Raw genomic sequence first — 55,708 nt, 5'->3', positions numbered from 1 at the left:
CCAGCGTCACGCCCACCCCCGCCACCCGTCCGGCGGCCGACCGGCGCCCCCCGCTCGCCCCGCTCGCCGCCTGCGGCTGTGGCTCGAGCTGCGGCTGCGGCTGCCAGTCCGGCGGCCCCTGCCAGTGCGGCGGTTGCTGCGGCTGACCCATCCGTACGCATGAGGGCCCGGGACCGCGATGCGGTCCCGGGCCCTCTTCGTCCTCAGCGACATCGAAGCCACGATCATGGCCAAGGCGGGCCACCTCTACGAGCTCCGGTACGAGTTCACGCCGTCCTGAGAGTGGGCGTCGGCGAGTAGACGGACAGCCAACTGAAGTGTGGACGCTGCGCTATCGCCGGTGTCTCCAGTCGGGACAACAATGAGAGGGCGTCTGAGACGTGTTGGACGGCCGCGTCACGATTTTCTGGCGAGCCGCGACATCGCCGAGACGCGAAGTTCATTCTGCGGCTCTGCCCCGCCGACGCCGGCGGGGCAGTCTGCTCCCAGCGATACGAGGTACACACCTGATGCGACTGAAGAGGGCTCTCTCCGGCCTGGCAGCGGCTACGACTCTCAGCGTTGCCGGCATAGTCGGCCTGTCGGCTTCTCCTGCCGCGGCGGCCGCCGTGGACTTCGACTACGAGCGACCCTCCGTCGGCGACCTCGACGCCGTGATCGACGCGTGGAAGGACAACCGGATGCTCGGTTCCGTCACGTGGCAGGCCGATCCCGGCTCGGGCAGTAGCAAGGGCGACACGCTGTGCGTCGGCGACAACTGGAGTGACGGGCGCTACATCGTGGGCACCACCGGCGAAGGCCACAGGGTGAGCACCAAGGGGCACACCTCGGGTTACAGCAAGTGTGTGACGCTGAACGTGCCCGAGGGCATGCCCATGAACATGCGGATGGCCATCCACGGATCGAACGGCACCGTGACGTCGTCCCCGTTCGAGGTCAGGGGCTGATCTCGTTTCTCGGCCAGCGGCCAGCGGCTAGCGACTAGGTGTGCACACCTCATGCCCAGCGGCCGAGAGCGTGCCCGGAGGGCACTGAGGGCCCAGAGTGGGCCCAAGCCGTGAAACGCCCCCGATCCGCGCCATAAGCGCAGGTCGGGGGCGTGATCACAAACTTACTTCTTCTTGCCCTGGTTCTTGACCGCCTCGATGGCGGCCTTCGCGGCCTCCGGGTCGAGGTAGGTGCCGCCCGGGGTGATGGGGCGGAAATCGGTGTCGAGCTCGTAGGAGAGCGGGATGCCGGTGGGGATGTTCAGGCCCGCGATGTCGGCGTCGGAGATGCCGTCCAGGTGCTTGACCAGGGCGCGCAGGGAGTTGCCGTGGGCCGCGACCAGGACGGTGCGGCCGGTGAGGAGGTCCGGGACGATGGCGTCGAACCAGTACGGGAGCATGCGGACGACGACGTCCTTCAGGCACTCCGTCTGCGGGCGCAGCTCCGGCGGGAGCGTGGCGTAGCGCGGGTCCGAGAACTGGGAGTACTCGTCGTCGCGGGGCAGCGGGGGCGGCGGGGTGTCGTAGGAGCGGCGCCAGAGCATGAACTGCTCCTCGCCGAACTCGGCGAGGGTCTGGGCCTTGTCCTTGCCCTGGAGGGCGCCGTAGTGGCGCTCGTTGAGGCGCCAGCTGCGGTGGACCGGGATCCAGTGGCGGTCGGCCGCTTCCAGCGCGAGCTGCGCGGTGCGGATGGCGCGCTTCTGGAGGGACGTGTGCACCACGTCGGGGAGCAGGCCGGCGTCCTTCAGCAGCTCGCCGCCGCGGACGGCTTCCTTCTCGCCCTTCTCGTTCAGGTTCACGTCCACCCAGCCGGTGAACAGGTTCTTCGCGTTCCACTCGCTCTCGCCATGGCGGAGGAGGATCAGCTTGTACGGTGCGTCGGCCATGCGCTCGAGCCTACTGGACCGGTTGGAGGGGGTCAGTGGCGTACCAGTGGGCGGACTCCGGTAATCCGGTAGCGGCCCGGAGGCGGGATCTGTAAGGTGCGACTTCCAGGGTAGCTGCTTACATTGCGCGATGGGCGCGTATGGATCCACGGGGGGTCGCCGATGTCGCCGATGTCCGTCGTCCGGCTGCGACAGGCAGCGAAGGAGAGTGTTTCGGGGCTGCCCCGGGCGTTCTGGTGGCTGTGGACCTCCACGCTGGTGAACCGGCTGGGCGGTTTTGTCGCCACCTTCCTTGCCATGTACCTGACTGTCGAGCGCGGCTACTCGGCGACCTTCGCCGGTCTGGTCGGGGCGCTGCACGGACTGGGCGGGGTGGTGTCGGCGGTGGTCGCCGGGGTGCTGACCGACCGGCTGGGGCGGCGGCCCACCCTGCTGGTGTCCCAGCTCTCGACAGCCGTCACGGTCGCCGTGCTCGGCTTCGTCCAGAACCCGGTCGCCATCGCGGTCGTGGCCTGTCTGGTGGGCATGACGAGCAACGCGTCCCGGCCCGCGGTACAGGCGATGATGGCCGACATCGTGGCGCCCGAGGACCGGATCCGGGCCTTTGCGCTCAACTACTGGGCGATCAACCTCGGCTTCGCCTTCTCGGCGATGGCGGCCGGACTGATCGCCCAGCACGGCTATCTGACCCTGTTCCTGAGCGATGCGGCGATGACCCTGCTCTGCGCGGTCATCGTCTTCGTCAAGCTGCCGGAGTCCCGCCCGGAGCGGAACGCGGACGGGCCCGCCGCGGACGCGCCGGAGATCGGGCTCGGCACGGTGCTGCGCGACCGGCGGTACATGGCCGTCGTCGCGCTGTCGTACCTGCTGACGATGATCTTCACCCAGGGCTTTGTGGCCCTGCCGGTGGCGATGGGCGAGGACGGGCTGTCCAGTTCCGACTACGGGCTGGCCATCGCGACCAACGGCGTGCTGATCGTGGCCGTGCAGATCCCCGTGACCCGCTTCATCGAGCACCGCGCTCCCGCGCCGCTGCTCGTCGCCTCCGCGCTGCTCACCGGATGCGGTTTCGGACTCACCGCCTTCGCCGGGTCGGTGGGCATGTACGCGCTGGCCGTCACCGTCTGGACGCTCGGCGAGATCATCAACTCCCCCACCCAGATGGGTCTGGTGGCCCGGCTCTCCCCCACCCATGGCCGCGGCCGCTACCAGGGGATGCTCGTACTGTCCTGGTCGCTGGCCTCGCTGACCGGTCCGCTGCTGGGCGGCACGGTCATCGACCACTTCGGCGCGGACACCCTGTGGGCGGGGACCGCGGTGGTCGGCGCCGTGGCGGCCGCCGGGTACGCGGCGCTGGGGCGCAGACTGCGGGCCCGGCCGGTGGAAGCCGTGGATGAGGTGAAGGGCGGGGCGGCGGTGGTGCGGGACGCCGACACCGTCGGCTGACGGTTCCCGGGCTACGGCGTAGGGCGGGGCAGGAGCGGGCTGATGTCGATGCTCGGCAGCCGCGACGGCAGCCGGTGGTCCGTGGGCAGCGCCGGGCCGGTCGGGAGGCCGGTCCGGAGGCCGGTCGGGAGTCCTGTCGGCAGCGCCGGGCCGGTCGGGAGGCCGTACGTGGGGAATCCCGTCGGCAGACCGTACGTGGGGACGGTGCCCGGGGCCGGGTCCGAGCCGTAGGGGCCGCCGGGCGGTTGGGTCCAACGGGTCACCGGGGTCCCCGGGTACGTCACCTCGCCTCGGCCGCTCCACAGCACGAACGCCAGCCCCGTCAACCCCAGCAGCACCGTGAGCGCCAGGGTCCGTACCGCGCCAATACGACGGCGCGCGGGCTCGGACACCCGGGGCGCGATGCTGACCTCCCGCACCTCGTCCTGAGGCGCGCCGTCGGCCGCCCTGGTCCCGGCCCGGTCCGGCAGGGGGCTGCGTTCATCCACCCCGAGGGCGGCCAGATGCAGCCCCAACCGCTGGGTCTGGCCGGGGAGTTGGACGGCGGTCTCGGCCCAGGAGCGGATCGTCTCGGGCGCGATGCCGTCGGGCGGGACGAGGGTCCCCGGCCCGGTCCAGTGCATCGCCCAGTACGCGGTGCCACCCGCCACCAGCTGCGCCCCGATCAGTACGGACAGCGCGGCGGCCAACGGCTCCAGCGGCTCCCGCGCCGCCGACTCGGCCGGGTCGAGAGCCGGGTCGAGACGGGAGTTGAGGGCGCGGGCGAGCGGCATCCGGCGGCCGCTGTCCACCAGCCGCAGTACCCGGTGGATGGTCAAGGGGCCGGGCCGCTCCCCGCCCGCCTCCTCCTTCTCGACCGTACGCACCGCCTCCGCCAGCGGGGTCAGGATCCGGGTCGCGCGCTGGGCGGCCAGCAGGGCGAGCCAGTCGCGCCAGGGCACCGTCTCCCCCGCCCCGGAGAACAGCGAACGGCCCAACTCGGCCGCGTAACGGGCGGGTACGGCCACGGTCTCCGGACCGTCGGCGTCCGGTGCGGCCGGGCCCGGGGCCGCGGGGAGGCGCTCCAGCCGGCGGAGGCGGGTGGCCAGATCCGGGTGCGGGTCGTCGGGGTCGGCGGGCCGCCGCATCGCCTCGCTCAGCACCTCGGCCATCAGCTCCCGCAGTTCGGGCGCCTCGGTCAGCTGGGCGAAGATCCGGAACGGATCGTCCGGCACACATCCGCGCGCCCGGCGCATCGGTAGAAGGAACTCCGCGATGAACTCCGGCCACAGCCGCTCCAGTACGGCCGTGGAGCGCAGCGCGGCGGCCACCGTGTCCGCCCCGGCCACCCGGGCGGCCTCGCGGTCCGCCTCCAGCTCCTGCCGCCGCCGCACCGGCCGGGTGAGCCGGCGGAAGACCCGTGCGTACAGACCGACCAGCGCCCCCGGCCCGCCCGCGTACATCCGCACCAGGTCATTGGCGGCCGAGGCGTCCCGGATCGCCTGCCGTGCGGCGTCGAGCCCGGCGGTACCGCGGTGGGCGAGGGCGCCGAAGCGGTTGTGGCGGCGGGAGTAGTGGCCCAGCTCATGGGCGACGACGGCGCGCAGTTCGGCGGGCGGCAGCCCCGCCAGCAGGGGCATCCCCAGACAGAGGGTGCGGGAGCCGGGCACCAGCCCCAGGAACGAGGCGTCCTCGGTCACGGACGCGTTGACCTCGGTGGTCAGCCGGATGTGGTCCGGGCGCCGGGTGCCCACGGCGAGGGCCAGTTCCTCGACCACCGCCCATAACGCGGGCGCCCCGCGCCTGCTGACCCACACCGTGCCCGCGGGCGGTCCGGCGGGCCGGGCGGTACGGATCACCGCCCACACCATCCCGGCGATCGCCGGGGCGAACGCTGCGCACAGCAGGATGATGTTGGTCGGGGGCGTGGTGGCGGTCGGCTGTCCGGCGCTCCACAACGCCACCACCAGGAAGCCCACCCACAGCAGCACCATCAGCGCAACCAGCGCGTAGAACCCCGCGAGCAGCGCGATGGCCAGCAGGGCGCGGACGGCGGCGATCACCGGTGCCCCCGGCCGGAGTCGTGCCCGGGCCCCCGCCCCGGCTCGCGCTCGCGCTCCTCCGCACACAACCCGTCCAGCAGCCATGCGTCGGCGGCCGACAGCGCCGCGTACAGCGGGTCGCGCGGGCTGAGGCTCATCAGCCGCTCGCCTTCGCGGTCGGAGCCGGGCGGGATGCTCAGCAGCAGGGTGAGCCGGGCGCGGGCCTTGTGCAGATTGCTGCCCACGCCCCGGGTGGTGATCCCGAGTGCGGTGGATATCTCCTGATAGCTCATGCCCGAGGTGGCCATGACGATCACCTCGCGCTGGCGCGGCGGCAGGGTGGTGAGCGCGCGCAGGGTGGCCAGCGCCTCCGAGGTCTCCTCCACCGTGGCGGCCGGGGAGGCCGGGACGGTCAGCTCGGCCGGCTTCCAGCGATTCCGCCAGCGCCGCCCGTCACGCGCCAGCTTGCGCCGCATGGTGGTGAGCACCCAGCCCTCCGGCGAGGGGCAGGACCGCACCGTGGGCCAGCGCTCCATCGCTTCGATATACGCCTCCTGGAGGGCGTCCTCGACGCCCTGCCGATCGCGGCCGAACCGCATCAGGGCGTGGGCGGTGAGCCGGCGGTTGGTGCGGGCGTAGAACGCGTCGAACTCCTCGTCGCGCGTGGTCTCCTCGGCCGTGTCGCTCATGCCGGACCCCCGCCCCGCACATCCGCTGCGCCCCGGCCGCTCTCCGCGTCCGGCCGGCGGACGGTCAGCGCCGCGCCGTCCGCCCGGTGGTCGGTGAGCACCGTGCCGGGCCCCGACCCGCGTACCAACTCCACCAGCAGCCGCGCCCGGATCCGTTCTCCCGAGCGCGCCGCCAGCCAGCGAATGACGTCCCCCATCAGCCGCAGCACCCCCACCGTCACGACCGTTGCCACCGTGAGCCACGGATTGTCCATGAGCACCGTTGTGTCTCCCCTTCATGGTTCCCGGCTGGAAGCCGGTTCACTATGAAGAGCCGTCACGGAGCGGTTTTCTTCACCGCGACGTCGAAGATTTTCGCGGCGGTGGGCAGACGGCGGCGTGCGGCGGCCTGCGGTACGCGGGGTCAGCCCGCCACGTCGCGCGTCAGATGGGCGAACGCCTCGAGGTTCCGGGTGGACTCACCGCGCGCCGTACGCCATGCGTATTCCTTGCGGATCGCGGTGGCGAAGCCCATCTCCAGCAGGGTGTTGAAGCTGCCGTCCGCGTTCTCCAGGACGGTGCCGAGCAGCCGGTCCAGCTCGTCCGGGGTGACGGCGGCCAGGGGCAGCCGCCCGACCAGATAGATGTCGCCCATCGGGTCGATGGCGTAACTCACCCCGTACAGCCGGGTGTTGCGCTCCAGCAGCCAGCGGTGGACGGTGTCGTGGTTCTCGTCCGGGTGCCGGATCACAAAGGCGTTGATCGAGAGGGAGTGCCTGCCGACGCGGAGCGAGCAGGTGGTCGACAGCTTGCGGGTGCCCGGCAGCGTGACGACGTACGTCCCCTCGGACGGGCTCTCCCACTCCAGCTCGGCGTCGCGCAGCGTCTGCTCGATCACGGTCCTGGCGGCGTCGGCGTTGGCTCCGTTACCGGCACCGGCGGCGTTGGTGTTGGCGTCACCCATGGGCCGATCGTAGGCGACGCCGCTCACGCATCGCCTCCATGTAGACCTCCGCCGTCGCCGCGGCGGCCGTGTCCCAGCCGAAGGACCGCGCGTGCCGGGCCGCCGCCGCGCCCATCCGCTCCGCACGCCCCGTCTCGTCCGCGAAGGGACGCAGGGCGCGGGCGTAGTCGGCCGGGTCATGGCCGCTGACCAGGGTGCCGCTGACACCGTCGCGCACGGCCACCGGCAGACCGCCCACCGAGGCCGCCACCACCGGGGTGCCGCATGCCTGCGCCTCGATCGCCACCAGTCCGAACGACTCGTTGTAGGACGGCATGACCAGCACCGACGCCGCCCGGTACCAGTCGGCCAGCTCGTCCTGGGCGACCGGTGGCCGGAACCGCACCACATCGCAGATCCCCAGTCGCGCCGCCAGCTTCTGGAGCCGCTCCGGCTTGGCCAGCCCGCTGCCGCTCGGCCCGCCGACCACCGGCACCACGAGCCGCTCGCGCAGCGACGGATCCTCCTCCAGGAGGTGGGCCACCGCGCGCAGCAGGATGTCGGGGGCCTTGAGCGGCTGTATCCGCCCGGCGAAGAGCGGTATCAGCGCGTCGGGCGGCAGTCCGAGCCGGGCGCGGGCCGCTGCCCGGCCGTCCGCCGGACGGAACCGCTCCAGGTTCACCCCCGGGTGCACGATCGCCAGCCGGTCGCGCGCCGCCTGGTAGTGGCGCACCAGCTCCTCCGCCTCCTCGGCGGTGTTGGCGATCAGCCGGTCGGCGGCGCTGACGATCTGCTGCTCGCCGATGACCCGGGCCGCGGGCTCGGGGGTGTCACCGGCCGCGAGGGCGGCGTTCTTGACCTTGGCCATGGTGTGCATGGCGTGCACCAGCGGTACGCCCCAGCGCTCGGCGGCCAGCCAGCCGACATGGCCGGAGAGCCAGTAGTGGGAGTGGACCAGGTCGTAGTAGCCGGGGCGGTGGCCCGCCCACTGCCGCATCACCCCGTGGGTGAACGCGCACAGCTGCGCCGGGAGGTCGTCCTTGGCCAGCCCCTCGTACGGACCGGCGTCCACATGCCGCACCAGCACCCCGGGCGCCAGCTCGACGGAGGGCTGGAGCCCGCCGTTGGTGGCACGGGTGAAGATCTCCACCTCGATGTCGAGGGCGGCCAGCCGCCGGGCGAGCTCCACGATGTAGACGTTCATCCCGCCCGCGTCGCCGGTGCCCGGCTGGTGCAGGGGGGAGGTGTGCACGCTGAGCATCGCGATCCGCCGTGGCCGCCGTGCCACGCGCCGAAAGCGCGCGTGGGGATGGCCGCCGAACGTCACAGGGGATCGGCCTCGCAGACCGCCGAGGCGGGACGCGTGCTGGCTCACCGCGCGATACCTCCTACCCGGGGGCATGCTGCCCCTTCTCACCGTTGCAACCGTCAACGCCGGAATGCCTCGTTCCCATTTCCGCTTTTGCCAAAGCGTGACGTTCGAGGAGTGGGACGGGCGCGGTGCGTGACCGCCGACCGGACGGCGATGCCTCCCGAGTCACCCCATAAGCTCTGGCCATGCCCGCCCGCGTACCGTCGCCGACCCGCCCGATCGGTTCGGCGACCCGCGGGACCACCCATCCGAACCGGCTGCGCCGCATGGACCGCTGGATCGCCGCCGCCCACGGGCCCGCCCTGCGCCGCACCGAGGCACCCGTCGCGGTCGACCTCGGCTACGGTGCCGCGCCCTGGACCGCTGTCGAACTGCTGACCCGGCTGCGCACGGTACGGCCCGGCGCCCGGGTGGTCGGGGTGGAGATCGACCCGGTGCGGGTCGCCGCCGCGCGGCCGTACGAACGCGAGGGGCTCGCCTTCGCCCACGGCGGCTTCGAGGTGCCGCTGCCGGGCGGCGCCCGTCCCACGCTCATCCGGGCGGCCAATGTGCTGCGGCAGTACGAGGAGGGCGAGGTCGCCGAGGTGTGGCGGCGGCTGTGCGCCCGGCTGGCCCCGGGCGGCCTGCTGGTGGAGGGGACCTGCGACGAGATCGGGCGGCGGCACGTCTGGGTCGCCCTCGCCCCGGACGGTCCGCGCACCGTGACCTTCGCGGCCCGGCTCGGCTCCCTGGAACGCCCCTCCGACCTGGCCGAACGGCTTCCGAAGGCGCTCATCCACCGCAATGTGCCGGGCGAGCCGGTGCACACCTTCCTGCACGACTTCGACCGCGCCTGGGCGGCCGCCCCGTACGCGGCGCTCAGCGCCCGGCAGCGCTGGATACGCAGCGCCCAGAGGCTCCGCGCCGCGGGCTGGCCGCTGGTGGACGGGCCCCGGCGCTGGCGGCAGGGCGAGCTCACGGTCCGCTGGGACGCGCTGGCGCCCCGGCCCTGACACTCAACGTCTCACCGGGGTCCGCGGCTACGACAGGTGCACCGCGTCCAGCAGCGCGTCTATCAGGAAGCGGTCATGGTCGTACGTCAGCCGCAGCCGGGCCGCGGAGGGCGGCAGCCAGACCAGCCGGTCGACCTCGCGGTTGGGGACGAAGGGCTCCTCGTGGACCGCCTCCGCCGCCCAGTAGCGGACCTCCTTGGGGCGGCCCTTGGCCAGATAGCGGAGGGTGGGCAGCGGGGCGCCGGGGGCGCAGTCCATACCGGTCTCCTCCGCGACCTCGCGCACCGCACCGCGCAGCGCGTCCTCACCGCGCTTGAGCTTGCCCTTCGGATGCGACCAGTCGTCGTAGCGGGGGCGGTGCACCAGCGCGACCTCCAGCCGCCCGCCGTCGGGGGCGCGCCGCCAGAGCACACAGCCCGCCGCGAGGACGGGCGGGGCGGGCGCCCCCGCGCCTCCGTTGGCCGAGCCCTGGGAATTCCGCTGAGCCATCTGCCGTCCCGCCTCCCCGGTCGCCGCGGATAGCTGGTGCCTGCTCGTGCCTGCTCGTACCTGTTCCGTGCCTGCTGGTGTGTCCGGTCTTCAGGTCGCTCTGGTCGCCGTGCGCCGCCAGATCCGGCCGAACGCGAAGCGGGCCGCCTCCACCTCATGGCGCTGATCGGCGTGCAGCACGCCGAGCGCGTACGCCGTGGCCGGGGCGATCCGCGGGGTGCGCGCCGCCGCCGCCGCGGCGGCGGCCGCCTCGGACGCGTCGCGGTGGCGCTCCAGCGCCTGTGCGGCGGCGAGCAGCCGTACGGACAGCTGGGGCTCCACCGGGCCGTTCACCAGGCCGGACCCGGCCCCCTCATCCGGTGCCTTCGGCGGCTTCGGCTCCGTCGGCTCCAGCACCTCCAGCGCATAGCGGCGCATCCGCAGCAGCCGGCGCACCTGGTGCCAGGGCGCGTCCTGCTCTTCGCTGGCGGGCGGGGCGTCGGCGGCGGGGGTCGCGGCGAGCCCGTGGATCAGGGCCTCGGCGTTGTACGGGTGTCCGGCGCGGCCCAGCGGCAGCCCGTCGACCGCCTCGACCAGCCGCCGGTGCGCCAGTTCGGCGAGAGGGGGCAGCACCTGCTCGGCGGGGCGCTGGGCGGCGGTCTCGTCGAGCGGCACCTCGGAGGCCAGCAGCGCCACGGTGTCGGCGACCGCGTGGCAACGGGAGGAGCCGAGCGCCTGGAGGGCGGCGGTGTGGGCCCGGGTCCGGGCCAGGGTGAGCTGGCGTTCCAGCAGGGCCCCGGCGCGGGCTGCCCCCACGGTCAGCCCGGCGCCCCGGCCCCCGTCCACACCACCGGCCCGCTGGGGGGCGGTGGGACGTCCTGTGCTGTCCGGTCCGTCGGCGCACTGGTCGGACCGTTGGTCCGGCCGTTTGCCGACCGCCGTACCGGACGTCTCCTCGGCCCCTTCCGCCGGGTCCGCGCCGTCCGCCGTGCCCCGGCGCGGGGCGGGCGCCGGGTCCGGGGCGCCGGTGGCGAGGGAGACACTGCGGCGGGCGGCCCGTGCGGGCCGGGCCGCGGCAGCCGTGCTCGCGGCGGACGCCGTCGTCGTACCCCCGCCGCCGGCCGCCTCACCTGCCGCCGCTCCCACCGCGGCCGCCTCCTCCCCCAGGGGCCGGTCCGGCGGGCCGCCGGTACCGGAGAGGCGGTGGAGGGCACCGCGCAGCCGGGACAGCCGCTCGGTGTACGCGTGCTCCAGCGCCAGCGTGCCGGACAGCCAGGCCAGCTCGGCGCGGAGCTCATCGGACCAGGCGGTGTCGGTGAGCGGGCGGTAGACGGACAGCGCGCCGCTGATCCGGCGGGCGGCCCGGTGCAGCAGCCGGGCGGCCTCCGCGGCAGCCTCGACGTCGGAGCCGGCCTCGCGGTGCAGCCGCAGACTCCGCAGGAAGTCTCCGGCCTGCGCGTTCAGATAGGCCGCGAGCACATCCCCGGCCATGGGCGGGTGCGTGTCCGGGACCGGGTCCGCGATGCGCTCCACCGTGTCGTACCCCCCGGGCCCCCCGGGACGCGCGCCACCCCCGGGGCCTTGGGGGCCGTCCGGACCGGCGCCACGGGGCGGGGTGCCGGGCGGCTGGCCGGCGTCCGTCCTCCCGACCAGCGGCAGGTCATGTCGTTGAACCACGCCGTCGCCTCCGGGCGTCTATGAGCATTTCCTGTACGTTCCGCAGCGGCTGTCCGTCCGCGTCCGTGGCATGCCGCGTCCACTCGCCGTCCGGGCCCAGATGCCAGGAGGCGGTGGAGTCGGACATACCGGTCTCCAGCAGGCGGTTGAGCGACGCCCGGTGGGCGGGGTCGGTGACCCGCACCAGCGCCTCTATCCGGCGGTCCAGATTCCGGTGCATCATGTCGGCGCTGCCGAGCCACACCTCCGGCTCACCGCCGTTCCCGAACGCGAAGACGCGCGAATGCTCCAGAAAGCGCCCCAGGATGGAGCGGACCCGGATGTTCTCCGAGAGTCCCGGCACGCCGGGACGCAGCGCACAGATCCCGCGCACCCAGACGTCGACCGGCACCCCGGCGCGCGCGGCCTGGTAGAGGGCGTCGACCACGGCCTCGTCGACCATCGAGTTGACCTTGATCCGCACCGAGGCGGGGCGGCCCGACCGGTGGTGGGTGATCTCCTTGTTGATACGGGTGATCAGCCCGTCGCGCAGCGACTTGGGGGCGACCAGCAGCCGCCGGTAGGTCTCCCGGCGGGAGTAGCCGCTCAACCGGTTGAACAGGTCGGACAGATCGGCGCCCACCTTGGGGTCGGCGGTGAGCAGCCCCAGGTCCTCGTAGAGCCGCGCCGTCTTGGGGTGGTAGTTGCCGGTGCCGACGTGGGAGTAGCGGCGCAGGGTGTCGCCCTCCTGGCGGACCACCAGCGACGCCTTGCAGTGGGTCTTCAGCCCCACCAGGCCGTAGACCACGTGGCAGCCGGCCTCCTCCAGCTTGCGCGCCCACTTGATGTTGGCCTGCTCGTCGAACCGGGCCTTGATCTCGACCAGCACCAGCACCTGCTTGCCGGACTCGGCGGCGTCGATGAGCGCGTCGACGATCGGCGACTTGCCCGAGGTGCGGTAGAGCGTCTGCTTGATCGCGAGGACGTCCGGGTCGGCCGCGGCCTGCTCCAGGAACGCCTGGACGGAGGTGGAGAAGGAGTCGTACGGGTGGTGCAGCAGAACGTCCCGCTCGCGCAGCGCGGCGAAGATGTCGGGGGCCGACGCGGACTCCACCTCGGCCAGGTCACGATGGGTGCCCGCCACGAACTTGGGGTACTTCAGCTCCAGCCGGTCCAGCGCCGCTATCCCGAAGAGCCCGGTGAGGTCGAGCGGGCCGGGCAGCGGATAGACCTCCGCGTCGGAGATCTTCAGCTCGCGCACCAGCAGGTCCAGGACGTACGGGTCGATGGACTCCTCGACCTCCAGCCGCACCGGGGGCCCGAAGCGGCGCCGCAGCAGCTCCTTCTCCAGGGCCTGGAGCAGGTTCTCCGCGTCGTCCTCCTCGACCTCCAGGTCCTCGTTGCGGGTCACCCGGAACATGTGGTGCGCGAGCACCTCCATCCCCGGGAACAGCTCCTCCAGATGCGCCGCTATCACGTCCTCCAGCGGCACATAGCGCTGCGGCGACGCCTCCAGGAACCGGGAGAGCAGCGGCGGAACCTTCACACGCGCGAAGTGATCATGGCCGCTCACCGGGTTGCGCACCACCACGGCGAGGTTGAGCGAAAGCCCCGAGATGTACGGGAAGGGGTGCGCCGGGTCCACGGCCAGCGGGGTCAGCACCGGGAAGATCTGCTGCCGGAAGAGGGTGAAGAGGCGGGACTGCTCCTTCTCCGTGAGATCCGGCCAGCGGATCAGATGGATGCCCTCCTCGGCCAGCGCGGGGGCGACATCCTGCTGGTAGCAGGCGGCGTGCCGGGCCATGAGCTCACGGGACCGGGTCCAGATCTGCTCCAGCACCTCACGGGGCTGGAGCCCGGAGGCGGAGCGGGTGGCCACGCCGGTGGCGATGCGCCGCTTCAGGCCCGCGACCCGGACCATGAAGAACTCATCGAGGTTGCTGGCGAAGATCGCGAGGAAGTTGGCCCGCTCCAGCAGCGGGGTCGCGGGGTCCTCGGCGAGCTCCAGCACCCGCTCGTTGAACCCCAGCCAGCTGCGCTCACGGTCCAGGAACCGCCCCTGGGGCAGCTCACCGTTCTCCGCGTCCGGACCGGAGCCCTCGTAGATGTCCGGGTCGGCGTCGAGGTCGGGGTCGAGCGACCGCACCGGCGGGACGACAACGGCATGCGGCCGGTGGGCCGCGATCGAACCGACCGAGGGCTGGGGCTGAGGCTGCGGGGGGACCGGTGCCTGACCGCTGGAGTGGCTCATGACCTCATTGTTCCGCGCCGGAGCGGAAGACGGCGTGGCGGACGCGGGTGCGGCTGCGGCACGGAGCCTCCGGTTCGACGAATGCGGCACAGCGGACTGCATTCAGTGATGCTTGCAACCGAGATTGAATCGCCGGTAACGAAGACATGGCGCGTGGGAAATCGGGAACCGACCCACAGGCGACTCGCCCCGCAGGCAACTCGGCCCACATGCGTCTCGCCCGAACCCCGCCTGCGCGGCGGCGGGGGCTCGTCCCCGGGTTCCCGCCCGGCGGCGGGGATCTGGTGGGGGCGTCCGGCCCCCGCGCGAAGCCCGGCCCGGCAGGCGCCCTCCGGCCGCGAAGGTCGCGGCCCGGACCCTACCCCGGCGCCCCCTCCCGCATACCTCCGGGCCCCGGCCAGGGACGTACGGGCCCCCGGAGACGTCCTGCCGCCCGGCCGCGGTGGACGTCTCGCGGCTCCCGCCCGGGTCTGGGCCGGGCCCATCCGCTCCAGGCCGCCCGCGCGGCGGCGGCGCCCGGCCCCGGCTCCCGCCCAGCGGTGGGGGTCTGGTGCGGAGGCGTCCGGCCCCGGCGCGGAGCCCGGCCGGCAGGCTCCCGCCCGGCCGCGGGCTGTCCCGGGGGCGGCGCCCGCCCGGCCGCGGGCCTGTCCCGGGGCCCCGACCGGTGGGATTCCGTCCGGCCGCGGGGTCCGGTCCACCGCACCGCCCGGACCCGGCCCCGGCTCCCGCACGCCAGGGGCCGCAAGCCCCGGGGCCATACGCCGGGGAATCCGCATGGGCGAGGTCCCACGCCCAGGGCCCGGCCGGTCCGTCCGCCCCCTGAGACGTCCGAAAGGCCCCGGAGACGTCCGGCCTCCGGGGCCTTTGGGAACCGTTCCCGGCGGGGCTCAGGTCTCCGTGCGGTACATCAGGTCCGTCTCGTGGGTGACGAAGCCCATCCGTTCGTAGACGGACACGGCCGCGCTGTTGTCCGCGTCCACGTACAGCATCGCGGTCGGCAGCCCCTGCGCGGCCAGGTGGCGCAGGCCGATCGCGGTCAGCGCCCGGCCGAGGCCGCCGCCCTGGGCGTCCGGCCGCACCCCCAGCACATACACCTCGCCCAGACCCTCCTCGCCATGCACCTTGGTCCAGTGGAAGCCGACGATCTCGCCCGCGCGCTCGGCGAGGAAGAAGCCCCGCGGGTCGAACCAGACCTCCCCCATGCGGTCGTCCAGATCACGCTGGGTGAGTGAACCCTGCTCGGGGTGGTGGGCGAAGGCCGCGGCGTTGGCCGCGAGCCAGGCGGCGTCGTCCTCGCCGGGCCGGAAGGTCCGTACGGTGATCCCCTCCGGCAGCGTGGGCTCGTCGATGCCCAGCTCCGCGGGCGGCCCCAGGGGCCGCCGCATCTGACGCAGCTCACGGAACAGGGTCAGCCCCAGCACCTGCGCGAGGTGGCGGGCGGAGGCATGGCCGCCGTGCGCCCACACCCGCAGCCGCTTGCCGGACTCCCTCAGCAGGGTCACCCCCAGCGCCCGGCCGTGCCCCTGGCCACGGTGGGCCGGGTGGACGACCAGTTCGGCGGCCGGGGCCTCCACCGGGTCGGTGTCCTCCAGCTGTGCGTAGCCGACCAGCTCCCCGCTCGGCTCGCGCAGCACCAGATGCCGTACTCCCGGCCGCTGCCCCCGCAATTGCAGCCGGCCCTGCTCGGACACCGCCTGCTGACCGTCGGTGCGCGCGGCTTCCGCGATCAGGCGCAGCACATCCTGGACCACAGCGGGCGTGAGCTCCTCGAGGACCTCGATACGCCGGGCGCCGGCCGTCTCGTTCACCACGTCATTCATGGTGCCGAGCCTACGACTCGGCCGCGCCGCACCGGCGTTCCCCGGCGAGGGACATTTCCCCCCAATGGGCGAACCACCGGGTAGCGGTCTTCGGTACGCAACCAGCTCGTAACCTCATTCCCCTGCCCCGCTACGCGCGTTGACCGTATGCTTCGGCCGACCGACCACCACGGGCACATGCGCACGCATGCCCATCACCACGGGGTCAGACCACCACGGGTAAGAGGGGGAGACATGCCAGCGAGACCTCAACGGCGCGGGGCGGCACGCCGGTTGGCCACGGGGGTCGCGGTCCTCGCGGCCACGGCCGGCGTTCTGTCCGCCGCGAACCCGGCGGGCGCCGACACCACGGCCGCGCCGGGCCACCGGCAGGACCGCACCGTCGATGTACAGCTGCTGTCCTTCAACGATCTGCACGGCAACCTGGAGCCGCCGCAGGGCTCCTCGGGCACCGTGACCGAGACCCAGGCGGACGGAACCACCAAGTCCGTCCCGGCGGGCGGTGTCGAATACCTCGCCACCTCGCTGCGCAAGGCCCGCGCGGGCCATCCGTACTCGGTCACCGCGGCCGGCGGCGACATGATCGGCGCCAGCCCGCTGATGTCCGGTCTCTTCCACGACGAGCCGACCATCGAGGCGCTCAACAAGCTGGATCTGGACGTCACCTCGGTCGGCAACCACGAGTTCGACGAGGGCCGCGCCGAGCTGACGCGGATGCAGAAGGGCGGCTGCCACCCCAAGGACGGCTGCTTCGAGCAGGGCAAGAAGTTCAAGGGCGCCGACTTCCCGTATCTGGCGGCCAACGTCACCGACGAGAAGACCGGCAAGCCGCTGCTGAAGCCCTACACGGTCTGGAAGCACAAGGGCGTGAAGATCGGCTTCATCGGCGTCACCCTGGAGGGCACGCCGGACGTCGTCACCGCCGACGGCGTCAAGGGGCTGAAGTTCCACGACGAGGTCAAGACGGTCAACAAGTACGCCAAGGAGCTGTACCGCAAGGGCGTGAAGTCGATCGTCGCGCTCATCCACGAGGGCGGGATGCCCGCCTCCTCCTCGTACAACGACGACTGCGACAGCCCGGGCGCGGGCGACGGGGTCTCCGGCCCGATCGTCGACATCGCCAAGCACCTGAGCCCGAAGGTCGACGCCCTGGTCACCGGTCACACCCACCAGGCGTACGCATGCACCATCCCGGACCCGTCCGGCACCCCGCGCACCGTGACCTCGGCCGCCTCCTTCGGACGGCTCTACACGGACACTACGCTCACCTACGACCGGCGCACCGGCGACATCGTCCGGACCTCCGTGAAGGGCGCCGACTCGGCCAACCACGTGGTGAACCGTGAGCAGCCCAAGGCCCCGGACATGACCTCGCTGATCGGGCGCTGGAACAAGCTGGCCGCGCCGATCGCGAACAAGCCGGTCGGCTATGTCTCCGCGGAGATCCCCGGACGCGGCTCCACCGCCTACGAGACGCCGCTCGGCGATGTCATCACCGACGGCCAGGTGGAGGCGCTCTCCCCCGCCGACAAGGGCGGTGCGCAGCTCGCGCTGATGAACCCGGGCGGTATCCGCTCCGATCTGGCGTACAAGGCGTCGGGCAGTGAGGGGGACGGTGTGGTCACCTACGGCGAGGCGTTCACCGTGCAGCCCTTCACCAACATGATGAACGTGCTCGACCTGACCGGCGCCCAGCTGATCACCGGACTCCAGCAGCAGGTCAGCGGAGCCAATGCGAACAGCCCGAAGATCCTCCAGGTGTCCAAGGGATTCACCTACACCTTGGATCTCACCAAGTCCGGCAAGGACCGGATCGTCACCGACTCGGTGAAGCTGAACGGTGAGCCGATCGACCCGGCCAAGACCTACCGCGTGGCGATGAACGAGTTCCTCGCGGGCGGCGGCGACGGCTTCCCGGTCTTCAAGGAGGGCAAGAACAAGCTGGTCGGCGCCTCCGACCTGGAGGCGTTCACCTCCTACCTGGGCGCCCACTCCTCGGCGTCCTCCCCGCTGGCCCCGCCGGCCGCGGACCGCATCACCGTCAAGAAGTGACCCCGGCGCGACGGCCCGGCCCCCGGACGGGGGCCGGGCCGTTGTCGTCTTCCCGTTCCCCCGGCTTTCCGTCCGCTCTGCCCGGCGTCGATAGATTCGCGGCATGGAGCAGATGCGCAGGACGCTGCGGTCCGACGACGTCGAGGCGAGGATCCGCGAGGACATCGACGCGGGGACGTACCGGCCGGGCGACCGGCTGCCCGACCCCGAGGAACTCGCCACCGAGCTGCGGAAACTCACCAAGGCGGTCGACTCCGCCTACCGGCGGCTCGTCGAGGAGGGGGTGCTGATGGAGGGGCTGCTCGAACCCGGCTTCTTCGTCGCCGACCCCGCGACCGACCCCACCGTACGCACCCTCCTCCAGGCGGTGCGCGGCCATCAACTCCGGCTGCAGCGGCTGGAACAGCGGCTCGGTGAGCTGACCGAGCGAGTGGTCTCCGTGGAGCGCGGGCTGCGGGCGGTCCGCCGTGAAAGCGGCGGCTACGACCAGCAGTTCTGACCGCGGCCCCACTGCTTGGGCCACCGGCGAAACCCCCGTACAGGCGCACACACCCACTCGCCCATGCCTCCGCCCGCCCTGTGAACCCCCCGCGCCGGACCCCCGCCCCGCCCTACCCTGGAGGCTTCACAACGGCCGACACCGCCACGGGGGGACCGGGGCCCTATGGATCCCGCAGCCAACAGCGTCCGACTCGCGCCGGACGTCGTCGTACCGCTGATCACGCAGCTCTTCGCGGCCGAGGGCCCCGGGGGGCCACCGGCCGACCGTCCGGTGCGGATATCCGCCCTGGTCTCCTTCCAGGGCGACCGCCGGACGCGCACCGAACGCGATCTCACCCGGATCGCCGGCGCGCTGGTCGCCGAGGCGCTCCGGCAAGCCACTCCCGCCCAGGCGCTCCAGGAAGCCGCTCCCGCCGAGGCGCGGAACGGCCGGGACGGCGAGGCGGAGCGGGCGGTCACCGACGCGCTCGCCCGCAGCCTGCACGCGCTCGGCACCGTCGACATGGACGACGTACGGGCGGTGCGGCTCGGGCCCGAGGCGTTCGCCCGGCATCTGGCGGTCGCCGCCCCGGACGCCGACCGCGAACTGCCGCACGCCGCCGCCCGGTTGCACACCGCCATCCTGCACGCGGTGTGCGACCAGATCCTGCGCTTCCTCGTCCGGCGGTCGGCGTTTGTCGCCCGCGGCCTCGCCGAGCGGGCGGCCGCCACGGACGCCGCGTTCGAGGAGGTCTACGCCCGCGGGATCATCGCGGGCCATGACCACCTGACGATCTACGGCATCGACCTGGCCCACTCCCCCGACACCTGGCCGCTGGACGCCGCCTACCTCAGCCTGGAGACCGAGACCGACGCGGGGCCCACCGCCCCCGCGGAGCAGGCGCTCGCCGGACACGACCGGGTGCTGCTGTGGGGGGTGGCGGGGTCGGGCAAGACCACGCTGGTGCAGTGGCTGGCGGTCTCCGTGGCCCGCGGACGGCTGTCCGGCCAGCTGGCCCGGCTGCGCGGCCGGGTGCCGTTCGTGCTGCCGGTGCGCCGGTTCCGGCAGGGCGGCTTTCCGCCGCCCGACCGTTTTCTGTCCGCCGTCCGCCACCCGCAGGCGGACACCCAGCCCGACGGATGGGCCGAGCGGGTGCTGTCCGCGGGCCGGGGGCTGTTGCTGGTGGACGGGATCGACGAGGCGCCCGAGGGCGACCGGGAACAGCTGCGGCAGGCGCTGCGCGAACTTCCCGCGCGCTATCCGGGAAACGTCTGGCTGGTCACCTCCCGCCCGTCCGCCGTCCGCGAGAACTGGCTGGCCGCCGAGCGCTTTGCGGAACTGAAGCTGGCCCCGCTCAGCTCCGAGGGCGTTACCGCTTTCATTCAGCGCTGGCATGCCGCGGCGCGCGAGGACGGCACCGATCTGGACCGGCTGGGCTCGTACGAGGAAACGCTGCTGGACGCCGTGCGGATATCCCGTGAACTGGGGCGGCTGGCCACCAATCCGCTGATGTGCGGACTGATCTGCGCCCTGCACCGGGACCGCCGCGGCTATCTGCCGCGCGGCCGCAAAGCCCTCTATGACGCGGCCCTTTCCATGCTGCTGGAACGCCGGGACCGCGAGCGGGCCATGGTGCCGCCCGATGGAATCGACCTGCCGCAGGAACCGAAGATCCGGCTGCTCCAGAAGCTGGCGCACTGGATGCTGGTCAACGGACGGTCCGAAATGGACCGGGCCGTGGCCCTGGAGACCTTCGCCCAGCACCTTCCCTCCATTCCCCATGCCGCACGGCAGGGCGAGCCGGAGGAGATCTACCGGCATCTGCTCCACCGCACCGGACTATTGCGCGAGCCCACCCCCGGGTCGGTCGATTTTGTGCACCGCACCTTCCAGGACTATCTGAGTGCGAGAGCGGTGGTGGAACGGCACGATTTCGACTTCCTCATCGACCACGCCCACCTGGACGACTGGGAAGAAGTGATCAGAATGTCGGTCGCTCTGGCCCGCCCCGATGAATGCGCTTACCTCCTGGAAGGGCTGCTGGCCGCCCGAAAGGGCACCCGCCCGGTCCATGCCCGCCATCGCAAACTGCTGGCCGCCGCTTGTCTCGAACATGCGACGGAGCTGGACCCCGCGGTGCGTTCCCGAGTGCACCGCTATACCCGGGATCTGGTCCGTCCGACGTCCCTGGAGGCGGCTCGCGCACTGGGCTGGATCGGCCCTATCGCACTGGAAATGCTGCCCGATCCCACCGGGGTATCCGATGAAGAAGCCCATCGTCTGGCCGTCACCGCCACCTCGATAGCCGACGACCGCGCCATCGACTATCTGACCCGGCTGCGGGACCGTACGTCCTGGGCGGTGCGTTCACAGCTCGCGCGGGCCTGGCGGCGCTATGACACCGATCGCTACGCGGACGAAATCATCGCGCATCTCGAGGAAGGCGAACTCGACTTTCCGGTGTCCGACGCGGCCGAGCTCAGCGCGCTGCGCCGGCTCGGCGGCCGCCCCTGCGTCCAGATCGCCGGGGCCTTCACCCCGGAGCAGCTGACCGAGGGCCTGGTCGCCGAGCGGCTGACCGAGCTGTGGCTCTCCTACGACCTGGGGGACGGCCTGGACCTGAGCTGGCTGGCCGCCTTCCCCCGGCTGCACACCCTGCGGCTGAGCCCCCGCAACGCCGGAGTGACCGGGGTGCCCGAGGGCGTCCAGGTCATCGTGACGGGCAGCTGAGGGCGCCCACAGTGCCCGTACGGGCGCTCTCCGGCCGTACGGGCAGGGAAACGGGCGGGGAACGCGCGAAGGGGCCGTGGCGCCGTCCTGGACGGTGCCACGGCCCCTTCGTGGCCCTTGGATCAGAGCCTTGAGGTGCCGGGAGGGCTTACGCCTCCTTGCTCAGGTTCGGGCCTGCACCACCGGTGGCGGACTCGATCGGCGGGGTGTCGGGCAGCGCCGACTTCTCCTCGCCGCGGAAGGTGAACTTCTTCTCCTCACCCTCACCCTCGGTGTCCACGACCACGATGTGACCCGGACGCAGCTCGCCGAAGAGGATCTTCTCCGACAGCACGTCCTCGATCTCGCGCTGGATCGTCCGACGCAGCGGCCGGGCGCCCAGGACCGGGTCGTAGCCCCGCTTGGCCAGCAGCTTCTTGGCGACGCCGCTGAGCTCGATGCCCATGTCGCGGTCCTTGAGCCGCTCGTCCACCTTGGTGATCATGAGGTCGACGATCTGGATGATGTCTTCCTCGGTGAGCTGGTGGAAGACGACGGTGTCATCGACACGGTTCAGGAACTCGGGCCGGAAGTGCTGCTTCAGCTCCTCGTTGACCTTGTTCTTCATCCGCTCGTAGCCGGTCTTCACATCGCCCTGGGCGGCGAAGCCCAGGTTGAAGCCCTTGGAGATGTCCCGGGTGCCGAGGTTGGTGGTCATGATGATCACCGTGTTCTTGAAGTCCACGACCCGGCCCTGGGAGTCGGTCAGCCGACCGTCCTCCAGGATCTGGAGCAGCGAGTTGAAGATGTCCGGGTGGGCCTTCTCGACCTCGTCGAAGAGGACCACGGAGAACGGCTTGCGGCGCACCTTCTCGGTGAGCTGGCCGCCCTCCTCGTAGCCCACATATCCGGGCGGGGAGCCGAAGAGCCGCGAGACGGTGTGCTTCTCGCTGAACTCCGACATGTCGAGCGAGATCATCGCGTCCTCGTCGCCGAAGAGGAACTCGGCGAGGGTCTTGCTGAGCTCGGTCTTACCGACACCGGACGGGCCCGCGAAGATGAAGGAGCCGCCGGGGCGCTTGGGGTCCTTGAGGCCCGCACGCGTACGCCGGATGGCCTGGGAGAGCGCCTTGATGGCGTCCTTCTGGCCGATGACGCGCTTGTGCAGCTCGTCCTCCATGCGCAGCAGCCGGGAGGACTCCTCCTCGGTGAGCTTGAAGACCGGGATGCCGGTGGCCGTGGCCAGGACCTCGGCGATCAGCTCCTCGTCGACCTCGGCGACGACGTCCATGTCGCCGGCCTTCCACTCCTTCTCCCGCTTCGCCTTGGCGGCCAGGAGCTGCTTCTCCTTGTCGCGCAGGCCCGCGGCCATCTCGAAGTCCTGCGAGTCGATCGCGGACTCCTTCTCCCGGCGCACATCGGCGATCTTCTCGTCGAACTCGCGCAGGTCCGGCGGTGCGGTCATCCGGCGGATCCGCATCCGGGAACCGGCCTCGTCGATCAGGTCGATCGCCTTGTCCGGCAGGAAGCGGTCCGAGATGTAGCGGTCGGCCAGAGTGGCGGCGGCGACCAGGGCCGAGTCCGTGATCGAGACGCGGTGGTGCGCCTCGTAGCGGTCGCGCAGGCCCTTGAGGATCTCGATGGTGTGCGGCAGCGACGGCTCGGCGACCTGGATGGGCTGGAAGCGCCGCTCCAGGGCCGCGTCCTTCTCCAGGTACTTGCGGTACTCGTCGAGCGTGGTCGCGCCGATGGTCTGGAGCTCACCGCGGGCCAGCATCGGCTTGAGGATGCTGGCGGCGTCGATCGCGCCCTCGGCGGCACCCGCACCCACCAGGGTGTGGAGCTCGTCGATGAACAGGATGATGTCGCCGCGGGTGCGGATCTCCTTGAGCACCTTCTTCAGGCGCTCCTCGAAGTCACCGCGGTAGCGGGAGCCGGCGACCAGGGCACCCAGGTCGAGGGTGTAGAGGTGCTTGTCCTTGAGGGTCTCGGGCACCTCGCCCTTGACGATGGCCTGGGCCAGGCCCTCGACGACCGCCGTCTTGCCGACGCCGGGCTCGCCGATGAGGACCGGGTTGTTCTTGGTGCGGCGCGAAAGCACCTGCATGACCCGCTCGATCTCCTTCTCGCGCCCGATGACCGGGTCGAGCTTGGATTCGCGGGCGGCCTGGGTGAGGTTGCGGCCGAACTGGTCCAGGACGAGCGAGGTGGAGGGAGTGCCCTCCGCCGGGCCGCCGGCAGTGGCGGCCTCCTTGCCCTGGTAGCCGGAGAGCAGCTGGATGACCTGCTGCCGGACCCGGTTCAGATCGGCGCCCAGCTTCACCAGGACCTGGGCGGCGACGCCCTCGCCCTCGCGGATCAGGCCGAGCAGGATGTGCTCCGTGCCGATGTAGTTGTGGCCGAGCTGAAGGGCCTCGCGGAGCGACAGCTCCAGGACCTTCTTGGCACGGGGAGTGAAGGGGATGTGACCGGACGGGGCCTGCTGGCCCTGGCCGATGATCTCCTCCACCTGCTGGCGGACCGCCTCGAGCGAAATCCCGAGGCTCTCCAGGGCCTTAGCGGCGACACCCTCACCCTCGTGGATCAGGCCCAGGAGGATGTGTTCGGTGCCGATGTAGTTGTGGTTGAGCATCCGGGCTTCTTCCTGAGCCAGGACGACAACCCGCCGCGCGCGGTCGGTGAACCTCTCGAACATCGTTAATCGCTCCTCAGAGCGGTCAGAAAGATCGGGGACGATCCCCTCCCTGTCCTTCCGCATGCTAGTCCCGCAACCCGGGACAGCTCATTCCAACTGCCGACAACCGTCCGGATCACCCCCGCTCGCGCGGGGCGAACAGCCACTGGCTCCTGCCCGAACAGCCGACAACTGCTCCAACCCGATGGTGCGAGACGATGTTCCCGCAGGCCAAGCGTCTACGCCCACCGCCTGTACGCCGATGGCGAACGCCGCTTCCACCCGACACGAGGACCGCCCCTCCCACTAGGGATGTCTTACCCGCAAGGACTCACACTCCATGCCGCGCGGGCTGGTTCCATCCGCTACGGGCGAACAACCTTGCGCCCTTTCACCGCCCCCGCGCCTCCCCGACCACACACACAGCGCATTCGATCACCTACGAGACGTAACCTTCACGGGGGGAGGCAGTTGCTCTGGGCATGATCTCCACCGCCCGGACCCCAGCGGTCCCGTCCGCCGCCCCGGCCACCGCCCGGTCCCGGTGGTACGAGCGCGAGCTGGGGTGGCCGACGACCGGCAGCGATCCCGTCGAACTGCTCACGGGGGTGGCGTTCGACGTGCTGGAGCTGCCGGTCGCGGCCGGTTTCGCCATGCTGCGCCGGGTACCGGGAACCGGTCCGGTCGCAGTGGAGGGCCCCTGGATGCGGCTGCTGGTGGCCGCGGGCGGCGCCGACGAGCTGCCGGGACTGCTCGACTGGCTGGAGTGGGGCGGGGTTCCCCTGGATCTGACCGCGCTCGGCACCGGCGGCCGGATCACCGCTCCGTGCCCCACCTCTTCCTGGCCGCCGCCCGCGGCGCCGGGAGAGTGGCGCCCGCAGGAGGCCGCTGTATGGCTGCGGCCTCCCGAGCCGGGGGGCGAAGTGGAGCCGACCCTGCCGAGGACAGGTTTCGGGGGCGATGGGGGCGCCCCCGATCTCGTGCGGCTCGTGGCCGCGGCGGCTACGGAGTGCCACCGTGCCCGGTTGCTGCGTGCCCGGCCGCTGCCCAGGCAGCGACGAGCCGGGGAAGGGTGACGCGCTCAGGCGTTGGCCTTCTCGTAGGCCTCGCGCACGGTCGCCGGAACGCGGCCGCGGTCGTTGACCTCGTAGCCGTTCTCCTTCGCCCAGGCGCGGATCTTCGCGGTGTCCTGGCTACCGCCGGCTGCCGCACGCGCCTTGCCACGGCCGCCGGAGGTCCGGCCACCGGTGCGACGGCCGCCCTTGGTGTAGGGCTCCAGGGCATCCCGGAGCTTGTCCGCATTGGAGGTGGTGAGGTCGATCTCGTAGCTCTTGCCGTCCAGTGCGAACGTCACGGTCTCGTCCGCCTCGCCGCCGTCGAGATCGTCGACAAGAAGGACCTGAACCTTCTGTGCCATGAGGTTCCTTTCAGGGAAAGCGGGGGGTTCGGGGCGCGGCGTTGGCCGCTGATGTCTCACCCCCCAGGTAATTACACTACGGGGGAATAGCAAACCGCCTTTCCCGAAAAAACACAAACCCCCCGGGAAGGTTCGACTGATCCCACCAGCGGGAAGCCTGTAGGAACCCGATGTTCCGGAGCTATGTGATAGGGGAGCGATTCGGACATAGGGCCCGCGATCACAGTTGCAGAAGCATCCGGCTGTTGCCAAGGGTGTTCGGCTTCACCCGTTCGAGACCCAGGAACTCGGCGACACCCTCGTCATAGGAACGGAGGAGCTCCGTGTAGACATCCCCGTCGACCGGCGTCTCGCCGATCTCCACGAAGCCGTGCTTGGTGAAGAAGTCGACTTCGAAGGTGAGGCAGAAAATGCGCCGCACCCCGAGCCAGCGCGCCGTCTGCAACAGCTTGTCGAGCAGCAAGTGGCCTACACCACTGCCCTGGAGAGCGGGATGCACGGCGAGAGTGCGAACCTCCGCGAGGTCTTCCCACATGACGTGGAGTGCGCCGCAGCCAATGACCTCCGCGTCCTCGTCCCGCTCCGCGACCCAGAACTCCTGGATGTCCTCGTAAAGCGTCACGGTCGCTTTGTCGAGCAGGATGCGATCGCCCACGTAGGAGTCGATGAGGCGGCGCACGGCCCGCACATCGCTGGTCCGGGCTCGGCGGACGGTGACTACTTTTGATAGTGCGGAGGACATGCCCGGACGCTATCGCCCCGTGTCATCGCCCTGACTCACCGGGGCTCTCCCCGTGCTCCCCGAGTTGTGCGACGCGCATGGCATCGCGCAGTGCATCTCGCTGCTCTTCGGACATCATCCCGAAGAACGCGACGAGGGCGGCCGCCGGGTTGTCACTGGCCGACCACGCTTCGTTCATCAGTGCGGCCGAGTAGGCGGCCCGGGTGGAGACGGCCGCATATCGATAGGCACGGCCTTGTACCTCCCTGCGGAGCCAGCCCTTCTGATGGAGGTTGTCCATTACGGTCATGACCGTCGTGTAGGCGATCGAGCGTTCCCGCTGAAGGTCTTCCAGGACTTCCCGCACGGTGACCGGGCGGTTCCACTTCCACACCCGGGTCATGACCGCGTCTTCGAGCTCTCCCAATGGCCGAGGCACACGTGAATAATAGTGGGAGATGTCCTGGATGTCGGGAGATGCGCGCACCAAAAGACGCACGTCCCGGGACGGTGCGCCCTCGGGACGTGCAGGTGAAGCGTGGTGTGCGGCGGTGGACGAAGGTCCGTCAGTGGGCCTTGGGCCCCGCCGCCGGGCGGTCCGCCTCGGCGCGGGCCAGCGCCGCGTCCACCGCGGCGTCCTCCTTGGCCTTGTTGGCGCCGCCCTGGCTCTTCACCATCGTCACGATCAACGCGATGAAGGCCACGGCCATCACCACCGACGGGACCAGCGCGGAGACGTAATCCATGGCTCCCGGCCTCCTTCTGCTCGAGACCCCCAGATTACGCGGGGCACCGCGGCCGCCCGGAGCCGGGGCGGCCACGGCGGGCCTGCGGCGTGTATCACCCGGGGGGCTCCGGCCGCGGTCAGGCCGACCGCACGGCGGACACCGGCCCGTCCTCCGCCCCGGCGGCAAGCCGCGACTCCTCCTCCTCCGGCGGCGGTGAGGGGCGGCGCCGCTTGGGCGGGAAGACCTCCGCGGGCGTCGGCACCGGGCGGCCCGGGCGCGGGGTGCCACGGCCCGGCTCCTCCCGTTCGGGTCGCTCGCGGTCGCCGCGGTCCGGTGCCGCGGGCTTCTTGCGCGGCTCCCGCTTGGGCTCGTCGGCGCTCTCCGCCGCTCCGCCCGGCAGGGCGCGCAGCCTCGCCGCCACGGGGCGGGGGCGGGGCCGCAGCACGGCCACCGAACGCTCCGCGAGGCGGGCGCGCACACCCCGCTCGGCGATCCGCTCGCAGTGGCCCAGAAGCGCCCGCCGCCGCTCGGCCTCACCGCCGCCGGCGGCCGATCCACACAGTGCGCGGAGCGCGGCCAGGTCCTCCGGGAGCGGCTCGTAACCGGCCTCCAGAGCGCCCTGGAGCTGCTCCAGATATCCGGCGGCGGCGCCGGGGAGGGCGGCGCGGTAGCGGGCGAGCTCGTCGAGCAGGAACGCTCGCAGCCGCCCGCCCTCGCGGACCGCTTCGTCCACGGCCTCGGCGAGGCGGAGAAAGTCCTGGATCTCCTCCGCCCGGTCCGGGCCGAGGGGTCCGGGAGAGGGGGTGACGGGATGGGGTTGGAGGGCGATGGCGAGGGCGCGTCGGAGCACACGCAGCTCATCCGCGCTGAACGCCATTCCGCCGCGGGATCCGTATGGCGTGGGCATGGGGCGACTTTAAGTGCTAAGCGGACAAATTTTGCGAAGCGCAGGAAAGTGCGGCGCGTTGCGGATCCGGTCCGTCCTCTGGAGTGGACGCCGCCGCAGGTGGGAGCGGGTGTGGGCACCGGGCGCGGGCCTGGGCCGGGTCCGGCGCGAAACGGCGCGCGGGGCGGGCGACGGGCCCGGGATCCGGCGCCGGAGCGGCCCACGGGACAGGCCGGCGCACACCGCCGACGGGGCCTTCCAGCGGTTCCGCTTGTCAATACGGAATTCGAAGAGTTGTGTTTCCGCCGAGCGCCACTCGGCGGATGGCCGAGAGCCGTCGAAGCCCCGGGGAATTAGCCGGAGGGGTGCCGATCGGGGCCAGAATTCGGAATGGGTCCGAGTTCGCAGGTGGCGACGGTGACGACCTATTCCACGGGCCACCGCTCCCGGACCGGAGCCGGGGAGCGATGCCCGCTTACCGCTCAGCTGCGGGAGATGTTGCGCTCGTAGACCAGCCGGAGCCCGATCAGAGTCAGCCAGGGCTCATGTTCGTCGATCACCGACGATTCACCGAGCACCATGGGGGCCAGCCCGCCGGTGGCGATGACCGTCACCTCCTCCGGGTCCTCCGCCAGCTCCCGCGCCATCCGCCGGACGATCCCGTCGACCTGGCCCGCGAAGCCGTAGAGGATGCCGGACTGCATCGCCTCGACCGTGTTCTTCCCGATCACGCTGCGCGGCCGGGCCAGTTCGATCTTCCGCAGCTGGGCGCCGCGTACGCCCAGCGCCTCGACGGAGATCTCGATACCCGGGGCGATCACCCCGCCCACGTACTCACCCCGTGCGCTGACCGCGTCGAAGGTGGTCGCGGTGCCGAAGTCGACCACCACACAAGGGCCTTCGTACAGCTCGACGGCGGCCAGCGCGTTGATGATCCGGTCGGCGCCGACCTCCTTCGGGTTGTCCATCAGGATCGGCACACCGGTTTTCACCCCCGGCTCGACCAGGACGGACGGCACATCGCCGTAGTAACGGCGGGTGACCTCGCGCAGTTCGTGCAGGACCGAGGGGACGGTGGAGCAGATCGAGATCCCCTCGATGCCGTCGCCCAGTTCCTCGCCGAGCAGCGGATGCATCCCCATCAGCCCCTGGAGCAGCACGGCGAGTTCATCGGCGGTGCGGCGGGCGTCGGTGGAGATCCGCCAATGCTCGACGATCTCGTCACCGTCGAACAGCCCCAGGGTGGTATGCGTATTTCCGACGTCGATGGTCAGCAGCATGGGTCAGTTCACCTCGGCCTCGCGCAGGTCCAGGCCGATGTCGAGGATCGGGGACGAGTGGGTGAGCGCGCCGACCGCCAGATAGTCGATGCCGGTCTCGGCGTACGTACGGGCGTTGGCGAGCGTCAGCCGCCCGGAGGACTCCAGGGCGGCGCGGCCCGCGACCAGCTCGACGGCCTGACGGGTCTGCTCCGGTGTGAAGTTGTCGAGCAGGATCAGATCCGCGCCCGCGTCGAGGACCGGCGGGATCTGGTCGAGGGTGTCGACCTCCACCTCGATCGGCAGCTCCGGGAACTCGGTGCGCACGGCGGTGAACGCCTGCGCCACACCGCCCGCCGCGACCACGTGGTTGTCCTTGACCAGCGCGGCATCCGACAGCGACATCCGGTGGTTGACGCCACCGCCGCAGCGCACCGCGTACTTCTCCAGCGCGCGCAGCCCCGGGGTGGTCTTGCGGGTGTCGCGCACCTTCGCCTTCGTCCCCTCCAGGACGTCCGCCCAGGCGCGGGTCGCGGTCGCGACACCGGACAGCCGGCACAGCAGGTTGAGCGCGCTGCGCTCCCCGGTGAGCAGATCGCGGGTGCGGGTGCGCACGCTCAGCAGCTTCTGCCCGGCCTCGACCCGGTCGCCGTCTTCGACATGCCGCTCGACCTCGAACGCGTCGGTGCAGACGACCGAGAGGATCGCCTCGGCGACCCGCAGCCCGGCGACGGTGCCCGCCTCCCGGGCGGTGAAGTCGCCGGTGGCGACGGCGTCCTCGGGGATGGTCGCCACGGTGGTCACATCCACCCCTTGGTCGAGGTCCTCCTCGATCGCCATATGGGCGATGTCCTCGACCTGGACCGGGTCAAGCCCGGCGGCGGTCAGCAGCGCGGCGAGATCGGGGTCGAGGCCGCACTCCATCGGGTCCAGCCCGTAGGAGCCGTCGCGTTCGGCGGTGGCGCTGTCGCAGCCGCATGCGTCACCGCAGCCGCCGCCCGCCCCCTCGTCGGCAAGGCCGGTCGGGAGCAGCGGGAGGGCCACTGGCAGTCGGCGGTCGTCGGAGGTGCTGCTCACGGATGGGACTCCGTCTCGGTTCGAGGGGTGGGTGGGACGACCGCGGGGCGGACGGGAGTGGGGAACGACGCGGAGTCCGTCGTACGGACGTCGAGGGAGCCGCCGGGCCGCAGGGTGACCAGCAGATGGCGGCGCCAGGCCGCGTCGTCCCGCTCGGGGCGGTCCTCGCGCCAGTGGCAGCCGCGGGTCTCCTCCCGGCGCAGGGCGGCGGCGACGAGCACCCGGGCGACGAGGAGGAGGTTGGTGGCCTCCCAGGTCTCGACGCCGGGCTCGGCCGTCTTGCCGTTGCGCCGCAGCTCGTCCACGGCCTCGTCCCGGACCTGGTCCAGCCGCTCGGCCGCACGGGCCAGACTCTCGGCGGAACGCAGCACCCCCGCGCCGGTGGTCATGATCCGCTGAATCGCGTACCGCGCCTCGGAGGCCAGCAGCGGCGCGGCGGTGTCCGCGGCGGGCCGCGCGGGGGAGTCCGGCCCGGACCCGGCAGGCTCCGGCGGCGCGTCCAGGGCGGCGGTGATGTCCGCCGCGATGCGCTCGGCGAAGACCAGGCCCTCCAGCAGGGAGTTGGAGGCCAGACGGTTCGCGCCGTGGACTCCGGTGCAGGCGACCTCACCGCAGGCGTAGAGGCCCGCGACCGAGGTGCGCCCGTGCAGATCGGTGCGGACGCCGCCGCTCGCGTAGTGGGCGGCGGGGGCGACCGGAATGGGCTCGGTCACCGGGTCGATGCCGTTCGCCCGGCAGTAGGCGAGGATGGTCGGGAAGCGGTGCTCCCACATCTCCGCCCCGAAGTGCCGGGCGTCCAGGTACATATGCTCGGCGCCCTGCTCGAGCATGCGCCGCGTGATGCCCTTGGCCACGATGTCGCGCGGGGCCAGCTCGGCCAACTCGTGCTGACCGCGCATGAAACGCACTCCGTCGGCGTCGACGAGATACGCGCCCTCGCCCCGCACCGCCTCGGAGACCAGCGGCTGCTGGCCCTCGGCCTCCGGGCCGAGCCACAGCACCGTGGGGTGGAACTGCACGAACTCCAGGTCGGAGATCTCCGCCCCGGCGCGCAGCGCCAGCGCGACCCCGTCGCCGGTGGACACCGCGGGGTTGGTGGTCGCGGAGAAGACCTGGCCCATACCGCCGGTGGCGAGGACGACCGCGGGCGCGCGCACCGCGCCCACGCCGTCCCGCTGGCCCTCGCCCATCACATGCAGGGTGACGCCGGAGGCGCGGCCGTACGCGTCCTTCAGCAGATCCAGCACCAAGGCGTTCTCGACGGTGTCGATCCCGGCCGCGCGCACCGCGTCGACCAGGGCCCGGGAGATCTCCGCGCCGGTCGCGTCGCCGCCCGCGTGGGCGATCCGGCGGCGGTGGTGACCGCCCTCGCGGGTCAGCAGGATCTCGCCGGTGGTCTCGTCGGCGTCGAAGCGGGCGCCGGTGGCGATGAGCCGGCGCACCGCGTCGGGGCCCTCGGTGACCAGGGCACGGACCGCCTGCTCGTCGCAGAGCCCGGCGCCCGCGACGAGGGTGTCGTCGAGGTGCTGCTCGGGGGTGTCGCCCTCGCCGAGCGCGGCGGCTATGCCGCCCTGGGCCCAGCGGGTGGAGCCGTCGTCCAGCCGGGCCTTGGTGACCACGGTGACCTTCGCCCCGGCGGCGGCGCAGCGCAGCGCGACGGTCAGCCCCGCGACCCCGGAGCCGACCACCACCACATCGGCCTCGGTGGCCCAGCCGGGGGCGGGGGCGCACAGCGCGCCCACGGACGCGGCGGCGGGGGCGGCGCCGGGGCCGGGGCCACCGGGCTGCCGCGGCTCGTCGTGGCGTATGGCGTCGGCCGTCATCGGGTGCTCCAGGGGGCCGCGAGGGCTCCGCTCGGGCACGCGCCGGGCGTACTCGGGCGCGCTATGGGCGCAGCGGACGTCGGGCACTTCATCAGGCTTGCCTCGCAGGGTCGCTTTCGTACGCATCCCCCGGGCCGCCGTCTCGTCGGGCGGCTCCGAACCACAGGCGGATGTTGTCGATCAGACGGGTGGTGCCGACCTTGGCGGCGACGGCCAGGACCGCCTCGCCGGTGTGGTCGTCGGGGGCCTCGGAGAAGTCCGCCGGGTCGATGAGCCCGACGTAGTCGAGCGCGAGGGGCGGTTCGACGTGGCTCGCCTCGTCGAGCACCGCGCGGGCGGCGGCCCGTACCGCCGCGGGCGAGGCGACCGCTATGAGCCCGTCCGGCACGCCCGTGCACGCGGGGGCACCGGATGGCCGCCCGGCCGCCCAGGGTCCGCGCGGCTGCTGCGGTACGTCCCGCGCCTCCGGACCGTCCGGTGCGCCGGGGGCGGCCGGGGCGTCCGCCGGGGCTTCGGCGTCCGCGCCGCGCCCCACCGCCGACCGGCCCGCGTCCCGCCCGGCGAACAGCGCCCGGGACAGCGCGAGCGCGGTGCGCCGCTCGTCCTCCGAGAGGTAGCGGTTGCGGCTGGAGAGGGCGAGGCCGTCGCCCTCCCGGACGGTCGGCACGCCGACCACCTCGACCGGGAAGTTGAGGTCCTCCACCATCCGCCGGATCAGCGCGAGCTGCTGTGCGTCCTTCTCGCCGAAGAACGCCACATCCGGGCGGGTGAGATGGAGCAGCTTGGCGACGACGGTCAGCATCCCGTCGAAGTGGCCGGGGCGGGACGCGCCTTCGTACCGCTCGCCCAGCGGCCCCGCGGCGAGCCGGATCAGCGGCTCACCGCCCGGATACACCTCGTCCAGGCGCGGGGCGAAGACGATGTCGGCGCCCGCCGCGGCCGCGATCGCCAGATCGGCGTCGAGGGTGCGCGGATAGCGGTCCAGATCCTCGCCCGCGCCGAATTGCAGCGGGTTCACAAAGACGGTGACGGTCACCAGGCCCTTGGCGCCGACCCGGGCGCGGGCGGCACGGATCAGCGAGGCGTGTCCCTCGTGCAGCGCGCCCATGGTCATCACCACCGCGGCCCGCCCGGGCACGGCGAAGTGGGCGACCGCGACGTCGAAGTCGGCCCGGCGGGTGTACAGCTCGACATCCGGCTCACCGGGTCCGGCCTTGGTCCACAGCTTCGGGCTCATGCTCCCGTCCCTCCCCGGCCCGGCCCCGGTGCGTCCGAGACATCCGACAGAACGCCCAGCAGGTCTTCCGCCAGCTCCGGCTTGAGCAGACCGTGGGCGAGCGCGCGGTCCGCCGTCGTACGGGCCATCGCCAGATATCCGGCGACCGCCTGCGGGGCGTGCCGCCGCAGCTCGGCCACATGGGCCGCGACCGTGCCCGCGTCACCGCGTGCGACCGGGCCGGTGAGCGCGGCGTCACCGCTGCGCAGCGCGTTGTCCAGCGCGGCGCCGAGCAGCGGGCCGAGCATCCGGTCCGGGGCGCCGACCCCCGCGCCGCGCAGCAGCTCCATGGCCTGGGCGACCAGTGTGGTGAGGTGGTTGGCGCCGATGGCCAGCGCCGCGTGGTAGAGCGGGCGGGCCTCCTCCTCGATCCACTCGGGCTCGCCGCCCATCTCGATCACCAGCGCCTCGGCCGCCAGCCGCAGCTCCTCGGGGGCGGTGACGCCGAAGGAGCACCCCGCCAGGCGCTGCACGTCGACCGAGGTGCCGGTGAAGGTCATCACGGGGTGCAGCGCGAGCGGCAGCGCACCGGCCCGCAGCGCGGGCTCCAGCACCCCGACGCCGTACCGCCCCGAGGTGTGCACCAGCAGCTGGCCGGGGCGCACCGCGCCGGTCTCGGCCAGCCCGGCGACCAGCTCGGGCAGGGCGTCGTCGGGGACGGTGAGGAGGACCAGCTCGGCCCGCGCCAGCACCTCGGCGGGCGGGACGACGGGAACCCCGGGAAGCAGATCGGCGGCCCGGCGCACGGAGGCGTCGGAGACACCGGAGGCGGCGACGGGGCGGTGCCCGGCCAGGCGCAGCGAGGCGGCAAGGGCCGGGCCGACGCGGCCCGCGCCGACGACCCCTACGGTGAGCCGGGCCGGGCGCTCCTGCGGCTCGGGAAGTGGATGTGCGTTCACGCGACAGCGGCCTTCCGTTCCAGTCCTCAGGGGGTACCGGACGATTCCCCGCCATGCTACGCGAGTGTCCCGGGGCGGCCCGGGCGCATCCCCAGCCCTGTGGAAAACCCTGGTCGGGGGGACTCCGCTTGCGCCATCATCGGCCCATGGCGGACAGCGGCGGCACAGACGACGTGATCAGCGCGGACGAGGAGCAGCAGGCCGCGCGGGAGCGCAGACTCGCGGCCTGGCGCGCCTCCGCGCGGGCCCTCGCACGCGGTGCGGCGGAGCACCGGATCGGTGAGCGGCTGGCCCGGCTGGCGGCCGAGCCGCCCGCCGGTTACGACCTGGACGCCGGGGTGGACCTCTACGGCGACGGCATCGTGGAGGAGCTGGAGCTGCGGGTGGCCGGACTGCTCGGCATGGAGTCCGCGGCGTTCTTCCCCACCGGCACCATGGCCCAGCAGATCGCGCTGCGCTGCTGGGCGGGGCGCACCGGCAGCCCTGTGGTGGCGGTGCATCCGCAGGCGCACGTGGAGGTCCACGAGCGGGACGCCTATCTGACGGTGAGCGGACTGCGCGCGGTGCGTCCGACGACCGAGCCGCGGCTGCCCACCGCCGAGGAGATCCGCGACCTCGACGAGCCCTTCGGCACCCTCGCCCTCGAACTGCCGCTGCGCGACGCGGGCTTCGTGCTGCCCGCATGGGACGAGCTGGTGGCCGTCGTGGCCGCCGCGCGGGAGCGGGACGCGGTGGTCCACTTCGACGGAGCCCGGCTGTGGGAGTCCACCGTCCACTTCGGCCGCACGCTGCCGGAGATCGCGGGCCTGGCGGACACCGTGTACGTGTCGTTCTACAAGTCGCTCGACGGGCTCTCGGGAGCGGCGCTGGCGGGGCCCGAAAGCCTGATCGCGGAGGCGAAGGCCTGGCGGCACCGGTACGGCGGCGCGCTGTTCCAGCAGTGGCCCGCCGTGCTCAGCGCGCTGGCCGGGCTGGACCGCGAACTGCCGAGGCTGCCGTCGTACGTGGCACACGCCCGGGTCGTGGCCGGGGCGCTGCGCGAGGCGTTCGCCGCGGCGGGGGTGGCGTGGTCGCGGATCCACCCCGAGGTGCCGCACACCCACCAGTTCCAGGTGTGGCTGCCGTATCCGGCGCGGACGCTGGACGAGGCGGGGGTGCGGCTGGCGGAGGAGACCGGGACCACGCTGTTCCACCGCTGGCACGAGCCGGGCGCGCCCGGCCTCGCCATGACGGAGGTGACGGTCGCCTCACCCGCACTGGACTGGGCGGCCGACGACGTCACCGCCGCGGCGCACGCCTTCCTCGCCCGGGTCCGGGAGATCGCCGCGGCGGCCGGCTGAACCGCCGCGCCGCAGCATCCCGGCCAGCCGCTCCCGGAAGCCCGGGGACCATGCGGCGGGGCGGGCCGCGCGGTACTCGCGCAGCTCCCGCAGCGTGCGCCAGTCGTTCCGGCCCGGCGCGGGCGGGGCGGGTTCGCCGCGCTGGGCGGCCCGGTACAGATCGAGTGCGTACTGCTGAGTGATGGTCATGACCCGAGATTCCGCCCGGCCGCCGCGCCCGGTCACGTCGATTGACGATCGCCGTCAATCGACGGCCGCGACCGCCCGGAACTCCCGCACCATGGGGCCATGGCCAACGTCATCGACATCACCGGACTGCCGCCCGAGCGCATCGTCTTCAGCCCTTCCCCGCTCGCCGAGCTGGGCGCCGCGCTCCATGTGCTCTCCGAGCCCGGCCATCACCCCGGGCTGCACGGCTGGGCCACCGCCACGGCGTCGGGCCTGAAGCCGGATCTCGCGGACCGGCTGCACGAGGCCGACTTCCTGTGGCGTTCGGCCCGCTGCGACCTGTTGCTCCCGGCCCACCCCGGAGCCACGCTCACCGAGGAGCTGGACGCGCTGGACCGGGTCGACGACGAGACGTATCTGACGGCGGCCTTCGAGATCAGCTGCTCCACCTCGTACACCCGGTGCAGGCCCTCGCCCCTGGTCGATGCGGACGCGCGGGCGCGGGTCCGGGAGATGGCGGCGGCCCGCGGCCCCCGTCAGGCGGCCTTCACCGACCGGATGCTGGACGACCCGGCCGGGCTGCGGGTGTGGCTACGGCGGCTGCTGGAGGACTGCCAGGAGGCGTTCTTCGCCGACACCTGGGAGCGGGTGCGGATCCAACTGGCCGCCGACGCCCGCCACAAGGGCGAGCTGCTCCAGCGCAAGGGGCTCGCGGAGGCGCTGACGGCGGCGTCGGCCGCGCTGTCGCTGTCCGATGACGGCGACCGCATCCTGGTCGACAAGCTGGCCGCCGGGCGGACGACGGCCTCGGGCGACGGGCTCACCCTCATCCCGACCGCCTTCGGCTGGCCGCATCTGCTCGTTGTGCACGCGCCCGGCTGGCGGCCGGTGATCCAGTACCCGATCGCCTCGCCCGAACTTCCCGCGCCCGCGGCCCTGGAGCTCGTCCAGCACCGCCTGGAGGCCCTGTCCCACCCGATGCGGATGCGGCTGTGCCGCATGCTGGCCCGCGGCCCGCACACCACCGGGGAGCTGTCCGAGGCGTACGGCATCACGCCGCCGGAGGTGTCCCGCCACATCGCCGCCCTCAAGAAGGCCGGTCTGCTCACCACCCGCCGCCGCGGCCGCTACGTCCTCCACCAACTGGAACTGACGGCGGTGGCCCGGCTGGGCACGGACTTCGTGGAATCGGTCCTCCGCTGAGGTGAATGCCGGGGAACCTCCGCGTCCCCCGACGGCCCCGCCCGATCCGGCCTGCGCCGACGGTGGCGCCCCCGAGGCGGCAGACCCGCCCCATGGACGGGCTGCCCCCGCTTCCCGGGCCCGCCACCCCGACGCGGGACCCGGCGGGCAGCCGGTGACGTGGCGGCGGAGTACGTGCGCGCCCCAGGCCGCCACCGGCACGGCACAACCGGCCCCCGCCACCCGCGGGGGCCGGAGCCCCGCGTCCCCCGACGGACCCGTAGTCCGGCCCGATGCCAGACAGATCCCGGCCCCCTCTCTCGGGCGCACCCCCGCGACCGCACCGGCGCGGCCCGCCCGCCACCGCGCGGAGCCCCGCGACGTGCCCGGCCCACCGGCCGCGCAGGGCGCACCGGCACCGGGGCCCGCCCATGCCCACCCGGGTCCACGCACACCGCCGTACGCCCAGATGCGGCCCCCGCATGGCACACCCTCGCCGTACGGGAATTCAGCGGAGCGTGGCCCGGCGTACGGGCCGCGCGCGGACGTTGTTCGGGGTGGAGGCCCGACGGCGTCCGTACGCGCGCACGGCGTGGGGGCCCGGATTCGCCCCGGGGCGGCAGGCTCCGCCGCGCGGAGTGCCGGGGGCCGGAAAGTGCCCGGCACTCCTGGGTCAGGAGCCTGCCGCGCGGAGGAGGAGCTTGCCCGTGGTGGTGCGGGTTTCGATCAGGCGGTGTGCCTCGGCGGCCTCGGCCAGCGGGAATTCGGCTGTGACGGGGAGTTCGACCGTGCCCTCCGCCACCGGGCGGAAGGCGCGTTCCGCCAGGGTGCGCAGGGCCTGCGGGTTCTCGGCCGCGAGGTTGAGGATGGAGAAGCCGGAGACCGTACGGGCGCCCGTGTACAGCTCGCCGGGACCGGCCTGCCAGGGTGCCTCACCGCTCGCGTTGCCGAACGAGACGAGGCGGCCGAAGACCGCGAGGGCGTCCAGGGTGCGGCGGAGGGTGTCACCGCCGACCGGGTCGAGGGCGAGGTCCACCCCGCGTCCGTCCGTGGCCCGGCGGACGTCCTCGGGAAAGCCGTCGCCGACGAACACCTCGTCGTAGCCGTACTTCAGCGCCTCCTCGGCCTTCTCCTGGCGCGAGACCGCGCCGTAGACCTTCCCGGCCCCGGCCAGCCGGGCCATCTGTCCGGCCACCGTGCCGACGCCGCCCGCCGCGCCCTGCACCAGGACGGTCTCGCCCGCGCGGATGCGACCCACCTCGTGCAGCAGGGCCTGGACGGTGGGCACCACGGTGGGGAGGGTGGCCGCGGTGCGCAGCGAGACGCCGTCCGGCAGGGCGAAGACGGTCTCCGCGGGTACGGCCACGACCTCGGCGTACGCCCCCGACGTCATGAACGCGGCCACCTCCTGGCCGACCCGCAGCCCGGTGACGCCCTCCCCCACCGCGCGGATCCGGCCGGACGCCTCCAGGCCCGGGGTGAACGGGAAGCCGGAGACGCGGTAGCCGACGGAGCGGGCCTTGATGTCCGCGAAGTTGATGCCCGCGTAGGCGACTTCGACGGTCACCTCGCCGGGTCCGGGCGACGGTTCCGCCACCTCGGTGAGGCGCAGTGCCTCCGGTCCGCCGAGCTCCTCCACAACGACCGCACGCATGCCGGACTCCTCCGCCTAGACTGTTCAATCAATAGCGAACAGCCAGGAGTGTACGCATCTCATCGAACACTCGGCAAGGGCAGCTCGCAGCAGACGGCAGAGCGACAGAACCGCGGAGGAGAGCGATGAGCCGGCGGAGCCACCGGGCCGCGCCCGAACACACCCATCCCGACGACGTCCCCGTGCAGACCGCGCTCGCGGCGCTGGCCGATCCGGTGCGGATCCAGCTGGTCCGCGAACTGGCCGGGGCGGCCGACTGGGAGCGCACCTGCGGCACCTTCGACGTACCGGTGGGCAAGGCGGCGCTCAGCCATCACTTCTCCGTGCTCCGCGCGGCCGGGCTGATCGAGCAGCGCGACGCGGGCCCCAAGCGGGTCAACAGGCTGCGGCGGCCGGAGTTCGACGAGCGCTTCCCGGGTCTGCTCGACCTGGTCCTGCGCGACGACGAGCCGGAGCCTGACGGCCTGCCCGGCCGGCCGGGCTCCTGACGGACAGGCCCCACCCGGACAGGCGGACAGGCGGACAGGCGGACAGGCCACCCGCGAACACGGCCCGGCGGGCCCCTCAGGCTCGCGGGCCGCCCGCGCGGATCAGCCCCGTCTCGTACGCCATCACCACCACCTGCACCCGGTCGCGCAGCTCCAACTTGGTCAGGATGCGGCCCACATGGGTCTTCACGGTGGCCTCGGACAGCACCAGCCGCGCCGCGATCTCCCCGTTCGACAGCCCCTGCGCGACCAGCATCATCACCTCGCGCTCGCGCTCGGTCAGCCGCCCCAGCTCCGGCCGGGCCGTGCCGCCCGCCCCGCCGAGACCGCCGCCCGACTCCCCCGGGCCCGGCAGCATCGGCGCGAAGCGGTCCAGCAGCCGCCGTGTGGTGCTGGGCGCCACGACCGCGTCCCCGCTGTGCACCGCGCGGATCGCCGCGAGCAGTTCGCCCGGCGGCACATCCTTGAGCATGAACCCCCCGGCCCCCGCCTTGAGCGCCGAGAAGGCGTACTCGTCGAGGTCGAAAGTGGTCAGGATGAGTACCTTCGGCGCGCCCTCGCGCTCACATATGCGCCGGGTCGCCTCCACCCCGTCCAGCTTCGGCATCCGGACGTCCATCAGGACCACGTCCACCTCGGTGGAGCGCAGCACCTCCAGGGCTTCCACACCGTCGCCCGCCTCCGCGACGACCTCCATATCGGGCTGAGCCGCCAACACCATCCGGAAGCCGGTGCGCAGCAGCACTTGGTCATCGACGAGCATGACGCGGATCGACATCCGGTCGGTCCCTTCCCTCGTGGCCTGTGACACGGCACCAGATGGTCCCGCACGGGGTGAATCTATGCCGATGTGTGGTGGGGGTACGCCTGGTCCTCCGCGTTCGCCCGGTCCGGCGCCCGGCGTACGGCGCGCGGACCGCCGCCGCGCGGCGGCCCGCTCAGCCGGTCGGCTTCAGCGGCAGCAGGGCGCTGACCCGGAAGCCGCCGCCCGGCCGCGGACCCGCGTCGAGCGTGCCGCCCACCATGCCGACGCGCTCCCGCATACCGATCAGCCCGTGCCCCTGGCCGTCGGCCCCGCCATCCTCGTACATCTCGCGCCGCGCGCCCCGTCCGTCGTCCTCGACCAGCAGCCCGAGCCCGTCGTCGAAGTAGGTGATGCGCACACTCGCGCCGACGTCCGGGCCGCCGTGCTTGCGGGTGTTGGTCAGCGCCTCCTGCACGATGCGGTACGCGGTCAGCTCCACACCGCTGGGCAGCTGGCGCGGGCTGCCCACGACCTTGAAGTCCACCGTCAGCCCGGCGCCGCGCACCTGCTCCACCAGCTCGTCGATCTGCTCGACATCCGGCTGCGGCACATAGTCGCTGTCCTCGCCCGGCTCCCCGGTGCGCAGCACCCCCAGCAGCCGCCGCATCTCGGCGAGCGCCTGGCGGCCGGTGCCCGAGATCGTCTCCAGCGCCTGCCGGGCCTGCTCGGGTGAGGCGTCGAGGACATACGCGGCGCCGTCCGCCTGGACCACCATCACCGACACGTTGTGCGCGACGACGTCGTGCAGCTCCCGGGCGATCCGGGCCCGCTCGGCGGCCACCGCCACCTTCGCCTGCGCCTCCCGCTCCTTCTCCAGCCGCGCGGCGCGCTCCTCCAGCTGGGCCCAGTAGGCGCGGCGGGTGCGGATCGAGTCGCCGAGCACCCAGGCCAGCACGAACGGAATGGTGACGAAGATCGTCGAGACGAGGGACTGCCATCCGGTCTCCCGCTCGTCGGGCCAGCGCAGGGTCGCCAGAGCGGTCGCGCTGAGTGCCCCGACGAGGGCGAAGCGGGAGTAGCCGCGCGACGCGCTGGCCGCCGCGGTGTAGACGATCATCAGCAGGGCGATATCGGCCGGGTTCGGCAAGATGCCCAGCGCGAGCTGGAAGACCCCGCAGACGGTGGCCAGCACCAGCATCTTCTCGGGGGCGCGGCGGCGCAGCGCCATGGTCGTGCACAGGGCCACGATCACCGGCAGCGCGACAATCCGCGGCTCGCCCCCCACGGACGCCTCCACGTACCAGAGCATCCCGACGCCGAAGAGAAGGACGGCCCAGAAGGTGTCCACCCCAGTCGGGTGACGGCGGAGAAAGTCGTAGAGGCGCTGCACGTCACCCAGCGTATGCAGGTCGGATACCTCGATGGGTCAGTCCGACGGGCGATCCGTGCCGCCGCGTCCTACTCCAGAAGGTGGATACGGCTCCGTTTCGCCGTCCGTCTAGCGTGGCGGTGTGGCGAAGGACATGCGCGAATGGAACGACATGCGCGAATGGAGCGGCTGGCGCGCCGCGGCCGAACGCGCCCTCTACGGGACGGAAGGCTTCTTCCGGCGCGCGGAAGGACCGGCCGGGCACTTCCGCACCTCGGTACATGCCTCGCCCCTGTACGCGCGGGCCGTCGCGGAGCTGCTCGGCCGGGTCGACGAGGCACTGGGGTGGCCGGAGGAGCTGGCGCTGGTGGACATGGGCGCGGGCCGCGGCGAACTGCTGACCTCCGTCCTCGCCCTGGCACCCGGGATGCCGCACGGGCGGGCCGCGCGGCTGCGCCTGTGCGCCGTGGAGCGGGCGCCGCGGCCCGCCGGGCTCGACGGCCGGATCGAGTGGCACGACACCCCGCCGGACGGGGTGACGGGGCTGCTCTTCGCCAATGAGTGGCTGGACAACGTCCCGGTGGACATCGCCGAGACCGACGCCGCCGGAAGTCCGCGCTTGGTCGAGGTCCGCGCGGCGGACGGCACCGAACGGCTCGGCCCGCCGGTGCACGGCGCCGACGCCGACTGGCTTGCCCGCTGGTGGCCCCTGGACGGCGCGGAACCGGGCAGCCGCGCCGAGATCGGCCGGCCGCGCGACGCGGCGTGGGCGCGGGCCGTGGGCTCGCTGCGGGCGGGGCTCGCGGTCGCCGTCGACTACGCCCACGAGCGCGCCGCCCGTCCCCCCTTCGGCACGCTCACCGGCTTCCGCGAAGGCCGCGAGGTGCGGCCCGTCCCCGACGGTTCGTGCGATCTCACGGCGCATGCGGCGCTGGACGCGTGCGCGGCCGCCGCGGGCGGGGAGCGCCCCCCGCGGCTGCTGTCCCAGCGGGAGGCGCTGCACGCCCTGGGCGTCGACGGCGGCCGTCCCCCGCTCGCCCTGGCCTCCCGGGACCCGGCGGCCTACGTCCGGGCACTCAGCGCGGCGGGCGAGGCGGCGGAGCTGACCGATCCGGCGGGGCTGGGCGCCTTCGGCTGGCTGCTCCAGCCCGTGGGTCCCGCCTGCGCGGGCCCCGGCGGACCGCTGTAGCCCCGCCCCGGTGGACCGCTGTCGCCCTGACGGCGGACCGCTGTAGCCCCTCACGGGACGGACCCCGCCCGGCTCGGCGGCGGCGGACCAGGGACGGAGCCCTGGCGGGGCGCTCCGGGCGAGCTGACAGACTGGTCCCATGACGGAGACGACAGTCGGCATCGGCGGCGCCGCGGAGAGCACCGACATGGTGCTCAACATCGGCCCGCAGCACCCCTCCACCCATGGGGTGCTGCGGCTGCGACTGGTCCTGGACGGGGAGCGGATCGAGCACGCCGAGCCGGTGATCGGCTATATGCACCGCGGTGCCGAGAAGCTCTTCGAGGCGCGCGACTACCGCCAGATCATCATGCTCGCCAACCGTCACGACTGGCTCTCCGCCTTCTCCAACGAGCTGGGCGTCGTCCTCGCCGTGGAGCGGATGCTCGGCATGGAGGTCCCCGAGCGCGCGGTGTGGACGCGCACCCTGCTCGCCGAGCTGAACCGGATCCTCAACCATCTGATGTTCCTCGGCTCCTACCCCCTGGAGCTGGGCGGGATCACGCCGATCTTCCACGCGTTCCGGGAGCGCGAGGACCTCCAGCACGTCATGGAGGAGATCTCCGGCGGCCGGATGCACTACATGTTCAACCGGGTCGGCGGTCTCAAGGAGGACCTCCCGGCGGGCTGGCTCGGCCGAGCCCGCGAGGCCGTGGCCGAGGTCCGTTCGCGGATGGACGTCTACGACCGTCTGGTGCTCGGAAACGAGATCTTCCGCGGCCGTACCCGCGGGATCGGCACCCTGAGCCGTGAGACGGTCCACGCCTACGGGGTCAGCGGACCGATCGCGCGCGGCTCGGGCGTGGACTTCGATCTGCGGCGTGACGAGCCGTATCTGGCCTACGGGGAGCTCCAGGACACCCTGAAGGTCGTGGTGCGCGAGGAGGGCGACTGCCTCGCCCGCTTCGAATGCCTGCTGGAGCAGACCCACAACTCCCTGGAGCTGGCCGACGTCTGTCTGGACCGGCTCGCCGATCTGCCGCCGGGGCCGATCAACCAGCGGCTGCCCAAGGTGCTCAAGGCGCCCGAGGGCCACACCTACGCCTGGACCGAGAACCCGCTCGGCATCAACGGCTACTACCTCGTCTCCAAGGGCGAGAAGACGCCCTACCGGCTGAAGCTCCGCTCGGCCTCGTACAACAACATCCAGGCCCTGACGGAGCTGCTGCCGGGCACGCTGGTGGCCGACATGGTGGCGATCCTGGGCTCGATGTTCTTCGTCGTCGGCGACATCGACAAGTAACGGACGGCCGGGCGGAAAGCGGCGCGGCCGCCCATGGGGGCGGCCGCCACTCCTTCACGGATCACGAGATCGCTACGGCTCACGAGATCGCGCTGCGCAGCTCCGTGATCTCGATCTGCTCGGTCTCGTCATGCGCCGTCAGGTCGATGACCTCGCCCGCGGCGCCCTTCTCGGACTCGGCCATCGTCTCCGCGCCGATCACATCGGCGAGATCCTCCTCGGCCGCCGCGTCGGCGGCGGAGTCGGCGGACGCGGCCGAGGCGTCGGGAGCGGATCCGGCGGCCCCGGGCCCGGACTGCTGGGGCCGCCGCGTCTTCGGCTGCTTCTTCTGGGTGCCGAAGTAGTCGAAGCCCGAGTCGGTACGGGCCGCCGCGGTGCGGGCGGTGGCGTAGGGCACCACCGCCGAGGCGACCGTACGGGCGTGGCTGCGCGGCTCGGGCGGGCCGTCACGCTCGTCGGCCGCCGGGGACTTCCCCGGCGCGGCGGCACCGTCCCTGTCCCGGTCCTCGCCCCGGTCGTCCTCACCGGCCGCGGCCGTGTCGCGCTCCGTGGCCTCCTGGCCGGCGGACGACCGCCGGCGCTCGCGCTCCTCCTGCTGGCGCCGCGCGTTGGGCACCAGCTTGCGCAGCGCCTCGTCGGCCTTGGCGTACGCCTCGGGGGTGGGCGCGGAGGTGGCGGAAGACCCGGCGGCCTCCGGCTCGGTCGTCCCGGCGTCGGCGGACTCGGTGTCGGGCGCCTCGGGGCCGGAGGGCGCCGCCTCCAGCTCCAGCGCCGGGGCCGCGGCCTCCAGCGCGAGCTGTCGGCGGCCCTCCAGGGCGCTGGCGCGCTCGGTCTCGGCCGTGGCGTACCGGCGCAGCAGTTCGGCGTGCTCATTGCGCAGCCGGGCCAGCTCGGACCGCTTGGCGCGCAGCTTGGCGTTGAGCGCGGCGCCGAGCTCGGCCGACTTCTCGGCGTCCGCCTCGAGGTCCGCGATCCGCTCCTCGTACTTCAGCTCCTGGCGTGCGGTCTCGCTCACGGCCTCCGCGACCCGGCGGCCGGCCGCGCGGTCCCAGCGGCGCATCAGCACCGCTCCGACGACCGCCGCGGCCGCCGCGGTCGCGACGAGCCCACGGATGACGACCGTATCGCCGACCAGCCAGGCACCGCCGGCGCAGGTTATTGACGCACCGGCGACCGACAGCGGAGTGAGAAGCCTGTGCAACGGTGGGGATTGGCGGTGGCGTCCACGTGGCATGGCCCGAAACTTACCTTGCATACGGGGCGTTTGGGTGCCCGCCGGGCCAGATCTGTTGTCAATCCGTTGACAAATACGGCCGGGCCGCCGGGCCTGCCCGCTCTCGGGCAGGGCCTCCCGGGCGGCGCTGTCCTACTTCACCAGCCCCTTGTCCTCGAGGTAGTCGGCGGCGACATCAGCGGGCTTGAGTCGCTCCGCATCAACCTTCTTGTTGAGTTGGGTGAGATCGGCCGTCGTCAGTACGGCGCTCAACTTGTTCAGCGTGTCGGCGATCTTCTTTGATCCCGCCGACTTCGCATTCACCACCGGAAGGACGTTGTCCGCGTTCTGGAGATTCTTGTCGTCGTCCAGCAGGACCAGACCGAACTGGTCGAGAGTGGCGTCCGTGGTGGTGGTCAGGAGCATCTGGTCCTTGCCGTCCTTGACCGCCTGCTTGGCCTGGACGCTGCCGATGTCCAGCGGGTCGATACCGGCGACGTCGATGCCGTAGGTCTTCTCCAGACCCGGCTGGCAGAACGGCCGCTTCGGGCATTCGTCACCCGCCGCCAGCGTCACCTTCTGCTTGGACTTCCCCAGATCGGAGAGGGTCTTGAGCTTGTGCTCCGTCGCGAAGTCCTTGGTGACCGCGAACGCGTTCTGGTCCACCGCCTTGCCGGGCTCGAGCACCTTCAGCCCACGCGGCCCGGCCAGCTTCTTCAGCGCCTCCACGGTGTCGCCGACGTCCGAGGAGGCCACCGGCTTCGCATTCGGCCCGTTCTTCTTCTGGTTGAGGAATTCTGCGAGCGTCGCCGCGTACTCCGGGACCACATCCATCTGGCCCTTCTCCAGGGCCGGTTCATACAGCTCGCGGGTGTCGACGGTCTTGATCGAGGTGGAATATCCGGCATCCTCCAGAAGCCCCGCGTACAACTCGGCGAGGATCTTCGATTCGGCGAACGAGGCGGTTCCGATCACCAGTGAGCCCTTGCCCGGTTTCCCGGAGCTGTCACCGCCGCCGGACTTCTCCAGGCTCTCGCCGCCGCAGGCGGTCAGACCGGCCGCCAGCGCCATGACACCCGCCGCGGCTCCCGCCACCCGATAGATCTTGCTCATGGGTTCCCCATCCATAGATTTCCGGACGTTCTCCGTCGTGGGACGTCATCGGCCCACCACTGCTGCTATGGCGCCCGTCAGCGCGTCTTGAGGACCGGCGACTTCGGCGCCTGGTCGGCGGGCGGCCGAAAGGCCGCCGGAGACCGGTGCCCGGTCCTGCGCCGCATCGGGTCGAGCACCAGCCCCAGCAGCACGAAAATCCCTTCGACCAGCAGGGCGAGGGCCGCCACCAGCACCGCCCCGGCCACCACCTGCGGGGTGTCGGTGAGCCGGAACCCGGCCGTGATGATCCGGCCCAGACCGCCGCCGCCGGGCAGCGCCGCCAGCGTCGCGGTGGCCACGACCTGCACCGCCGCGGTCCGTACGCCCGTCATGATCAGTGGGAAGGCGAGCGGCAGCTCGACCCTGCGGATCAGCTGGCCGCTCGTCATCCCCATGCCCCGGGCGGCCTCGACGACCTCCCGGTCCGCCTCGCTCACCCCCACATAGGCGTTGGTGAGCACCGGCGGAATGGCGAACAGCACCAGCGCGATGATCGTGGGCCACTGTCCGTGGGTCCCCAGCGGGCTGAGCAGGAGCAGCACGAGCACCGCGAAGGTGGGCACCGCGCGGCCCGCGTTGGAGATGTTGACCGCGATCGCCCCGCCCTTGCCGAGATGCCCGAGTACCACGGCGACCGGCAGCGCGACGGCGCAGGAGATCGCCAGACAGACGAACGTCAGGAACAGATGCTGGCTCAGCCGGTGCCACACCCCGTCGGTGCCCGACCAGTGCGACCCGGTGGCCAGCCAGTCCCACGCCTCGCCCACGACGCCCATCACGCGGCCCTCCTCCTCTTCCGTGCCCAGGGCGTCAGCAGCCGCTGGACGCCGAGCAGGGCCACGTCGGCCACGACGGCCAGCGCCACGCACAGCACCGAGGCGGTGAGCACCTGCGCCTTGAAGAAGCTGCGCATCCCCTCGTAGATGAGGTTGCCGAGGCCGCCGTAGCCGATGATCGCGCCGACCGTGGTCAGCGAGACCGTGGAGACGGTGGTGATCCTCAGTCCCGCCATCAGCGCGGGCAGCGCGAGAGGCAGCTCAACGCCGAACAGCAGCCGCAGCGGCCCGTATCCCATACCGCGGGCCGCCTCCCGGGCCTCCTCGGGCACCGAGGCGAGCCCGGCCATGATGTTGCGCACCAGGATGGTCAGCGAATAGAGCACCAGGCCGGTGATCACGACCGCGGCGGACACTCCGAACACGGGGAGCAGCAGCGAGAACATCGCCAGCGACGGCACCGTGTAGAGGATCGTGGTCATCCCCAGTACCGGCCCCGCCACCACCCGCCAGCGGCGGGCCAGCAGCGCGAGCGGAAAGGCGACCAGCAGTCCGATCGCGACCGAGGCGAGAGTGATCCAGACGTGCTGGAGCGTCGCGTCCGTCAGCTCCTGACTGCGTGTGCGCACATACTCGCCGCATATCCACTCGTTGCTGATCAGACAGTTCCGGTCCGCCATACGCTCACCTCCCCCGTCGGGCCGCAGCCACCTGGTCGTCACAATTCCTGGTGACCCTAACCCCGGGAGATGACAATCTCGTCCGATCGCCACACAACAGCAACACTGTCTGCCACGAATGCGGCAACAATGGGGAGCCATGATCCGGTTCGAGCATGTCACCAAGCGCTACGCCGACGGCACGACGGCCGTTGACGACCTGTCCTTCGAGGTCGCGGAGGGCGAGCTGGTCACGCTCGTCGGGCCTTCGGGCTGCGGCAAGACCACCACCATGAAGATGGTCAACCGGCTGATCGAACCGACCTCGGGCCGGATTCTGGTGGAGGGCGGGGACATCGCCGAGGCGGATCCGGTCCAACTGCGTCGCCGTATCGGCTACGTCATTCAGCAGATCGGTCTGTTTCCGCACAAGACCGTACTGGAGAACACCGCAACCGTTCCCCATCTGCTGGGCTGGCAGCGCAAGAAGGGCCGTGACCGCGCCGCCGAACTGCTCGAGCTGGTCGGGCTGGACCCGTCCGTCTACGGCGACCGCTACCCCGACCAGCTCTCCGGCGGCCAGCGGCAGCGGGTCGGAGTGGCCCGGGCGCTCGCCGCGGATCCGCCGGTGCTGCTCATGGACGAACCCTTCGGCGCCGTCGACCCGGTCGTCCGTGAACACCTCCAGACCGAATTCCTGCGACTTCAGTCACAGGTGCGAAAGACCGTGCTCTTCGTCACCCATGACATCGAGGAGGCGGTCCGGCTCGGTGACCGGATCGCGGTCTACGGCTCGGGGAAGATCGAACAGTTCGACACCCCGGCCTCGGTGCTGGGCGCGCCCGCCACCCCGTACGTCGCCGACTTCGTCGGAGCCGACCGCGGACTGAAGCGGCTCTCGGTCACCCCCATCGAACCCGGCGACCTCGAACAGCCCCCGGTGGTCCACCTCGACGACCCGCTGCCCAAGGCCGCCGCCCGGCTGGCCGCGGACGGCGCGCGCTGGGCCGTCGTCCTGGACGACGCCGACGGGCTGCACGGCTGGATCCCCGCGGACGCGGCCGACGGCACCGAGGGGACCGTCCGTGACCACGCCCGCCGTATGGAGGCATGGCTTCCGGTGGGGGCGCCGCTGAAGCAGGCGTTCAGCCAGATGCTCCAGCACGACGCGGGCTGGGTCGCGGTCCTCGACGGCGAACGCTTCCTCGGTGTCCTCACCCCGGCCCGGCTCCATGAGGCGCTGCGCCGCTCGATCGACGCCGACGCGGGCGGGATCGCCCGCGGGGACGTGGACCTCCAGACGGTGGCGGACGTCTGAGCGCTCCGCGGGAAGTGCCGCGAGGTGTGCCGTCATGCGTCCGCGGCTGCGTCGTGGCCGGCCGCGCCCACGCGGCGGAGCCGCACATCGACACAGCCCCGCGCCCCTTCAGGGCGCATCCGGAGCGCACCGGACGTCAGCGAGTCCGCTGAGGGGGTCCAGGACCTGGGCGCGTCCGGTGCCGGGCGGTCGTCACGACCAACCCGGCGCCCGGTTCCGGCTCAGCGGTCGCTGAGCCGGCCGCCCATCCACTCCAGCGCGGCGGGGACCTCACGGCGCCAGGTGTTGAAGTTGTGGCCCCCGGTCTCCAGGATCATCGACGAGATCCGGGTCGGCTCGCCACGCCGGTTCAGCGTCTTCACCTTGTTCACGAACTGCATGGTGGCCCGGTAGTTCTTCTCGCCGCGCTCGCTGCTGGAGACCAGCAGCGACACCGGCGGCGCGGGCTTGTGGTCCAGCCGCCACATCAGGTTGTTCTCGCGCTCCAGCTGCTTGCTGCCGCCGAACAGATCGCCCGTGGTCGCGTCGATCGGCGCCTTGTACATGGGCGAGAGGCCCGCCGCGGCCGAGAACGCCTCGGGGTGACGCATCGCCATCTTCAGCGCGCAGTAGCCGCCGGTGGAATTCCCGATGACACCCCAGTTACGGGCCTCCCGGCCCACCCGGTAGTGCGCGGACACCGCCTTCGGCAGGTCCTTGGTGAAATACGTCTCGGTCTGCGGACCGTCGGGCACGTCCACGCACTCGGTGTCCCGGGGCGGGGCCACGGTCGGTCGCATCATCACCAGGATGGTCGGCTGCATCCGCCCGTTCTTCGCCAACGCGTGTGCGTTCTGCGGGTACTTCAGACCGTTGATCAGCGCTTCGGTGGTGCCCGGGTATCCGGTCAGCACCAGGGCGGCGGGAAACTTCCGCTTGGCGTACTCCGGTTTGAAGTACTCCGGCGGCAGATAGATGTACGCGGAGCTGGCGATCTTCGAGACCGGCCCCTGGATGTTCACCTTCTCGATGCGTCCGGCGACCTTCGGCGACGAGCCCCCGTCCACCTTGACATGACGGGTTTCGGTGACCCGCACCCCGTTGCCCGGGGTGTCATGGTTCACCACCACACCGGGTGTGTCCTCTTTTCCGAACAGATCCGACCAGGAACCGTAGAAGCCGAAAGACTGGTTGGCAAACAATCCGAAAGCCGCGAACACCGTGAGCTGAGTTGCCACTAGCATGCCGACTCGGCCGAGCACGGCGGTCACCCCGCGCCCGGCCAGTCGCGGCCACAGCCATATCGTGGCCGCGAACAGCAGCACCGCGGTGATCACAGCAATGATCACGATGTTGTTGCTCGTGAGACCCATCACTATCTTTCTGCCGGGCGGCAGGCTCCCCCGTGCCGCGGATGGAACCCCGCCCCCTCGGGCGCCGTCTTGATAGGCGCAAATCGTGCAGATGCTGCGTCAGAGAACCAAAGATCCTCTTGACCGAAGCGACGGGAATGCAAATGTCTGACAGTCAAGATGCCGAAACGTCCGGACGGGTTCCCCGCCGGATACGGCGTGTGCTGCGCGGACCGAGGCCGGAGGCGGTACCAACCGCCGTCGGCACCGCGTGCACGCTGATCGGGCTGATGGACCTCGTCTTCCCACGGCTGCGCTACACCCGGGTGCACGCCCTCGCCGAGGTGCTGCCGGGCGCGGTCAGCTCCCTGGCCGCCGCGGCATCCATCGTGGTCGGTTTGCTCCTGCTCATGCTGGCTCACGGGCTGAAGCGGCGTAAGCGCCGGGCCTGGGTCGCGGCCGTGGGGCTGCTGCCCGTCGGCGCCGCCGCCCAGCTGATCCACCGTCACTCGATCTGCGGCGCCGTCCTCTCGCTCGTCCTGATGGGCGTACTGCTGCGTTACCGGAAGGAGTTCGCGGCACTCCCCGACCCGCGCAGCCGCTGGCGGGCTCTCGCCAACTTCTTGATCATGGGTGCGGTCAGCATCGGTCTCGGACTGCTGATCGTCCGGTCGCACCCGGACACGATCGTAGGGAAACCGTCCTTCGGCGATCAGCTGGAGCATGTGCTGTGGGGGCTGTTCGGCTTCGAGGGACCCATCGACTACCGCGAGGGCGCCGACTACACCGTGGGCTACTCCCTCGGCGCGCTCGGCCTGCTGACCGTCGCCACCACCGCCTATCTGGCCTTCCGCCCCGAGCACCCGGCCGCCCGGCTGACCGCCGGGGACGAGGAACGGCTGCGGGCCCTGCTCGCCACCCACGGAGGCCGTGACTCCCTCGGCCACTTCGCGCTCCGCCGCGACAAGGGCGTGGTCTTCTCCCCCAGCGGCAAGGCCGCCGTCTGCTACCGCGTGGTCTCCGGGGTGATGCTCGCCAGCGGTGACCCGGTCGGCGATGTCGAGGCGTGGCCCGGCGCCATCGCCCGCTTCATGGACGAGGCCCGCGCCCACTCCTGGACCCCCGCGGTGATGGGGTGCAGTGAGACCGGCGGCGAGGTGTGGACCCGGGAAACCGGACTGGACGCCCTGGAGCTCGGCGACGAAGCCATCGTCGACGTCGCCGACTTCACCCTCTCCGGCCGCGCCATGCGCAACGTCCGCCAGATGGTCAAGCGCATCGAACGGGCCGGATACGAGACCCGGGTGCGCCGCGCCACCGACCTGGAGCCGGAGGAGCTGGAGGCCATCCGGCGCGCCGCCGCCGACTGGCGCGGCACCGACACCGAGCGCGGCTTCTCCATGGCGCTGGGCCGGATCGGCGACCCCGCCGACGGCGACGCGGTCATCGCCACCGCCCACAAGGCCGCCGAGGAGGGCGCCGAGGACGGCCCGTACGGGGACCTCAAGGCCGTACTGCACTTCGTGCCCTGGGGCACCGACGGAATGTCGCTGGAGCTCATGCGGCGCGACCGCAGCGCCGACCCCGGGATGAACGAGCTGCTGATCGTCGCCTCCCTCCAGGCCGCCCCGCAGCTGGGCGTGAAGCGCGTCTCGCTGAACTTCGCGATGTTCCGCTCGGCGCTCGCGCGCGGCGAGAAGCTGGGCGCGGGCCCGGTGCTGCGCGGCTGGCGCGCACTGCTGGTGTTCCTCTCCCGCTGGTTCCAGATCGAGTCGCTGTACAAGTTCAACGCCAAGTTCCAGCCGCGCTGGGAGCCGCGCTTCGTGGTCTTCCGCAACACCCGCGATCTACCGCGGATCGGACTGGCCGCGATGCAGGCCGAGGGGTTCGTCTCGCTGGCGCTCCCGCGGCTGCTGCGCCGCGGACGCCGCCCCGAGCCCCGGCCCTGCGCCCACCCGCCCGCCACCCGCGACCGGGAGCTGGAGCAGGCCGCCTGAGCACACCCCGGGATTCCCGCCCGGGATGCCCGCCCGCCCGCGTCCCCCGTCCGCCCTCCGGCTCCGTCTAGCCTGGGGTCATGACGACGTTGCGTGGGCGGGGCCGGGTGGCCGGACTGCCGGAATGGGACCGGTGTGCGGTGATGGGCGTGGTAAACGTCACGCCCGACTCCTTCTCCGACGGGGGCCAGTGGTTCGACCCCGAGCTGGCCGTCAAGCGCGGCCGTGACCTCATCGCCGCCGGGGCCGACCTGGTGGACGTCGGAGGCGAGTCGACCCGTCCCGGCGCCGTGCGCGTCGACGAGGCCGAGGAGCTGCGCCGGGTGGTTCCGGTGGTCCGGGAGCTGGCCGCGGCCGGAGCCGTGGTCAGCGTGGACACCATGCGGGCCACGGTCGCCGAGCGAGCCGTGGAGGCCGGGGCACGGCTGGTCAACGATGTGAGCGCCGGAGGCGCCGATCCGGCGATGGTGCCCACGGTGGCCGCGGCCGGAGTGCCCTTCGTGGTGATGCACTGGCGCGGCCAGTCGATCGACATGAACAACCGGGCGGTCTACCGGGACGTCGTCGGCGAGGTCGTCGCCGAGCTGCGCATCGGCCTGGAGCGGGCGGTCGCGGGCGGTATCGACCCGGAGCGGATCGTGATCGACCCGGGCCTCGGCTTCGCCAAGGAGGCCGAGCACGACCTGACGCTGCTGGCGCATCTTTCCGCGCTGCGCGAGCTGGGCCGCCCGCTGCTGGTGGCGGCCTCCCGGAAGCGGTTCCTGGGGCGCGTCCTGGCCACCGGCGACGGCACCCCGCCGCCCGCCCGGGAGCGGGACGCCGCCACCGCCGCGGTCACCGCGATCGCGGCGCGCGAGGGCGCCTGGGCGGTGCGGGTCCACGAGGCACGGGCCAGCGCGGACGCGGTGCGGGTGGCGCGGGCCATCGAAGCGGCCCGGGACGCGGCGGGAGCACTGTGACTTCCCTTACGGACAGCGAGCGGGTGGAACGGGCGAACACCGCGCTGTACGAGGCCATGGAGCAGGGCGACCACGAGGCGATGGAGCGGCTGTGGCTGGACGCGCCGGACACCGAGGTCTCCTGTGTGCACCCCGGCTGGCCGGTGCTGCGCGGCCGGGGCGAGGTGCTGCGCTCCTATGCGCTGATCATGGCGAACACCGACTACATCCAGTTCTTCCTGACCGATGTCGAGGTGTCGGTGCTGGCCGACACCGCCCTGGTGACCTGCACCGAGAACATCCTCAGCGGCGCTCCGGCGGAGGAGGAGGGCGAGCTCGGCCCGCTGGTGGGACAGCTGGTGGTGGCGACGAACGTGTTCCGCCGGACGGAGGACGGCTGGAAGGTGTGGTCACACCATGGCTCCCCGGTGCTGGCGGAGAGTGACGAGAACGGTCCGGAGGGGCCGGAGGGACCGGATGACGACGGACGGCTGATGCCGGACTGATGGACCCCGTTCGAGCCCCGCGAGGTGCGGGTAGGGGTCTGTGGCGCGGGGACGCGGAGCGAGCGGGCCGCGACCCCGTGGGCGGGTGCCGCCGGTGCCCGCAGGTAGATTCGAGGGAGGTACCCCGGCAGACGGCTGGGGACGGGTGGTGCGTTCCGGACACGTCGGGACGTTCCCGCGTACCGACGACCAGCAGGAGTGATTCGGGTGGATCGTGTCGCGCTGCGCGGCCTGAGGGCTCGCGGGCACCACGGGGTTTTCCCCCATGAGCGCGAGGAAGGCCAGACGTTTGTCGTGGACCTGGTGCTCGGCCTGGACACTCGGCCCGCCGCGGCCGCCGACGACCTGACCAAGACCATCCACTACGGGGAGATCGCGGAAGAGGTCGTGGACGTGGTGCGGGGTGAGCCGGTCGACCTGATCGAAACACTCGCCGAGCGAATCGCGGACCGCTGCCTCAAGCACGACGTGGTACAGGAGGTCGAGGTGGTGGTGCACAAGCCACAGGCCCCGATCACCGTGCCCTTCGACGACGTGACCATCACCATCACCCGGAGCCGAGTATGAGCAGCAGCGATCCGACCGTGCAGCCCGTTCCCACCTCCGTGGTGGAGCGGGTCGACGCAGCCGATGTGACGTTGAGCAACCCCAAACGGGCGGTGATCTCGCTCGGCAGCAATCTGGGCAACCGCCTGGAGACCCTCCAGGGCGCCATCGACGCGCTGGAGGACACCCCGGGGCTGCGGGTCAAGGCCGTGTCGCCGGTGTACGAGACGGACCCGTGGGGTGTGGAGCCCGGCACCCAGTCCACCTACTTCAACGCGGTGGTGCTGGTGAAGACGACGCTGCCGCCCTCCTCGCTGCTGGAGCGCGGCCACGCCATCGAAGAGGCATTCGAGCGGGTGCGGGACGAGCGCTGGGGTCCGCGCACTCTGGACGTGGACATCGTGTCGTATCAGGACGTGGTCTCCGACGACCCGACGCTCACCCTCCCCCACCCGCGGGCGCACCAGCGCGCCTTTGTGCTGGTGCCGTGGAACGACGTGGACCCGCAGGCCGAGTTCCCGGGCCGGGGCACGGTCTCCGGGCTGTTGACCGAGGTCGGCCAGGACGGGGTACAGGTCCGTACGGACCTGGAACTGCGCCTGCCCGAATAGACGTTGATCTCCCGGTAGGTTCGGGAGATGGTGCACGTACGAGTTGAGGGGCGACCGGTCGGTGAGGCAACTTCGGATCGGGGTGCTGGTCGGGCTGTTCGCCGTGGCCGGTGTGGTGTCGTGGGCGGGGGCCCGGTTGTGGGACACGCTGGGCTCGCTGCCGAGCGTTCCGGTGGCCGCGCCGATTGTGCTGGCTCTGATCGCGGTGGTGCTGACCGCGACCGCGCTGTCCCTGCGCGCCCGGCTGCGCGCTCAGCGTGAGCGCCGTCCCGGCGCCAAGGGCGTGGACCCCTTGGTGGCCGCCCGCGCGGTTATCTTCGGCCAGGCCAGCGCCCTGGTCGCGGCGCTGATCGCGGGCATGTACGGCGGTGTGGGCGCCTTCCTGGCGATGGAGCAGCTCGATGTCCCGGCCCGCCGGGACCAGGCCATCTACGCCGCGCTCTCCGTCCTGGCGGGCGCGGGCGTGGTCGCCGCCGCGTTCTTCCTGGAGCGCGTCTGCAAGCTCCCCGAGGACGACGAACACAACAACGGCAAGGGCAACGGCCCCAGCGCCACCGCCCGCGCCTGACCCGAGGAGGCGGGCGCACGGTGCGCCCCGAAGGGGGCGCGGGGCTGTGTCGATGTGCGGCTCCGCCGCGTGGGCGCGGCCGGCCACGACGCAGCCGCAGCGGAACAGCGGCACCTCACGGCTCTTCCCGTGGAGCGCTCAGCGGGCCATGATCAGGCTCATTGCCTCGGCCCGGGTGGCGGAGTCACGCAGCTGACCGCGGACGGCCGAGGTGAGGGTCTTGGCCCCGGGCTTGCGCACCCCGCGCATCGTCATGCACATGTGCTCGCACTCCACCACGACGATCACGCCGCGCGGCTCCAGTATCCGCATCAGGGAGTCGGCGATCTGCGTGGTCAGCCGCTCCTGGACCTGGGGGCGGCGGGCGAACACATCCACCAGCCGGGCCAGCTTGGACAGCCCGGTGATCTTGCCGTCGTGGGAGGGGATGTAGCCGACGTGGGCGACGCCCACGAAGGGCACCAGGTGGTGCTCGCAGGAGGACATCACCTCGATGTCCTTCACCAGCACCATCTCGTCATGGCCCAGGTCGAACGTGGTGGTGAGGACGTCCTCCGGCTGCTGGCGCAGTCCCGCGAAGATCTCCTTGTAGGCACGAGCCACCCGCCCCGGGGTCTCCCGGAGCCCTTCCCGGTCCGGGTCCTCGCCGACGGCGAGGAGAAGCTCACGGATCGCGTTCTCGGCGCGCTTCTCGTCGAATTCGCCGATGCGGCCCTCACCGTCCAGCGTCACCGGGTCGATCATGTTGCCTCGTTCCTCACACACCAATGCGGAAATGCCGCGTCAACAGGCTAGAACCTGGCTGACGCGGCATTCATTCCGGGGCCGTCCAGGGGCCGAGACACCCCTGGACGGCCGGGGATCAGTTCTCCGGTCCGGAGCCCGACTCCTCGGAGCGCTCCGGGGTCTCCTCCGGGGCGGTGGCCTTCGCGAGGGAGGCCGCCGAGGGGGACTGGGCGCCGTTGGCCGGGGCCAGCTCCTTGGGGGAGAGTACCGGCGGACGGGTGGAGGGGGTACGCCGCGAGGAGCCGGTCCACGCCGGGCGGGCCGGGCGCTTGACGATCGGGGCGAAGATCTCGGCGATCTCCTCCTTGTTCAGCGTCTCCTTCTCCAGCAGCGCCAGGACGAGGTTGTCCAGCACGTCGCGGTTCTCGACGAGGA

The 55,708-nt window shown here is 72.2% G+C and carries 52 protein-coding genes (2 of these 52 cut by a window edge); 20 read left to right on the top strand and 32 right to left on the bottom strand.

Annotated features, from left to right (window positions below):
* Window positions 1-146 carry the 3' portion of a hypothetical protein gene (locus JK363_RS01030; RefSeq protein WP_201870568.1) on the top strand. It extends 19 nt beyond the left edge of the window, so only the last 146 of its 165 coding nucleotides appear in the window; its start codon lies beyond the left edge, outside the window; its stop codon occupies window positions 144-146.
* Window positions 147-509: 363 nt separating this feature from the next.
* Window positions 510-947, top strand: coding sequence for a hypothetical protein (locus tag JK363_RS01025; protein WP_201870567.1), 438 nt, complete (start codon window positions 510-512; stop codon window positions 945-947).
* Window positions 948-1,111: 164 nt separating this feature from the next.
* On the opposite strand, the gene JK363_RS01020 is transcribed toward JK363_RS01025, so the two are convergent.
* Entirely contained in the window at window positions 1,112-1,873 is a 762-nt protein-coding gene (locus tag JK363_RS01020) for a phosphoglyceromutase (RefSeq protein WP_201870566.1), read from the bottom strand.
* A gap of 171 nt (window positions 1,874-2,044) precedes the next feature.
* Here JK363_RS01020 and JK363_RS01015 point away from each other — a divergent pair, with 171 nt between their 5' ends.
* Window positions 2,045-3,319: an MDR family MFS transporter gene (locus JK363_RS01015; protein WP_201870879.1), complete on the top strand. Its 1,275-nt coding sequence runs from the start codon at window positions 2,045-2,047 to the stop codon at window positions 3,317-3,319.
* Between the two features lie 11 nt (window positions 3,320-3,330).
* On the opposite strand, the gene JK363_RS01010 is transcribed toward JK363_RS01015, so the two are convergent.
* The 5 genes from JK363_RS01010 to mshA all read right to left on the bottom strand — a co-directional run bounded on the left by JK363_RS01010 (window position 3,331) and on the right by mshA (window position 8,326).
* Window positions 3,331-5,361, bottom strand: coding sequence for a M48 family metalloprotease (locus JK363_RS01010; protein WP_307821530.1), 2,031 nt, complete (start codon window positions 5,359-5,361; stop codon window positions 3,331-3,333).
* Window positions 5,358-6,029 (bottom strand): RNA polymerase sigma factor, encoded by a 672-nt coding sequence (locus JK363_RS01005; protein ID WP_201870564.1) that lies wholly within the window; start codon window positions 6,027-6,029, stop codon window positions 5,358-5,360. Before JK363_RS01005 ends, JK363_RS01010 begins: the two co-directional genes overlap by 4 nt.
* Window positions 6,026-6,283, bottom strand: coding sequence for a hypothetical protein (locus tag JK363_RS01000; protein ID WP_201870563.1), 258 nt, complete (start codon window positions 6,281-6,283; stop codon window positions 6,026-6,028). Before JK363_RS01000 ends, JK363_RS01005 begins: the two co-directional genes overlap by 4 nt.
* 149 nt (window positions 6,284-6,432) lie before the next feature.
* Window positions 6,433-6,972: a type III secretion system chaperone family protein gene (locus JK363_RS00995; protein ID WP_201870562.1), complete on the bottom strand. Its 540-nt coding sequence runs from the start codon at window positions 6,970-6,972 to the stop codon at window positions 6,433-6,435.
* Entirely contained in the window at window positions 6,965-8,326 is a 1,362-nt protein-coding gene (mshA, locus tag JK363_RS00990; protein ID WP_201870561.1) for a D-inositol-3-phosphate glycosyltransferase, read from the bottom strand. Before mshA ends, JK363_RS00995 begins: the two co-directional genes overlap by 8 nt.
* Before the next feature lie 182 nt (window positions 8,327-8,508).
* On the opposite strand from mshA, the gene JK363_RS00985 reads away from it, so the two are divergent.
* A complete protein-coding gene (locus JK363_RS00985; protein ID WP_201870560.1) occupies window positions 8,509-9,315 on the top strand; it encodes a class I SAM-dependent methyltransferase in 807 nt (268 codons plus the stop codon).
* A 27-nt stretch (window positions 9,316-9,342) separates the two neighbouring features.
* On the opposite strand, the gene JK363_RS00980 is transcribed toward JK363_RS00985, so the two are convergent.
* The 4 genes from JK363_RS00980 to mshD form a co-directional block, all read right to left on the bottom strand.
* Window positions 9,343-9,804 carry an NUDIX hydrolase gene (locus tag JK363_RS00980; RefSeq protein ID WP_201870559.1) on the bottom strand — a complete coding sequence of 154 codons (462 nt, stop codon included), beginning with the start codon at window positions 9,802-9,804 and terminating at the stop codon, window positions 9,343-9,345.
* A 90-nt stretch (window positions 9,805-9,894) separates the two neighbouring features.
* On the bottom strand, window positions 9,895-11,274 hold the full coding sequence (locus tag JK363_RS00975) for a CHAD domain-containing protein (RefSeq protein ID WP_201870877.1): 1,380 nt from the start codon (window positions 11,272-11,274) through the stop codon (window positions 9,895-9,897).
* A gap of 169 nt (window positions 11,275-11,443) precedes the next feature.
* Window positions 11,444-13,690: an RNA degradosome polyphosphate kinase gene (locus JK363_RS00970; RefSeq protein ID WP_201870558.1), complete on the bottom strand. Its 2,247-nt coding sequence runs from the start codon at window positions 13,688-13,690 to the stop codon at window positions 11,444-11,446.
* Between the two features lie 887 nt (window positions 13,691-14,577).
* Window positions 14,578-15,510, bottom strand: coding sequence for a mycothiol synthase (gene mshD, locus JK363_RS00965; protein ID WP_201870557.1), 933 nt, complete (start codon window positions 15,508-15,510; stop codon window positions 14,578-14,580).
* Between the two features lie 234 nt (window positions 15,511-15,744).
* Here mshD and JK363_RS00960 point away from each other — a divergent pair, with 234 nt between their 5' ends.
* The 3 genes from JK363_RS00960 to JK363_RS00950 all read left to right on the top strand — a co-directional run bounded on the left by JK363_RS00960 (window position 15,745) and on the right by JK363_RS00950 (window position 20,773).
* Entirely contained in the window at window positions 15,745-17,562 is a 1,818-nt protein-coding gene (locus JK363_RS00960) for a bifunctional metallophosphatase/5'-nucleotidase (RefSeq protein WP_201870556.1), read from the top strand.
* Between the two features lie 103 nt (window positions 17,563-17,665).
* Window positions 17,666-18,061 (top strand): GntR family transcriptional regulator, encoded by a 396-nt coding sequence (locus JK363_RS00955; protein WP_201870555.1) that lies wholly within the window; start codon window positions 17,666-17,668, stop codon window positions 18,059-18,061.
* Window positions 18,062-18,226: 165 nt separating this feature from the next.
* Window positions 18,227-20,773 carry an NACHT domain-containing protein gene (locus JK363_RS00950; RefSeq protein WP_201870554.1) on the top strand — a complete coding sequence of 849 codons (2,547 nt, stop codon included), beginning with the start codon at window positions 18,227-18,229 and terminating at the stop codon, window positions 20,771-20,773.
* Between the two features lie 148 nt (window positions 20,774-20,921).
* Here JK363_RS00950 and JK363_RS00945 read toward each other — a convergent pair whose 3' ends face one another.
* Window positions 20,922-23,447, bottom strand: a complete 2,526-nt coding sequence (locus JK363_RS00945) for an ATP-dependent Clp protease ATP-binding subunit (RefSeq protein WP_201870553.1) — start codon at window positions 23,445-23,447, stop codon at window positions 20,922-20,924.
* 461 nt (window positions 23,448-23,908) lie between these two features.
* On the opposite strand from JK363_RS00945, the gene JK363_RS00940 reads away from it, so the two are divergent.
* The gene (locus JK363_RS00940) at window positions 23,909-24,502 is read left to right on the top strand and encodes an SCO3374 family protein (protein WP_201870552.1); all 594 of its coding nucleotides are present in this window, start codon (window positions 23,909-23,911) and stop codon (window positions 24,500-24,502) included.
* 5 nt (window positions 24,503-24,507) lie between these two features.
* On the opposite strand, the gene JK363_RS00935 is transcribed toward JK363_RS00940, so the two are convergent.
* The 10 genes from JK363_RS00935 to JK363_RS00890 form a co-directional block, all read right to left on the bottom strand.
* Window positions 24,508-24,843: a histone-like nucleoid-structuring protein Lsr2 gene (locus tag JK363_RS00935; protein ID WP_201870551.1), complete on the bottom strand. Its 336-nt coding sequence runs from the start codon at window positions 24,841-24,843 to the stop codon at window positions 24,508-24,510.
* A gap of 220 nt (window positions 24,844-25,063) precedes the next feature.
* Complete coding sequence (locus JK363_RS00930) at window positions 25,064-25,585, bottom strand: amino-acid N-acetyltransferase (RefSeq protein WP_201870550.1); 522 nt, start codon at window positions 25,583-25,585, stop codon at window positions 25,064-25,066.
* A gap of 22 nt (window positions 25,586-25,607) precedes the next feature.
* Window positions 25,608-26,003: a BlaI/MecI/CopY family transcriptional regulator gene (locus tag JK363_RS00925; RefSeq protein WP_201870875.1), complete on the bottom strand. Its 396-nt coding sequence runs from the start codon at window positions 26,001-26,003 to the stop codon at window positions 25,608-25,610.
* A gap of 127 nt (window positions 26,004-26,130) precedes the next feature.
* Window positions 26,131-26,310 (bottom strand): hypothetical protein, encoded by a 180-nt coding sequence (locus tag JK363_RS00920; protein ID WP_201870549.1) that lies wholly within the window; start codon window positions 26,308-26,310, stop codon window positions 26,131-26,133.
* Window positions 26,311-26,428: 118 nt separating this feature from the next.
* Window positions 26,429-27,199: a hypothetical protein gene (locus tag JK363_RS00915; protein ID WP_201870548.1), complete on the bottom strand. Its 771-nt coding sequence runs from the start codon at window positions 27,197-27,199 to the stop codon at window positions 26,429-26,431.
* Window positions 27,200-27,660: 461 nt separating this feature from the next.
* Window positions 27,661-28,458 (bottom strand): type III pantothenate kinase, encoded by a 798-nt coding sequence (locus JK363_RS00910; RefSeq protein WP_201870547.1) that lies wholly within the window; start codon window positions 28,456-28,458, stop codon window positions 27,661-27,663.
* Window positions 28,459-28,461: 3 nt separating this feature from the next.
* Window positions 28,462-29,514 carry a carboxylating nicotinate-nucleotide diphosphorylase gene (gene nadC / locus JK363_RS00905; RefSeq protein WP_372444687.1) on the bottom strand — a complete coding sequence of 351 codons (1,053 nt, stop codon included), beginning with the start codon at window positions 29,512-29,514 and terminating at the stop codon, window positions 28,462-28,464.
* A complete protein-coding gene (locus JK363_RS00900; protein WP_201870546.1) occupies window positions 29,511-31,337 on the bottom strand; it encodes an L-aspartate oxidase in 1,827 nt (608 codons plus the stop codon). The genes nadC and JK363_RS00900 overlap by 4 nt, the downstream gene beginning before the upstream one ends.
* 91 nt (window positions 31,338-31,428) lie before the next feature.
* Window positions 31,429-32,574 carry a pantoate--beta-alanine ligase gene (gene panC, locus JK363_RS00895; RefSeq protein ID WP_201870545.1) on the bottom strand — a complete coding sequence of 382 codons (1,146 nt, stop codon included), beginning with the start codon at window positions 32,572-32,574 and terminating at the stop codon, window positions 31,429-31,431.
* Window positions 32,571-33,512 carry a Rossmann-like and DUF2520 domain-containing protein gene (locus tag JK363_RS00890; RefSeq protein ID WP_201870544.1) on the bottom strand — a complete coding sequence of 314 codons (942 nt, stop codon included), beginning with the start codon at window positions 33,510-33,512 and terminating at the stop codon, window positions 32,571-32,573. The genes panC and JK363_RS00890 overlap by 4 nt, the downstream gene beginning before the upstream one ends.
* A gap of 146 nt (window positions 33,513-33,658) precedes the next feature.
* Here JK363_RS00890 and JK363_RS00885 point away from each other — a divergent pair, with 146 nt between their 5' ends.
* Window positions 33,659-34,852 (top strand): threonine aldolase family protein, encoded by a 1,194-nt coding sequence (locus JK363_RS00885; RefSeq protein WP_201870543.1) that lies wholly within the window; start codon window positions 33,659-33,661, stop codon window positions 34,850-34,852.
* On the opposite strand, the gene JK363_RS00880 is transcribed toward JK363_RS00885, so the two are convergent.
* Window positions 34,760-35,041 carry a hypothetical protein gene (locus JK363_RS00880; RefSeq protein WP_201870953.1) on the bottom strand — a complete coding sequence of 94 codons (282 nt, stop codon included), beginning with the start codon at window positions 35,039-35,041 and terminating at the stop codon, window positions 34,760-34,762. The two genes, JK363_RS00885 and JK363_RS00880, sit on opposite strands and share 93 nt — an antisense overlap.
* Before the next feature lie 99 nt (window positions 35,042-35,140).
* On the opposite strand from JK363_RS00880, the gene JK363_RS00875 reads away from it, so the two are divergent.
* The gene (locus tag JK363_RS00875) at window positions 35,141-36,223 is read left to right on the top strand and encodes a DUF5937 family protein (RefSeq protein ID WP_201870542.1); all 1,083 of its coding nucleotides are present in this window, start codon (window positions 35,141-35,143) and stop codon (window positions 36,221-36,223) included.
* A 652-nt stretch (window positions 36,224-36,875) separates the two neighbouring features.
* On the opposite strand, the gene JK363_RS00870 is transcribed toward JK363_RS00875, so the two are convergent.
* Window positions 36,876-37,856, bottom strand: a complete 981-nt coding sequence (locus tag JK363_RS00870) for a quinone oxidoreductase family protein (RefSeq protein WP_201870541.1) — start codon at window positions 37,854-37,856, stop codon at window positions 36,876-36,878.
* A 125-nt stretch (window positions 37,857-37,981) separates the two neighbouring features.
* Here JK363_RS00870 and JK363_RS00865 point away from each other — a divergent pair, with 125 nt between their 5' ends.
* A complete protein-coding gene (locus JK363_RS00865) occupies window positions 37,982-38,344 on the top strand; it encodes an ArsR/SmtB family transcription factor (RefSeq protein ID WP_201870540.1) in 363 nt (120 codons plus the stop codon).
* A gap of 76 nt (window positions 38,345-38,420) precedes the next feature.
* Here the strand turns inward: JK363_RS00865 and JK363_RS00860 are convergent, their stop codons facing one another.
* Window positions 38,421-39,122 (bottom strand): response regulator transcription factor, encoded by a 702-nt coding sequence (locus JK363_RS00860; RefSeq protein ID WP_201870539.1) that lies wholly within the window; start codon window positions 39,120-39,122, stop codon window positions 38,421-38,423.
* A gap of 160 nt (window positions 39,123-39,282) precedes the next feature.
* Window positions 39,283-40,479 (bottom strand): sensor histidine kinase, encoded by a 1,197-nt coding sequence (locus JK363_RS00855; RefSeq protein ID WP_201870538.1) that lies wholly within the window; start codon window positions 40,477-40,479, stop codon window positions 39,283-39,285.
* A gap of 151 nt (window positions 40,480-40,630) precedes the next feature.
* On the opposite strand from JK363_RS00855, the gene JK363_RS00850 reads away from it, so the two are divergent.
* Window positions 40,631-41,647 (top strand): SAM-dependent methyltransferase, encoded by a 1,017-nt coding sequence (locus JK363_RS00850; protein ID WP_372444698.1) that lies wholly within the window; start codon window positions 40,631-40,633, stop codon window positions 41,645-41,647.
* A gap of 139 nt (window positions 41,648-41,786) precedes the next feature.
* Window positions 41,787-42,929, top strand: coding sequence for an NADH-quinone oxidoreductase subunit D (locus JK363_RS00845; protein WP_201870537.1), 1,143 nt, complete (start codon window positions 41,787-41,789; stop codon window positions 42,927-42,929).
* 79 nt (window positions 42,930-43,008) lie between these two features.
* On the opposite strand, the gene JK363_RS00840 is transcribed toward JK363_RS00845, so the two are convergent.
* From JK363_RS00840 to JK363_RS00825, 4 genes are all read right to left on the bottom strand, one after another.
* Window positions 43,009-44,163 (bottom strand): hypothetical protein, encoded by a 1,155-nt coding sequence (locus JK363_RS00840; protein ID WP_201870536.1) that lies wholly within the window; start codon window positions 44,161-44,163, stop codon window positions 43,009-43,011.
* 132 nt (window positions 44,164-44,295) lie between these two features.
* On the bottom strand, window positions 44,296-45,255 hold the full coding sequence (locus JK363_RS00835; protein WP_201870535.1) for an ABC transporter substrate-binding protein: 960 nt from the start codon (window positions 45,253-45,255) through the stop codon (window positions 44,296-44,298).
* Window positions 45,256-45,332: 77 nt separating this feature from the next.
* Complete coding sequence (locus JK363_RS00830) at window positions 45,333-46,073, bottom strand: ABC transporter permease (RefSeq protein WP_201870858.1); 741 nt, start codon at window positions 46,071-46,073, stop codon at window positions 45,333-45,335.
* The gene (locus tag JK363_RS00825; RefSeq protein ID WP_201870534.1) at window positions 46,073-46,753 is read right to left on the bottom strand and encodes an ABC transporter permease; all 681 of its coding nucleotides are present in this window, start codon (window positions 46,751-46,753) and stop codon (window positions 46,073-46,075) included. The genes JK363_RS00830 and JK363_RS00825 overlap by 1 nt, the downstream gene beginning before the upstream one ends.
* 139 nt (window positions 46,754-46,892) lie before the next feature.
* Here JK363_RS00825 and JK363_RS00820 point away from each other — a divergent pair, with 139 nt between their 5' ends.
* On the top strand, window positions 46,893-48,050 hold the full coding sequence (locus tag JK363_RS00820) for an ABC transporter ATP-binding protein (RefSeq protein ID WP_201870533.1): 1,158 nt from the start codon (window positions 46,893-46,895) through the stop codon (window positions 48,048-48,050).
* Window positions 48,051-48,271: 221 nt separating this feature from the next.
* On the opposite strand, the gene JK363_RS00815 is transcribed toward JK363_RS00820, so the two are convergent.
* Entirely contained in the window at window positions 48,272-49,402 is a 1,131-nt protein-coding gene (locus tag JK363_RS00815; RefSeq protein ID WP_201870532.1) for an alpha/beta hydrolase, read from the bottom strand.
* Between the two features lie 143 nt (window positions 49,403-49,545).
* Here JK363_RS00815 and JK363_RS00810 point away from each other — a divergent pair, with 143 nt between their 5' ends.
* From JK363_RS00810 to JK363_RS00785, 6 genes are all read left to right on the top strand, one after another.
* The gene (locus JK363_RS00810; protein ID WP_201870531.1) at window positions 49,546-51,378 is read left to right on the top strand and encodes a phosphatidylglycerol lysyltransferase domain-containing protein; all 1,833 of its coding nucleotides are present in this window, start codon (window positions 49,546-49,548) and stop codon (window positions 51,376-51,378) included.
* An 80-nt stretch (window positions 51,379-51,458) separates the two neighbouring features.
* Window positions 51,459-52,337 (top strand): dihydropteroate synthase, encoded by an 879-nt coding sequence (gene folP / locus JK363_RS00805; protein WP_201870530.1) that lies wholly within the window; start codon window positions 51,459-51,461, stop codon window positions 52,335-52,337.
* Window positions 52,334-52,822, top strand: a complete 489-nt coding sequence (locus JK363_RS00800; protein WP_201870529.1) for a nuclear transport factor 2 family protein — start codon at window positions 52,334-52,336, stop codon at window positions 52,820-52,822. The genes folP and JK363_RS00800 overlap by 4 nt, the downstream gene beginning before the upstream one ends.
* Window positions 52,823-53,029: 207 nt before the next feature.
* The gene (gene folB / locus JK363_RS00795) at window positions 53,030-53,389 is read left to right on the top strand and encodes a dihydroneopterin aldolase (RefSeq protein ID WP_201870528.1); all 360 of its coding nucleotides are present in this window, start codon (window positions 53,030-53,032) and stop codon (window positions 53,387-53,389) included.
* Window positions 53,386-53,979, top strand: a complete 594-nt coding sequence (gene folK, locus JK363_RS00790; RefSeq protein WP_201870527.1) for a 2-amino-4-hydroxy-6-hydroxymethyldihydropteridine diphosphokinase — start codon at window positions 53,386-53,388, stop codon at window positions 53,977-53,979. Before folB ends, folK begins: the two co-directional genes overlap by 4 nt.
* Window positions 53,980-54,040: 61 nt before the next feature.
* Window positions 54,041-54,547, top strand: coding sequence for a DUF3180 domain-containing protein (locus JK363_RS00785; RefSeq protein ID WP_201870526.1), 507 nt, complete (start codon window positions 54,041-54,043; stop codon window positions 54,545-54,547).
* A gap of 138 nt (window positions 54,548-54,685) precedes the next feature.
* Here JK363_RS00785 and folE read toward each other — a convergent pair whose 3' ends face one another.
* Together folE and ftsH are read right to left on the bottom strand one after the other, a co-directional pair.
* The gene (gene folE, locus JK363_RS00780) at window positions 54,686-55,291 is read right to left on the bottom strand and encodes a GTP cyclohydrolase I FolE (protein ID WP_201870525.1); all 606 of its coding nucleotides are present in this window, start codon (window positions 55,289-55,291) and stop codon (window positions 54,686-54,688) included.
* A gap of 118 nt (window positions 55,292-55,409) precedes the next feature.
* Window positions 55,410-55,708: the end of an ATP-dependent zinc metalloprotease FtsH gene (gene ftsH, locus JK363_RS00775; RefSeq protein ID WP_201870524.1), read on the bottom strand. The gene runs 1,744 nt beyond the window's last position; 299 of the gene's 2,043 nt are visible here — the last part of the coding sequence; the start codon falls outside the window, past its right edge; it ends in the stop codon at window positions 55,410-55,412.

This window comes from Streptomyces coffeae, assembly GCF_016741875.1.
Classification (GTDB): domain Bacteria; phylum Actinomycetota; class Actinomycetes; order Streptomycetales; family Streptomycetaceae; genus Streptomyces; species Streptomyces coffeae.
The sequence above is the reverse complement of the archived record's forward strand: the minus strand, read 5'-3'. Positions and strand labels throughout refer to the sequence as shown.

What these genes read in the sequence shown, in the direction of transcription:
- JK363_RS01025 (WP_201870567.1), top strand. Translation starts at nt 510, where the DNA reads ATGCGACTGAAGAGGGCTCTCTCCGGCCTGGCAGCGGCTACGACTCTC.
- JK363_RS01020 (WP_201870566.1), bottom strand. Translation starts at nt 1,873, where the DNA reads ATGGCCGACGCACCGTACAAGCTGATCCTCCTCCGCCATGGCGAGAGC.
- JK363_RS01015 (WP_201870879.1), top strand. Translation starts at nt 2,045, where the DNA reads ATGTCCGTCGTCCGGCTGCGACAGGCAGCGAAGGAGAGTGTTTCGGGG.
- JK363_RS01005 (WP_201870564.1), bottom strand. Translation starts at nt 6,029, where the DNA reads ATGAGCGACACGGCCGAGGAGACCACGCGCGACGAGGAGTTCGACGCG.
- JK363_RS01000 (WP_201870563.1), bottom strand. Translation starts at nt 6,283, where the DNA reads ATGGACAATCCGTGGCTCACGGTGGCAACGGTCGTGACGGTGGGGGTG.
- JK363_RS00995 (WP_201870562.1), bottom strand. Translation starts at nt 6,972, where the DNA reads ATGGGTGACGCCAACACCAACGCCGCCGGTGCCGGTAACGGAGCCAAC.
- JK363_RS00985 (WP_201870560.1), top strand. Translation starts at nt 8,509, where the DNA reads ATGCCCGCCCGCGTACCGTCGCCGACCCGCCCGATCGGTTCGGCGACC.
- JK363_RS00980 (WP_201870559.1), bottom strand. Translation starts at nt 9,804, where the DNA reads ATGGCTCAGCGGAATTCCCAGGGCTCGGCCAACGGAGGCGCGGGGGCG.
- JK363_RS00975 (WP_201870877.1), bottom strand. Translation starts at nt 11,274, where the DNA reads ATGGCCGGGGATGTGCTCGCGGCCTATCTGAACGCGCAGGCCGGAGAC.
- JK363_RS00970 (WP_201870558.1), bottom strand. Translation starts at nt 13,690, where the DNA reads ATGAGCCACTCCAGCGGTCAGGCACCGGTCCCCCCGCAGCCTCAGCCC.
- mshD (WP_201870557.1), bottom strand. Translation starts at nt 15,510, where the DNA reads ATGAATGACGTGGTGAACGAGACGGCCGGCGCCCGGCGTATCGAGGTC.
- JK363_RS00960 (WP_201870556.1), top strand. Translation starts at nt 15,745, where the DNA reads ATGCCAGCGAGACCTCAACGGCGCGGGGCGGCACGCCGGTTGGCCACG.
- JK363_RS00955 (WP_201870555.1), top strand. Translation starts at nt 17,666, where the DNA reads ATGGAGCAGATGCGCAGGACGCTGCGGTCCGACGACGTCGAGGCGAGG.
- JK363_RS00950 (WP_201870554.1), top strand. Translation starts at nt 18,227, where the DNA reads ATGGATCCCGCAGCCAACAGCGTCCGACTCGCGCCGGACGTCGTCGTA.
- JK363_RS00945 (WP_201870553.1), bottom strand. Translation starts at nt 23,447, where the DNA reads ATGTTCGAGAGGTTCACCGACCGCGCGCGGCGGGTTGTCGTCCTGGCT.
- JK363_RS00940 (WP_201870552.1), top strand. Translation starts at nt 23,909, where the DNA reads ATGATCTCCACCGCCCGGACCCCAGCGGTCCCGTCCGCCGCCCCGGCC.
- JK363_RS00935 (WP_201870551.1), bottom strand. Translation starts at nt 24,843, where the DNA reads ATGGCACAGAAGGTTCAGGTCCTTCTTGTCGACGATCTCGACGGCGGC.
- JK363_RS00930 (WP_201870550.1), bottom strand. Translation starts at nt 25,585, where the DNA reads ATGTCCTCCGCACTATCAAAAGTAGTCACCGTCCGCCGAGCCCGGACC.
- JK363_RS00920 (WP_201870549.1), bottom strand. Translation starts at nt 26,310, where the DNA reads ATGGATTACGTCTCCGCGCTGGTCCCGTCGGTGGTGATGGCCGTGGCC.
- JK363_RS00915 (WP_201870548.1), bottom strand. Translation starts at nt 27,199, where the DNA reads ATGCCCACGCCATACGGATCCCGCGGCGGAATGGCGTTCAGCGCGGAT.
- JK363_RS00910 (WP_201870547.1), bottom strand. Translation starts at nt 28,458, where the DNA reads ATGCTGCTGACCATCGACGTCGGAAATACGCATACCACCCTGGGGCTG.
- JK363_RS00900 (WP_201870546.1), bottom strand. Translation starts at nt 31,337, where the DNA reads ATGACGGCCGACGCCATACGCCACGACGAGCCGCGGCAGCCCGGTGGC.
- panC (WP_201870545.1), bottom strand. Translation starts at nt 32,574, where the DNA reads ATGAGCCCGAAGCTGTGGACCAAGGCCGGACCCGGTGAGCCGGATGTC.
- JK363_RS00885 (WP_201870543.1), top strand. Translation starts at nt 33,659, where the DNA reads ATGGCGGACAGCGGCGGCACAGACGACGTGATCAGCGCGGACGAGGAG.
- JK363_RS00880 (WP_201870953.1), bottom strand. Translation starts at nt 35,041, where the DNA reads ATGACCATCACTCAGCAGTACGCACTCGATCTGTACCGGGCCGCCCAG.
- JK363_RS00875 (WP_201870542.1), top strand. Translation starts at nt 35,141, where the DNA reads ATGGCCAACGTCATCGACATCACCGGACTGCCGCCCGAGCGCATCGTC.
- JK363_RS00870 (WP_201870541.1), bottom strand. Translation starts at nt 37,856, where the DNA reads ATGCGTGCGGTCGTTGTGGAGGAGCTCGGCGGACCGGAGGCACTGCGC.
- JK363_RS00865 (WP_201870540.1), top strand. Translation starts at nt 37,982, where the DNA reads ATGAGCCGGCGGAGCCACCGGGCCGCGCCCGAACACACCCATCCCGAC.
- JK363_RS00860 (WP_201870539.1), bottom strand. Translation starts at nt 39,122, where the DNA reads ATGTCGATCCGCGTCATGCTCGTCGATGACCAAGTGCTGCTGCGCACC.
- JK363_RS00850 (WP_372444698.1), top strand. Translation starts at nt 40,631, where the DNA reads ATGCGCGAATGGAGCGGCTGGCGCGCCGCGGCCGAACGCGCCCTCTAC.
- JK363_RS00845 (WP_201870537.1), top strand. Translation starts at nt 41,787, where the DNA reads ATGACGGAGACGACAGTCGGCATCGGCGGCGCCGCGGAGAGCACCGAC.
- JK363_RS00840 (WP_201870536.1), bottom strand. Translation starts at nt 44,163, where the DNA reads ATGCCACGTGGACGCCACCGCCAATCCCCACCGTTGCACAGGCTTCTC.
- JK363_RS00835 (WP_201870535.1), bottom strand. Translation starts at nt 45,255, where the DNA reads ATGAGCAAGATCTATCGGGTGGCGGGAGCCGCGGCGGGTGTCATGGCG.
- JK363_RS00830 (WP_201870858.1), bottom strand. Translation starts at nt 46,073, where the DNA reads ATGGGCGTCGTGGGCGAGGCGTGGGACTGGCTGGCCACCGGGTCGCAC.
- JK363_RS00825 (WP_201870534.1), bottom strand. Translation starts at nt 46,753, where the DNA reads ATGGCGGACCGGAACTGTCTGATCAGCAACGAGTGGATATGCGGCGAG.
- JK363_RS00820 (WP_201870533.1), top strand. Translation starts at nt 46,893, where the DNA reads ATGATCCGGTTCGAGCATGTCACCAAGCGCTACGCCGACGGCACGACG.
- JK363_RS00815 (WP_201870532.1), bottom strand. Translation starts at nt 49,402, where the DNA reads ATGGGTCTCACGAGCAACAACATCGTGATCATTGCTGTGATCACCGCG.
- JK363_RS00810 (WP_201870531.1), top strand. Translation starts at nt 49,546, where the DNA reads ATGTCTGACAGTCAAGATGCCGAAACGTCCGGACGGGTTCCCCGCCGG.
- folP (WP_201870530.1), top strand. Translation starts at nt 51,459, where the DNA reads ATGACGACGTTGCGTGGGCGGGGCCGGGTGGCCGGACTGCCGGAATGG.
- folK (WP_201870527.1), top strand. Translation starts at nt 53,386, where the DNA reads ATGAGCAGCAGCGATCCGACCGTGCAGCCCGTTCCCACCTCCGTGGTG.
- folE (WP_201870525.1), bottom strand. Translation starts at nt 55,291, where the DNA reads ATGATCGACCCGGTGACGCTGGACGGTGAGGGCCGCATCGGCGAATTC.